The sequence below is a fragment of the Bifidobacterium sp. ESL0775 genome, from assembly GCF_029395475.1.
In the GTDB taxonomy this organism is placed as follows: Bacteria; Actinomycetota; Actinomycetes; order Actinomycetales; family Bifidobacteriaceae; genus Bifidobacterium.
Genome location: NZ_CP113917.1, coordinates 1210249 through 1267919 on the forward strand (window position 1 = coordinate 1210249; position 57671 = coordinate 1267919).

Sequence of the window (57671 nt, forward strand, 5' to 3'; positions counted from 1 at the left end):
CTCATCCTCGCCGTTTCCAAGAAACTGCTGGACACGGGCGTCAACCTGCAGAACGTCACCGCGGCCATCGCTTTCCTCTCGCGCCACAAGACTGCTGAACTCGAGCACATGACCATCATCTGCGACGGCCAGGATGTCAAGGAATGCGAGAGCGGCGACGAGGTGTTGAGATTGATCGACCAGGGCACGGCCGTGTTCGCGGTTTCGGTGGGGAAGTTGTGGCACCAGGTCGAACAGGACCTGGAGAACGAGAAATACGTCGACGTGACGCCTACGTCCGAGACGGCCTCCGCATTGCCCATCTCGCCCATCGACGATATCGCCGCCGCCAGAATGCGCGAGAAGCTCGAGGCCCAACGTCTCGAACGCCAGCTGCAGCATTGATTACTGTTTGTACGTTGATTATTATCTAGAACTGTCATTTTACAATATTTCGTGAGAGTATTTTGAAAGTTTCTTTTTCGATCGGAGAACAGATGGCCTTGATGCCCGGATTCCTTTGGATTTTCGCTCTGCTGTGGGCGGTGGCGATCTGTGCGATCTGCATCGTCAAAGGCGCGTTGCGCAAGAAAAGCGACCATAGGCCAGTCAAGACCGTGCCATGGTCCGTCATCCTTATGCATGTGTTCTCGTTGATCCTGTGCTGTGCGCCATACGCCGTCTACAAGCTCAACAGAGCCCAGATCCAAGTCTCGACGCGTCACTGGTACGCGTCGCTAGGCATTCCATCAGCCATCGTCCTAGGCGTTTTCTTCGTCGCCGAGCTGGTCCTGATGTTCCTGCAAGCCAGGCGTGCCCAACGTGACATCGTCGACGATGTTCTGTCCAACCATCATCACGTAACTAAACAGTAGAAGTGTTACGCGAGCGGTTATGTAAGCAAGTGAAGCTTGGTATATAACCGCGAGACGCTGGAAACGTACTGGTGGTGGGGTTGCGTCACGTTATGTAAGCCAGGCGCAGCTTGGGTATATAACGTGACGACGTTATGTCAGATTTCTTTGAAATCTGACATAACGTACATTATCGGATTTACCATTACCATTAACCAGTTACGTGCCAGCTGAGTTTCTGCTCTATTTGTATTCCATTGTTCTGAATGACTTCCAGCAACATCGCCCAACATTTTCACACGATATTTCGGTTCACGAATTTTCAAACTTTTCTCATCGCGATTCTAAGAGACACGCACACAAATCCAAATACAAAAAACGGTGACCACTTGATCATTCAAGCAGTCACCGTTCGAAAATTATTTGTTCAATCGAACCGAGCGCAAAATCAACTCACTCGTAATCCGGGAACCAGCCTTCGCGATGCATCTTCAAGCGTTTGTCAAGCAGTTCCTTGAGCTCGTCTTCAGTGCGGCGTTCCATAAGCATGTCCCAATGCGTACGTGTCGGCTTCTTGATCTCGTCGATCTCGTCCGGATCGGCATCGTCGCGCTTGGCGACCTCGCCGCAACGGCATTCCCATTCCGCAGGAACCTCGGCGCCTTCGGCGAACGGAAGAATCGTACGATGGCCTTTCGGGCATACGTACGTCACATCGGTCCTTGCCGCAAAATCAACATTTTCATCGGATTCGAGTGATTTGGCTCCGATACTCATACCGCGCAGGCTGCGTTCCGCCATACATTCTCCTTGTCAATTATCTATTTCTAAAGTACAGAACAGTTCGGACGATTGGATTATTCCCGGACTCGGGCCATGGCGAACGTCAGTCCACGCCGGAATACGCCACGATGCCACGGTTGATGAGCTGGTTCGCCTTCCTGGCAGCCTCGGCCAGATGAGGGTCATCGTTGTCGTAGTACGGCCCTGCCGAGGCGATCTGCTGGAGGATGTCGGAAAGGCGTTTGGCGTTGCGCACGAAATCGCCGCCAGTCAGCTCGGTGCCATGCAGGATTTGAGCGAGGTCCTCTCCCCTGGCCCAGTCATACATCACATCGACCAGACCGAAGTCAAGCGGCTCCAACTCGTCCAGATCGGCGTCCTCGCGCATCATCTCCACATCGGCGAAGACCTCTCTCAATCCGCTGCAAGCCTGCGCGATGGGGCCACCTGGACCACCGGGGTAGCGGCGTGGCTCGCTGTCCCCTCCCCTGCGTGCCTGGTACACCAACGATGACAACGCCGCGGCGAGTTCCTCTGGCTCCAGCCCGTCGAGGAATCCGTCGGTGATGGCCTCAGAGAGCACAAGATCGTACTCGCTGTAAAGATGCCTCAGCAATTGGCCACGCAACGTGAGTTGGTAGTCGCGGCCATGCTCTTGCGATTCGGTCTCTGGAGTGTCGGAAACAGTTGGATCCATGGCCTTATCGACGCTGTTGGCGTTTTGTTTGGTGTCGTTAGCGGCTTCAATCTGATGGCTATCATCGTTCGTTTCCTTGAGATAGCCCAGTGATGAAAGGACGTTGCAGATCTGGTCGAATTGCCGTGCTACGGAACCGGTACGGGATTCGTAACGGCCTTTGATGCGCCGCAGTTCCTTGGACTCACGCAACCAGCGGTGACCCCACTTGAGGTGGTTCTGAAAGTCCGGGCATGACTTGCAGGGGTGGTCGCTTTCCTGCGCCTTCAGTTGCTCAATCTGCCGGTCCAACGTGAGGAACGCCTTGGTGCGTTCTTGGTCACTGTTGAAGTTCCGGCGCTTCAAATGCCGCCGCTCATCCTTCTGCAGGTAGGAAAGACGCTGGCGCAGGGTCATGAATTCCTTGAAATCACCTTGCGAGCACTTGAACGCCTTTTCGTATCCCTCGACCGCATGCTCCAAGGTGTGAATGCGGGAAACCAGCTCCTCGGCCGACTCGTTGGCCTCCCATTGGGCGAACGAATGGTCGAGCGTGTCGCGGGCGGTGGTGTAGCTGCTGGAGTTGAGCAGGTTGACGGCCATGTTGAACGTCGGCTTGAAGCTCGAATGCAGCGGATAGACGCGTTTGCTGGAAAGCGAGGCGGCGGTGGCCGGAACGAAGTCGCGGTGATCGACGATGACGGCGTGTCCGATGGTATCGATGCCGCGCCTGCCGGCGCGTCCGGTGAGCTGGGTGTATTCGCCGGGAGTCAGGGTGACATGGTCGACGCCGTTGAATTTCTCGAGTTTCTCGATGACCACGCAACGGGCCGGCATGTTGATGCCCAAGGCCAGCGTCTCAGTGGCGAAGACCATCTTGACCAGGCCCTCTTCGAAAAGCCGTTCGACAATCTGCCGGAAAAGCGCCACCATGCCCGCGTGGTGAGGCGCGAAGCCTTCCTCGAGCGCATAACGGAAACGCGCAAAGCCCAACGCCTTGAGGTCGGCGTGGTCGAGCTCGCCTTCGACCATCTCATCGACGATGGCACGGATACGCTTCACCTCGTCCTTGGTGGTCAGTTCCAGGCCTGCCCGCAGGCACTGCTCGACCGCCTCGTCGCAGCCGTTCCGCGAGAAGATGAAGTAGATGCCCGGCAGAAGGCCCATGAAGTTCAGCTCATCGACCACGGCCCAGCGACGTGGTGTGTAACGGCGCACCTGGCCTGTCCTGTGTCGGTTCTCCGCTCCCCTGCGATGCCGGTTTCTGCCGCCACGGCGCTCTTCGTGTGCCTTTGAGGCGGCCTTTCGATCGAGCTGGTCGAGGCGGTCGACGAGTTTGGCGTTGAGCTTGTCGGTCTGCACGCCGTCCTTGCTGTGCCGGTACAGGTCGAACAGCTCTGGTTCGTGGTTCTCGTCGGACTGGACCATCACGTGCTGCTCGAGCGGCACCGGACGCTTCTCCGAGACGACCAGCTTGGTGGCGCCGCGCACGGATTCAATCCACGAGCAAAAATCCTCCACGTTCGAGACCGTCGCCGAAAGACCGACGATCTTCATCGTCTTCGGCAGATGGATGATGACCTCTTCCCACACCGGCCCGCGGAACTTGTCGGCCAGATAATGCACCTCATCGAGGATCACGTAGCGCAGGGCGCGCAGCGTTTCGGATCTCTCGTAAAGCATGTTGCGCAGCACTTCGGTGGTCATCACCACGAGATTCGCCTCCGAGTTGATGGAGGTGTCCCCGGTCAGCAAACCGACGTGATCGGCGCCATACAGGTTGACCAGGTCATGGTATTTCTGGTTGCTCAGCGCCTTGATCGGTGTGGTGTAGAACGCCTTGACGTTCTTCTCCTGCGCCAGGTGCATGGCGAAATCGGCGACGATGGTCTTTCCCGCACCCGTGGGCGCCGCGACCAGAACGTTCTTTCCCGCCTCAAGTGCCTCGTTGGCCTCTATTTGGAAGGGATCGAGCTCGAACGGCAATGTCCTCGCGAATCGCGCGGCCTCGGAACGCTCATAGGAGCTGTGTTTTTTGAACACCGCGTAGCGCTGCGACGGCGACAATGGCTGCTCGTCGGCCGGTTCTTCGTGGACTGAACGGTCGAGGTCCTCCGAATCGAGAGCTTGATGCTTTTTGTGGCGGTAATGATGTGAATGACTCATGAAAGTGAAACTGTCGATTTATAGAGGATGGATGGGTTCTGAAGCTTTGGCGCATTTGACGCAAACAGCTTCAAGCCGGCCATTTAGTTGGTCCTTGGATTGTTTTCATTGGTGTTTTCGCGGGGTCCTGCGTTTGCGGAAGGCACCGTCGTTTGAACGATTCCGTCAAACGCCTGGTTCAAGGCCTGGTTCGATGAGGCGGAGACCGCCTGATTGCTTCCAGCCGCCATATTCCCGGTGAACGGCACACGGTTGTGCCTCCACACGCTCCAGCGTTCGGCGTGCCGGTTGTGCTTCGCGATCCTTCTGCGCTCGACCGACGTTTGGGCGAGGCTGTAGCGATGGGCTGCCGTGGAAAGCGGTTGGGTGAACAGCGGTGGTTCGGCGGTTTCGCCTTGGTTGTTTGACGACTCCTGCATGACGGAAAGATAGCCTTGGATGTCACTGCCCGTATCGGCTATGCTGTGTGCCGCACGGACGGCGTGGATTCCGGCGTACACCAAGCCGATGATGAGCACGGCGAGCATAAGGACCGCCAGTATGATCCAACCCCACCAAGGCATGTGAACCCTCCTCACACTTTCGGATTCGTTCCGTCACTTTCGAATGATTTGTCAGCTGATTTCGTTAGCGTTCAATCCTGCTTTTCCGCGCTGTTCTCGAGGCTCAGCTCACGATGCGCACGGGCCAGGATCATCGTCAGCAACGGTTCCGGTGCGACGGCCGTGATATGGCGCGCATGGGCGATGGCGAAGGCCACGAACCAGGAATCCGACGAGACGGTCAGATGCACCTTCTCCCCCTCGCCACAAGGTTCGACCGTGGCTCCGGGCAACGTCTTGATGAACGGCAGATCAGGTTTGTCGGTGACGAACACCGTCGGTGTGCCGTTGTCGAAGCTCCATTTACGAAGCTCCGCGACCGGGACATCTGGGATATCGAGCTGGGCGATGGGCTTGACAAGCTCCGCTTTCTCGATGCGCGAGAGGCGCAGGACCTGCCAGATGCGGGGCAGGCCGTTGGCCTTGTTGATGGTCGTGTCCTTGGAGACGAATTTCTTCTCGTCCTTCGGCGCTGCCTTGGCCACGTCCGTCCAGACGGCCGCATAATAGACGCCCTCGTCCACGAAGATCTTGGAAGGCGCCACCAGCTTGCGGCGTGTGCGGCCCGTGCCGTCGGTGTATTCCATGTCCAAAAGCGAATCCGTGGAGATAGCGCGCTTGACCACGCTGAAGCTGCGGGGCTCGACCTCATAGCCGGTCAGGGAAAGCCACGGGGTCTCCCCCGGCTTGACGTGCTGGCGCAAGCGGACGTAGAGCGATTCGGCCTGCTCGCGCTGCTGTGTGGGCAGTAATGAGGAATGGGCCAAGTAGCTCACCGAGGCGGTCAGCATGCTCAGGTATTGCTGCGAGATGCCGGCCAGGCGCTCGAGGCCCAGCGAGTTGGTGGCCGAGACGATGCCGTCGGCGTCCAGGAGCGACCAATCGATGTCGAAGAACTGGCTGCCGGCCATTTCGCCATCGTCGGAGACCGTGGTCAATGTGTTGATGTCCTTGCGGATGACGGCGACGCCCTTCTTCTTCTCGTCTTCGGTCTTGGGCTCGCCGATGAAACGCTCCGCGAGCTCCTCCAGGGAATATTCCTCGCCGAGATGGGCGGAAAGGAAGAGCATGAGCCGCAGCCTGCGGTCCACCTCGCTGCCGGTCTGGAAGGAGGAATTGCGCTTCGAATGGGACTTGGCGTTCTCAGTATCCACATCGCCGTTCACCGTGGTCTTGCTGATGGAAGGCGTGACGATGCTTTCGCGGACATCGCCTTGGCTGGTGTCGGCGAGCTTGAAATTGGCCGCGGCGTTGAGCCTGCGGTTCCAAGCGTCCACCGCTTCCTGAGGGGAGACCACCGAGGAGCCGGGATGCTCGAGCATGAACATGGCCAGGTCGTCGGAATCCGTGTAGGCGACGTTCATGTGCCCGCCGTCCACGTCAATGGTGGCGGCGAAGCGTCGCTGGTCGACCACCTTCATCAGATTGTCGGGAATCGGCTGGGTGCCAAGGCCCGGCGCGATGGAATCAAGGCCGAGACCCGGTGTCGGGGTCTGGGGCACACGCGGCGCCGTGCGGGAGGTGTGCTGCTCCTCGTGCTTAGAGGAGGAAGAGGAGATGGACATCGAGCGCGCCAGATAATTGGCGGCGGCGAGCACCGGCAGGTCCTCCTGCTTGAAGCGGAGGCGCACCCTGGGCTCATCGCCCAATTGCAGACGGTATGAAGCGAAATCCTGCCCCTCGGACTTCGATGAATATTCAGGTTGGCGTGATTCGATGGCGATGCCCATGGCCGCCAGCTTCGCGCGGTCGCGCTGGAACTGCTTGGCGAACGCCGCCTTCGCAGCTTGGTCGGCGAGCTCGCCGTAGGAATCGGCGTACGCCTTGACCCGCTGCGCTATCTGACGAGAAGTCAACCATTGAGGGAACGCAGATGATAGGACGGCGAGCACATCCAGTTCGTGCTTGCCCCACTTGTCGGAAAAACGTCGCCTTCCGTTGCTTCCTTCTGCCATTAGTCCTCACGTATCATTATTGTTCAAGTAAAAGTGTGCGACTTGTGACGCACACCCCCTCTATCTTAGATGCTTTTTCCTGTGAATTGCGGATTTTCACAAATTTAATGGTAATTCTCACGTTTTTGCTCGTGTTCCGCGTTTGATGACGGGTTGATGCTATCGGGAGCGATGCATTTTAGTCGTATTGTTGAATCGTTTCGTCAAACCTCTTGCGCCGGCCCGTCGTTGGAAGTCAGGTTTGTCCTTCCCTACGAACCGATGTATAACCTACCATGTCCATTCATCAGGTTCGACGCCTTGCGGGCCGACGAATTCGCCGTTCGGCACATAGCTGGGCTTCCCTTGGTCCTCCAGAACCGCGTCGCCATAGAAGACGACGTTGTGTCCGAAGGTCCAGTCGCCGTTGATGGTCACCGAATTGGCTGCCGCCAGTGATGGTATCGCGTACGGGAACCGATTGTTGAAATCCTCGATGTTTCGGTAATATTCGGGGTCGAGGGTGACGTCCGGGAAGAGATAGTTGCCGTCTTCCATCTCGTAGCTGTCGGTGAGATGGAACCGGTCAGAACGCATGATGAAGAGGTCGTCGGTGGTCTTCACGGGAAGGAAGCGCATACGGTCGACCTGCACGCAGATCGCCCCGTCAAACAGCCCGATCGCCGCGCCCATGGCCGTTTCCAGCTGGATCACCTTGGTGGAATCAGGGTCGGTCGGGTCGACGGTCTTGTAGTTGCGGATGATGGGCAGGGGCAGGACGCCATTGTATTGCGTGAGCATTTCCTTCAAAGCGTCGATGCGCACCCAGATGCTGTTGGTGTTGAAATACGGATGCTTAGTGATGTCCTCGGCGGCGTCCTTGTCATCGGGATTGACCTGTGTCATCTCCCGCAGGATCAGGCGACCGGACTTCTTGTCACGCACGAAATGGCCGCCCTTGCGGTCCGCGTAGGTGCGGTTCGCCACCTCGACCATGAACGGCGCGCCCGTGTTCTCGAAATACTGGGCCAATGTGCGCGAGGGCCGGGCTCCGAGGTTGTCGGAATTCGAGATGAAGAGGTATTTGAAGCCCTTCTCTTCCAGGATGTCCAAGAGGCCGGACTCCCAGATGGTCGAGAACAGGTCGCCGTGGCCCGGAGGGCACCATTCGAAGGCTGGATCTTCGGGGAATTCCACCGGCTTGCCGGTCGCCAGGTCGATTTTCGGTTCCTGATGCTGCACGATCTCCATGGGGATGTCTTCCTGATGGAAATCCTTGCTGTGGTTGAGCACCTTCATCGTGTCCTTTGAGGTGCGGAACGAGTTCATCAGCGTCAGCGGCAGCGGGACGTCGAGTCGTTTGCGCGCGGTCGTCACCTGGCCGAGAATAATGTCGATGAAACGCATCTTCTTCGCCTTGTGGCGACGCACCGGCAGCAACGACTTCGCCTTGTCGAGGCCCATCGAGGTGCCCAGACCGCCATTCAACTTCAGGAACGCTGTCTTCGCGAACGCGTGCACGGCCTGGTCGTGGTCGATGGTCTTGTAGACGTCATGGAAACTCGGCACGTCCTGCAACGGCTCGACATCGTCCTCGCGAATCCAGCTGCTGGCGTCGTTATGCTGCCATTCCTTATAGAGTCTCTTGAATTGCGCGACGGCGACATCGCTCATGTTGTGCTCGCGCATCTTTTGCGCCGAGGCTTCGAAGGCGTCTTCCAAGCCGCACCTCTTTCGTAGTCGAGTTTCCTCACTTTTCATCGGCCATGCGTTATCAGCAATGACCAATAAACATAGTTTTCTACTCTACTAGCTTTTCTGAAAGCTTGCTGGAAACTTAAGAAGATGGGTATAAAACAAACGAACAAGACAGTCGTTGGTCGTTCCGATACCGATTCAGAAACATGTGCAGTGGGTCCGCTGAAGACGAATCCCAATCATGAGAAGGCATATCCCGTTGATCTCATCGCGGTGGCAATGAGATCAACCAGACATGCCCTCGAGTTGAATATACAGCTTATCTGGTTTTGACCCGAAGAGTCGCGGATTTACCGCTTGGGATCCGTTCCATGCAACGGACAGCGGCCGAATCGAAGACATGCACCACTTCAGCCTGATAACGTCGGGACTCCTGGTTCACCCAGATGTCCTCAAGCTGATCATTGGCTCCGAGCGCCAGCTGCAGTACCACATTCAGGTTTCTCGGACAACGGTTCGTCACGCACAGCTGGTTCTTCGAATACGAGATATCAATCTGTCCTCCCATAAACGACATATCCTTCAGCTCAAATGACGACCAAGGCACATATGGCGCGACAGTAAGTGTATCGGAAGACTCATCCCTGCCAATTCCGAGGATGTTGTTGAACAGATAGCTTACGAACTCGCCTGCGCACCAACCGCATTTTCCTAGGCTACGTTGCACCTTGGTGGCATTGGCCTCGTCATGGTTGTATGGCCACCACCAGAACGAACCATCCAGATCGGTGGTCTGGCGAATTTTTGCCAGAGCCGTGGCCAGTTCCTCTCGCGTTCCCGCGGAGGCGAGGGACAACAGGTAACTTGGATAGGTGATGCCGTTGCTGTCGTCAAGATCCCAGAAATCGATGTTCTGCATCTTGCGTGTGTAATACGGGTTCTTCGAACTCAACGACCAGCGGGCGTGTTCCCTGATCCTGGAATCGTCTCTTGAGGTGAAACCATAAATCGAGGAAAGCGTCAAATCGCTTTCCTCGCCGTCATGGATTCCGACAAAGTCGCCGTCGCGGTAGACGCCCTCAACGAACATGTTTTTATTGTCGATTTCGCGGGTACATAACGTCTGTATGGCAGTGAAAAGATTCTGGCGGATCTCGCGCAGCTCGGCCGTCTGCTTTTCGGTGAGCAGATCGTTGAAATCGTCAAGCAACGCCACAATTGCGCGCCATGCCAGGATATTGGAGCCGGTATGGAAATCGCCTCTGGAAGGGCCATCGGATATGTATAGGGTTCGGTAAAGACTTCCACCAGAAGGTTTGCAATCGATCAGATAACGCGCCAATGACTGCAGGTAATCGTCCAATTGGGCATTATCCGCCAAAATCCCCTTGCCGTATCGGCGTGCGAGCAATGAACTTAACACCGCCACGGCACAGGCGTTGCCCAGTGAATGCTCGAAGCCGATGGCGTCGGGTTTTATCGTTGCCTCGAATTGCCATGGACGGTCGGGAATGGCGTATTGCACCATCAGGTTCAACGATTTCACCGCAAGGTCCGGGCTGGATTCTATCAGCCCCAAGCAGGTATACATGTAATCCCTGTACCACACATCAGGCTGGGGATTGGCGTTAGATCCTGAAAACGTACCAGCCGCCGTCCCGTCCTCAAGCATCAGCAGGCTTTGCCTCGCCAATTCTTCGGCTCGGGTCAGTATCTCTCCATACCATGGATTCTCGGGCACATGTAGATAGCCGGTACGGGGAAAACGCTCGCGTTGGGTGTCCTTGAAGCTTCTTTGCAGGATTTCCATGGAGCAATCGTCTCTCGCCTCTTGCTCCTTCTTGGTTGAAAACGAGATGACGACTCCGACATACTGCTCCTCATGGGGTTGGATTGTCGACGACATGCTAGAGCTTTTCGCGCTCTGACCCGAGGCGAAGAGTGAACATGTACTATACAACGTGTCGCTTCCCTCGACGCCATGCAGGTCATTGACCACCTCGATTCCGTATCGCCGTTCCGATTCGGTTGGGTTGGCGATCCGCATCATCTCGACGATTTTCAGCGGACGCCTTCGACCTTTCTGCGGGGCGAAAATGGTCGTGGTGACGTGAAGATCGTTGGCGTTATAGCTGTATACCGGGAAGACTCCCCGATGAAACGACAGAGACGGATCGTCCATGGTGGCATGGTCCCCGGTTTTGACACATATACGACAACTCCCCTGCGCGAACGCCAGCCGCTTGTACATATAGATTCCCGCGCCTGATTGCCCACGCGCATCACTGACACTTTCCGCCGTCACGCAACGTCGCAAGGCCCCCTTGCCATCAAACGAGGCAAGAATGCGATTGTTTGAGACGTCAACGCTGAATGGGTAGTTCGTGTAGCGGGGAGGCTGAACCTCAAGCGTTGTCTGTTGAGGCCACTTCAATCCCGCAGCCGCGAAAAACGAATTCGGATTACGTGAGGCACCCCTCGAGTCATAGCCTATGGTTGAAAAATTCTCGTTTTCGAATGTATTTGTTTTCATTTTCACATTGCGTGTCGCACATCTCGATGATGGATATGCAACACGCACTAACCCTAACTGTCTAAATCAATACCGTGATTTTATTTCACCGATCCAGCGACGATCCCACTGGTGAGTTGATGCTGGAAGAACATGTAGAAGATGATCGTCGGGATGATGCTCAGGAGCGACGCGCCCGCAAGCTGGGTGGCGTTGACCACATACTGCCCTTGCAACGGGGCAAGTGCCAGCGGAACTGTTTGGGTGCTGTCCGAAATGAGCAACGACATCGGTATCATGTATTCGTTCCATGTCCAGACGAAGAAGAACACGAACAGCACGCTGATGGTCGGCCAGGATACTGGAAGGATGATCTTCCAGAGGATTTGCCATTTCGAAGCCCCATCCATCACTCCCGCTTCCAGGATCGCCTGCGGGAAGGTCCCGTAGACCGAGGAAAGCAGGTATGTCCCATAAGCGCTTTGGACTATCGAGAAAATGATGATGACCGTTAGCTGTGTGTCGTAGATGCCGATGGCTTTGAACATTACATAGAGCGGATAGAGCAAGGCTTCCTGAGGAGCCATGTTCGCCAGGAGGATGAGCACCAGAATGACGCGGTTGCCCTTCACCCGACCGATGCCCAACGCGAAGGAATTCAGAACCGAAAGGATCACACCGATGATGGCCACGCACACTGAAATGACAATGCTGTTGGTAAGCTTCACAGGGAAGTTTGACGACTTCCAGAAACTGGTGATATTGCTCATGGTCAACGCCTTCGGCAGGGTCAGTGGACCATGCTGGGTGTAATCGGCTTGTGTCTTGAACGCGTTGATGAACAGGATGATGAGCGGGAACAAGATGATGAGTGCCGCAAGAATCATGATGACCAAGGCAAGCCAGTCACCCGCGGTGCGTATATGACGTGATTTCATTTTAAGGTCTTTCAAGCTTTCTTCTTATTCAGTCCTGGTTTTTCTCGACGTGGTTCTGTATGAAGGAGAACACGATGGCAAACACCACGATGACGAGCGTCAAAGCCGTGGAAATCGTCGCGCCATAACCAACTTGCTGAACTTGGAAGAACTGCGTGTACGAATAGTATGAAGGAACGATCGTTTGTCTGCCTGGCCCACCCTTCGTCAGCAGGTACACTGGTCCGAACGTTTTCAGGGCGCCGATGGTTGAGGTGAGGAGAACGACCAGCAATTCCGGGATAATCTCAGGCAAGGTGATCGTGCAGAATTTCCGCCACCAGTTCGCCCCGTCCAATGAGGCGGCCTCGTAAAGCTCCGGATCGACACGTTCCAAGCCGGACATGAAGATCACGATGGGATAACCGAATTGAATCCAAATGAGGATGATCATCAGGACCGGCATCGCCCAAGTCGAGGAGCCAAGCCAGTTGCGTTGCATGCTTCCCAGGCCGATGGCCTTGAGCACCTCGTTGACGGCGCCTTTTTCAGGACGGAATATCCATCCCATGATGATGGTGGCTACGGCGATGGGCAGAATCTGCGGAATGTAGAAGATGCCTCTGAACAACGAGGCCATCCTTCCGCTGAATTTTTTCTGTATGACATCGGAAAGCAACGAAGAGGTCAGCAATCCAAGAATCGTGGGAATGATGGTGACCGCGAGGATCATGAGCAGCGAATGGCCAAACGAAGCCCAAAAATCCTGATCATGGAGTATGCGGGCCCAGTTGGTCAACCCGGTCCATCGTGGCATACCGACACCGCGCCAGCTGGTGAAGCTGATATATACGTTGGCCAGCAGAGGGATAATGATGATGATTAGCAATCCGATTAATCCAGGCAACAGATAGATATTGAAACTATTCGGATGAGCTCCTGGAAGTCTGGACATCCTTTTGTCTTTTTGTTTTTTCATTCCTTACGCCTTTGACATTGATTGGTGTTTAGCTGTCACGGCATAGGCAGGCGTGGCACGACAGCCATGCGAGGCTTGGTCCAAATTGATGGGCTTGCCGTCCACGCCTTGCCTATTGATTGGTAGCGTGACTAATCGAGGATCCCAAGGTCTTTGACACCTTGGTCGTAATAGCCTTTGTACGCGTCAAGCATTTGCTTGCCGGTTATCTCGCCGTTGACGAACTGCTGGAGGCTGGAAGACATGGAGTCATACATATTGGCTCCAGCCCAATCGGGGTAATAGCCTAATACGCCCTTGCTCGCGACCTTCTTGAAATCGTCGATCATCACCTTCAACGAGGGATCCTTGATCGCCGATGGATCATAGGTCAGCGGGATGCCGCCTGCGTTGCCGATGAAGTTCTGGATGTCAGGCTGCAGCGCGCAATTGATGAACTGGGCGGCCATGTCCTTGTGCTTCGCGTTGCGGGGAATGGTCAGGATGTTGCCGGTGCCGCCTTCATAGACATTGGCTCCCGGCCACTCCTTGGACTCCCACTTGAAGTTCTTGGCCTCATCCATGAAACGTCCATGGTTCCAAGTGCCGGTGACGAAAATCGGATGAGTGCCGTTGGTGAATCCCGTGAACGCATCCTCGGATTTCAGTCCAGATACATCCTTGGAGATGTAGCCGGCCTTGAGCCAGGCCTCGATGGTGTTGGTCGCGAAAGTGAAAGGCTCACTGTTCCAGTCGACTTTGCCTTTGTAGAGCTGATAGTCTTCGACGAACTTCTTGTCTGCCTTGCTCAGGACCAGCTGCCACCAAAGCTGCTGCAAGGGATATTCCATGGCCGCTTCGGAAAGCGGCGTGATGCCGTTCTCCTTGAATTTCGCCAGAGCCGAAACGAACTCGTCAAAAGTGTTGGGAATGGGGATGTTGTACTTCGCGAAGAGATCATCATTGTAATACACGCGCTGCATCTCCGCGTAGGTGGGGATGCCGTACCAAGTGTTTCCACCGATGACGCCCTTGCTGGTGTACTTGCCCAAGATTTGGTTCTGCCCCTTGACGATCTTGTCCCAGCCATATTTCTTGACATACGGACCCAGGTCGGAAAGCAGGTTCTGGGTCACCAGCAAGCCGGCGCTCGAATTGCCTCGGTTGGACTCCATCACATCGGGGGCCTTGTCCGAGTTCAGGAACTGGCTACCGTTTTTGGCGATCTGCTCGAACGATTTCCGCTCAAACTTGACCTTCTTGCCCGTCTTTTTCTCGAAAACCTTGATGGTCTGGTTCCATCCCTTGGACTCGGCGCTGCCTTCATCGGCATACCACCACACCGTAAGGGTGTTGCCGTCTTCCTGCGAGCTTGAATTCGACGAGCCGCAGGCGCCTACACCGGCCAACATGGCCAGACTCGTTGCCATTGCAATGATTTTTGTATATACTTTCATAAAGTTTCGCCTTCGAAATCTAAAGTATGGTGTGTTTGTTCTTGCACAACAAGCGCACCATGGTTTATTGGGTTATTGGTTGTGAAACCTCCTTTGTTTCATTGTGTGGAAATCTTTTGGATCCTTGCCGCCTGTCGGTGTTCACGACTTACGGGCGGCAATGGATTCCCTTTCTATCAAGGGACATTTCATATTGATGTGGCTGACCTGACCATCATCCCGTGACTCGAGCTTTTCAATCACCCTTCGTGTGGCCCATTCGCCCATTTTCTTCAATGGCAATTCGATCGTGGTGAGCCCTGGCGACAGCGCCTCCGCCACGAATCGTTGATTGTCGAAACCAACGATTGACAAGTCATCTGGAATCCTGAAGCCAAGGAAGCCGGCAGCCTCGTAGAAGGCCATGCCGATCTGATCGCAGAAGCAACACACGGCGCTCGGACGATTCGGTTGGGAAAGCAGACGGATAGCCACATCGATTGCGGTGGCCGTTTGAACCGACGGAGCCTTCACCACAAGATCGGGATTGAAGGTGATGCCGGATCGCTTGAGAGCGTTCAGATACCCTTTCATTCTCAGATTGGTGGCGACATAACCATCTACACTGCAATATGCGATGCGCTTGTGTCCCTTGGAAATCAAGAGGTTCGTCGCATTGAACGCTCCGCCTTCATCGTCGGGAACGATGGAGTCGATGTCCTTATTTTCATCGGAAGGCTCGCTGTTCAGCAATACCACTGGCAAATCGGCAGGAAGCTCAGGAATGGCGACGGTCCTACGGTCGGGGACGGCGACGATTAAGGCATCGACATTGCGTTGCAACAAAGCGTTGTATGCGCTTTTCTCTTTGCTTTTATCATTATTGGTATCGATGAAAAGCATCAGATAATTACTGTCGAATGCGGCTTTCTGTGCTCCTGCCAGCAACTCGCTCGGGAAAGGAAGAGTGACCACTTGGTTGGAAAGCAGGCCGATGGTGTGCGTCCTTTTTGTTCGCAGGGACTGGGCCAAAGGGTTGGGAGAATATCCATAGTCGTCGGCTATGGCGCGAATGCGTTCGGCGGTGGAGACGCTTACTCTGCCGTCGCTTCGACCACTGAGGACCAAGGAAACCGCTGAGGTGGACACTCCGGACTTGCGTGCGATGTCTTTCATGGTCACCGTCATTGTGTTCACCTCCAGGTTAAACGATTAACTTCGTTCTGAAAGAAAGTTTAAAATAGTCAAACGCGTTTACGGAAACACGACACGCCGTAAAAAGAATAAAATCAAACTAAACATTCTACTTAAATCTGTTTCATTACTTTCGCAATCTTATATCCGTTGACAGTGACTTGATGACTGCTGAAAGTATCGTCATCCGACTTTCTTAGCAATGGATGCGATTGACATCGCGTAAACGTTGTATATCGGATTTGGCCATGCCAAGTCACCGTCGCTTTTTCTCCACAGGCGATTTTGAAGTACCTGCATAAGCTAAGCGATGGCAGCCTGCAACGAGTCCTGTACAGATTGCAATGTTTCATGGTCATGCCTACACAGATACAGTTCCGCTCCTGATTCGAGCCGCCGCAACAGCTCATCGCCCAGCTTGAACAATGCCTCCTAGATATGCCGCTTTTCGCCATACCTTGACCAGATCACATCCAATCGTGTCAGGTTGCCGTCAATCTTCCAGCCTTGCAACTCATCACGGTAGAGAAAATCTTTGTCGGGAGAGCGGTCCCCCAAAGATCGGCCATGTCGGCTGTCCTTCGCCCCCATCAGTGCTTTTCTCGAAAAACGCCCTGAACGGGGCTATGGTGATGCCAAGCCTGTGATGAATAAAGTTGGCTGATTGCTTCCTGGATACATGGGGTTTGAAATGGCGCAAACTATCATGACGGTCCGTTTATTTGATCACATCCGCAAATTATCGTATGTGGAAAATACAATCGCCCGAATATTAATTCTCGTCGGTTTGCCAGGTCCATTCACCACAATCGACAGCTTTTTAACTTAGTTTGCCAGTGCGCTTGGCCACCTGTGACATGAGCGTGGCGGACAAACGGGTTGGGTCGACCGGAGGATCGGCGTCTAGGCTGTCGGTGAGCACGTTCCATAGACCACCGACGACGAACAGATCCGCCAAACGCTCCTCCCCTAATTCAGGCTCATGCCATGGCAAGTTCAACTGCGGGAAACGTCTGGTGAAGACTTCGTTTTGAATTGATATGGCCGAGTCCAACAACCCATTGCTTCTTAACAGTCGAAGACGAGGTGCCCGGTCCAAGAAATACACAAAATAGTGCTGGATCCCTTGGGCGAATGACATACCATCCATTCGTTCATCCTCATCGACTAACCCAACTATAAGTTTTTCAAGGTATCGACGCACCACATCTGTCTTGCCGTCAAAATGCCGATAAAACGTCTTACGTGAGATTTCCGCCTTCGCGGCGATTTCGGAAACAGTCAAGGGCACGAATGAATTCGTTTCCAACTTAGCGAACAGCGCGTCAATGACCCGATCCTCGACTCCGCACCATTACCAGTCATATAAACCTCAATAATTCTGTCTGCAAGGTGACAATTTGATGGATGTGTGTCACCAGGTGGACGTTCGTTCCGTGAGAACCCTACGTTCTTAGGGTAACAAATGTCACCTTTGACGGAAAGGCCGGTATCATGTCGATATTTCTGAGCTTTTGGATCCTGCCCATTGTCTTCATCCTTCACGACTTCGAGGAGATAATCATGGTACCTGCTTGGAAACAGCGGGAATCACCCAACACAAACATCGTCAAGCGGCGGGCCTTCGGTGCAACTACGGACGGGCCGGCGCTTTGCTCCGGTGTCGCCGAGGAAATGGTACTGCTGGTCATCGTCTCCGCCGTTTGCGAACTCACCGGCGACACCACGCTGTATTTGGCAAGTTGCGTGGCCTATACCTTCCATCTTGTTGTGCATATCTTCGCATGCCCATTGGCACATGGCTATATCCCCGGTGTCATCACCGCACTGATCGAGATGCCATTCATGGTCTGGTTCATCATCAGTTACTGGCGTATCGACCGTTCAGGACTGCCGGCTTACCTAATCTGGCAAGTCGCCGCACTCCTGGTGTTTGTCATAAATCTCAAGCTTATCCATACGCTCATGCCAAAGATCCAAGATTTCCTTCGCGACTATGCACAAAGTGAATGACTTCGAAATCACCTACACATCAAACGGAGCACCTTCCATCTGGAATCAAACCCCGCCTTCCCCTCTATATGGAACATCCTAGCTTCAGAAGCTATTGAACAACTAATGCTAAATTGCCTATTATCTTTAATGATGGCAGAAACCATCCCAGTCCAAAATCAAGAAGAGGAATTTTAGCGATGAATATTCTTTCGGCGATTGTAGCCGCGATACGCTTCCTTCTGGAGATAGCCACGGTCATCGGTCTGGTAGCGGGAGGTGGGTTCCTCTCCAAAAATGGTGGAGTCAAGTTCTTGTGGATCGTCATCGGGGTCATCGTAATCATCGTGTGGGCAAGATACGGCGCACCCAGCTCCGCACATGTACTGCCGAAATATGGAAAATTCTGCCTAGAACTTGTCGTTTACACCATCGGTTCAATCGGATTCCTCCGGATCTTCGGCATCTCCATCGGCCTCACCTACATCTTCATCGCAATCATCGACCTCATCCTCATGTACGCCCTTAGCCTCGAATAGCAAAACTTTTGCTGATACCGTTCCAAGACACTCTGGCGTCTGCTGCAGTCAGAGCTCACCGGTAGCCATATAAGATAAAATGCACCATGCTCTATCGAAACAAGAGCCGTCATAAGGCAATAGAACGAACAACAGAATCCCGGAGATGAGAAAACAAAGTCAAATCACTAATAATAAGTTGTTCCGGCGTCGGAAAGTAGGCCGCAAAGTAGACACAAAATGACGGATACCTGCGGTTATCGTGTCTAATCGTGTCTAAAATCGAAAAGCCTGAAATTCCGATGTCTTGAAAACGTTGGAATTTCAGGCTTTTCTCGTCGGGTCGGCGGGATTTGAACCCGCGACCCCTTGACCCCCAGTCAAGTGCGCTACCAAACTGCGCTACGACCCGAACAGTGCAAAGCACCAGTGAGATAGTTTAGCATAAAAACTAGTCGGTACCGCTCTCGGCGTGGCGCAAAGATGGATGGAGCTTGAATATGTCTTCTATCAAGTTAAGAAAAATAGCATTGGCTAGCATAGAGGCAGATTAGAAATACAGGTCGTGAAATTTGGTTGTGTTCACGACCCGTATTTTCACCGATGACATCTTGAATTGATAATTTCCGTTGTTACTTTTTCTTCGACTTGCGCTCGCGGATGTGGATCGAGATTTGGATCGGGGTGCCCTCGAAGCCGAATTCCTCGCGCAGCTGGCGTTCGATGTAGCGGCGGTAGCCGTGCTCGAGGAAGCCGGTGGAGAAGATGACAAAGCGAGGCGGACGCGTCGAGGCCTGCGTCGCAAACAATATACGGGGCTGCTTGCCACCGCGCAACGGGTGCGGGTGCGCGGACTGGATGCGGCCGAGGAACGAGTTCAGCTTGCCGGTCGGTATGCGCTTGTCCCAGGAGCCAAGCGCGGTGTTCATCGCCGCTAGCAGTCGGTTGGTGTGCCAGCCGGTCTTGGCGGAGAGGTTGACGCGCTGAGCCCAGGTGACCTGATCGAATTCGGTCTGCCACAGACGTTCGAGACGCTGACGATCGAAGTCGTCCATCAGATCCCACTTGTTGAACACCAGCACGATGGCGCGTCCGGCGTCCACGGCTTGGCTCATCACTTTGAGATCTTGGTCGGAAATCGGTTGCGAGGCATCGAACAGGACCAGCGCCAGCTCGGAGCGTTCGATGGCTGCCTGCGTACGCAGCGATGAATAGTATTCGGCGCCGGAAAGTTTGTGCAAGCGACGCTTGATGCCGGCGGTGTCAATGAAGAGCCAATCCTCGTCACCGATACGGATGATCTCATCGACCGGATCGCGTGTGGTTCCGGCCAGATCGTTGACGACACTGCGTTCCTCGTGTGCCAGCTCGTTGAGAAGCGAGGACTTGCCGACATTCGGCTTGCCGATCAAAGCGACACGACGCAAATTCGTCGGCGTCAGGAATCCGGAGGTTTTCTTGGCCTTTTTCAGCTTATCGACAGCCACATCGAGCAGGTCGCCCACTCCCCTGCCGTGCATCGCGGAAATCCCGTAAGGTTCGCCCAAGCCGAGCTTCCAGAAATCGGCGGTCAGGTATTCGTTGGAATTGTCGTCGATCTTGTTGACGGCCAGAATCACTGGTTTGCCGCTTTCGCGCAGCATCTTGACGATTCGCGAGTCAGTGGATGTAATACCAACTTGTCCATCAACCACCAGAATCACCGCATCGGAAAGCCCTACCGCCACTTGCGCCTGCGAGGCAATGGCCGATTCGATGCCTTCCACGTCGGTCTCCCAACCGCCGGTATCGACCAGTTTAAAGTCGGTTCCGGCCCATTCCGCGTCATAGCTGACACGGTCACGGGTGACACCTGGGGTATCCTCCACGACCGCCGCGCGGCGGCCCAGGATGCGGTTGACGAGCGTCGATTTGCCGACGTTCGGCCGCCCGACCACGGCGAGCACTCCCACAGCCTTCTGATTGGCCGCAGCTTCGCCGTCAACGGTTTCGCCGGCAAGCAGCGCCTCGTCTTCCTCATCGAGATCGTAGCCTTCGAGGTTCGCGGCATACTGCTTGTATGACTGTTCCTCCGCGGCCGCGTCGACCAGTCCAATGAGCTTATCCAGCGTCTCTTCAAACGTAAGATCGGAATTATCGACGGTTGTGACGCCATCGGCTGCCTCAAGGAAGCTGGTGGCCTTGGAATCGGCCTTGTCGCGGGCAATGACGTTATCGGCACCAACACCAGCGCTTGCAGCAGATTGCCCGGTACGCCGTGCTTGGCGCACTTCCGGGCGCGCGGTCAAGAGCACACGCACTTCCGCGTTCGGAGCAACGACAGTGGTGATATCGCGTCCTTCGGCGACGATTCCGGCACCCTTCGAGAACGAATCGACAGACGTTTCGCGGTTGATATACGCGCGTTGCGCGGCGATCAGTAGATGCCGAACCGGCACGATATTTGAGACCTTCGAGACATGCGAAGAGACGTTGGAATCACGAATCGCCTTGCTGATATCCTCGTCGTCCACCAAAACCTTGGGGTCATCAGGGTCGACACCGATATCGAAGTGATCACCGGTGAACAAGTCCCCCACCATTTCGGTGATGGCCTGTTCGTCGACAACGTCGGCATCCAAATCGGCACCTTGCTTGAGGCACCACCAAGCGGCGGCGCGATACATCGCGCCGGTGTCGAGGTAGGCATAGCTGAAATACTTGGCCAGTGCCTTGGAAGTCGAGGATTTGCCCACTCCCGCGGGCCCGTCAATGGCTACTCGTATCACAGACCCACCTCCTTGGCGAGCGAACGGACTTCCGTCTGCGAAAGCACGCGATACGAACCTGGTTTCAAATCGCCGAGCTTGATGGGTCCGATCTGCGTACGCACGAGCCTGCGCACCGGGAAGCCGACGGCTCCGAAGATGCGGCGGACGATGCGGTTCTTGCCCGAATGCAGCACCACCTTGACGATGGTCTGGTCGCGTGAGGAATCGATGATGGCGCAATGGTCGAGGCGGATGAGCCCGTCGTCCAGATTGACGCCCTGGGTCACCAACCGCCGGCAAATGTTGCCGCTGATGCGCCCGTCAAGTGTGGCCACATACGTCTTCTTGACCTCGTACCTAGGGTGCATGACGTGCTGGCTGAGCTCGCCGTCGTTCGTCATCAGAATGAGGCCTTCGGTCTCGTAATCCAGACGCCCCATGTGGAAAATGCGCTCGTACTTGTCCCCCACGATGTCCCGAAGCGTATAGCGTCCCTTCGGGTCGTCCATAGTCGAAAGCACCTTCTTGGGTTTGTTCAACGCCAAGGTGATGTGCTTGTTGTTGAGGCGGATCCTTGACCCGTCCACGCGGATCTGCTGGTTGGACGGATCGACTCGGGTGCCGAGCTCGGTCACCAATTCCCCGTCAACCTCCACCCGGCCTTCGGTGATGATCTCCTCGCATTTGCGCCGCGAGCCGAAACCGGCCTGCGCCAAAAGCTTTTGAAGGCGAATCCCTTCATCGTAATTTTCCTGATGCGCCTTTTCGGCGTGTGAATATGCGTGTGGCATCGTTCTCCCAACGTGGCCTTGCGAAACGTGCTATTCCGCCGTTCCGTCGCGTACTGTTTCTTTGCGTGCTTCCAAAGTCTCTTCAAATAGACGCAAATCAAGATAATTATACAGTACTTACCCGCCCTTTGCTATCATGTTGATTCGTATGGCGTCAATTCGCCAAATGTCGATAAAAGGAACCGTGATGACGCAACAACAAGCACAGCACACCAGCAAAAAACATGCACATGGCATATCATTCCCGGGCATCGGCGGTGAGCTCGTCGGGAGCTTCCTGATCTTCCTGGCTATCTACCTCGTATCGGCCCTGAGCCCGGCGTTGTACGGCCCAAGCGCGTTGCTGGTCGCGGCGGCCACCGGTCTGGCCTACGCCTCCATGACCTTCATCTTCGGCAAGTTCTCCGGCGGACAGTTCAACCCCGCAGTGAGCCTGGCCGCGATGCTCGTCGGCAAAACCGGCTTCCTGAACGGAATCTGCTATATCATCGCGCAGGTCCTTGGCGGCATCGCAGCGGGCGCCGTCGTCAAGCTCGTATTGCCGACTTCCAAGGCCGCACCGGCCAAGATGTGGTTCACCAACGCGGTCAACGGTTATGACCAGGGATCCATCTCCTCCACCCAGCTTCATCAGGCCGGCGTCAGCTTCGGCGTTCTTTTCGCGGTGATCGTCGAAGTCGCCGCGTCCATCGTGATTGTTGCCGCCGCGGTTCGTTCCATGGATGACAACGGCAAGGCCACCTCCCGTTCCGCGGCGATTATTGGCGCCGCCTACGCTCTTGGTGTCGCGTTCACCTATCCGATCACCGGCGCGGCGCTGAACCCGGCCCGTTCCACCGGCATCGCCATTTTCGCCAGCAAGGTCGGCTTGGCGGTCGATCCGCTGAAGCAACTGTGGATCTTCTGGATCTGCCCGATCTTGGCCGCGGCCATCGTTTCCATCGTCATCATCATCGCGCAGATGATCTCCACCAAACAGCCCGGGCCGGTGAAAACCGCTGATGTCGACACTGACGAAGAGGCCGCCAACAAGCACTCGAAGTTCCAAATGCCTTATCTCGAGGATTCAGCCGAAGCCACAACCGTGGAGAAATCGGATGATGCCGCCGATAGTGACGAAACCGTCGAAAGCTTCGACATCAAGAACGGCGAGACCGCCGATAGCGGGACTTCAGACGACGAGACCGTCGAGAGTTTCGATATCAAGCATGACGAAACCGGATCTGACGAGGATTCGGAAAACAAGTAAAAAGCGCAGACTCAGACGAGGAGTTGGATGCTGAAGTAGACAACCAGCAAACCGATTCCCAAGGCGATGCCGATAAAGGTGTCGAAGCCGACTGAGCGGATTTTCCAGGGGCTGCGGTCCTTGAGAATCAAACGGATCAGCGCTGTGATGATGGCCGTCGCGGAGAATATCGCCGTGGCGGCCATCGTGTGTCCAAGGCCTGCCAGCACCGCCGCGACCACCACGACGGCGAGCACGCCCCACTCGAAGGCGGGTTTGCCCTCGTGCGCTTCGGAGACATAGGGGTGCTTGTCGGACATCATCTTTCCTTTACAACAGAAAATAATTTACCGGTACGCCAGCCAGTCTAGCCGCGTACCGGTATTTTGCTTTGTTTGGGCAGTTCCTTCCGCTCAGTGGAAGAAGTGCCGGGTCCCGGTCAGATACATCGTGATGCCACGTTTCTGCGCCGCCTCGATCACTTCCTTGTCGCGGATCGAGCCTCCCGGCTGTACGATGGCCTTCACCCCCGCGTCGATCAACGTCTCCGCGCCATCGGCGAACGGGAAGAACGCGTCGGAGGCGGCGACGGAGCCCTTGGAACGATTGGCGCCGTCAGCGAGTGTGTTGGCGCGTTCAACGGCGAGATGGCAGGAATCCACACGATTGACTTGGCCCATGCCGATGCCCACGGTGGCCTCGTCGTGGGCCAGCAGCACGGCATTGGATTTCACACAGCGGATGGCCCGCCAGGCGAACTCCAGGTCCTTGAGGGTCTTGGCATCGGCCTGTTCCCCGGAGACGAGCTTCCAAGTCTCCGTATGGTCGCCAGGAGCGTCGATCCTGTCGATGGACTGCACGAGGATGCCGCCATCGATCTGTCGGAATTGGATATCGGTATGCGGGCGTTGCGCCACTTTGAGGATGCGCAAGTTCTTCTTGTGGGCCTTCAGCAACGCCAACGCATCAGGTTCGTAGTCGGGGGCGACGATGACCTCGGTGAAGATGGGACGGACGTTCTGGGCCATCTCCATGGTGACGGTCGTGTTGGCCGCGATGACGCCGCCGTATGCGCTCATTGGATCGCAGGCGTGCGCCTTCAAGTGGGCCTCGGCCACTGTCTTGCCGATGGCGAGACCGCATGGGTTGTTGTGCTTGCATACCGCCACGGCGATCTCGGGGGCAAAGTCCCAGACCGCACGCCAGGCGGCGTCGGCGTCGACGTAGTTGTTGTAGCTCATGGGCTTGCCGCCCAGCTGCTGCGCATGCGCGAACCCGGTCTGGTCAAGCGCATCGACGTAGAGGCTGGCCTGTTGGTGGGGGTTCTCGCCATAGCGGAGCCCATGGGCGTAATCCCAGGTGCGTGTCAGATGCGCCGGGAACATCGCCGTGTCTTTCGGTTTTGTGGCATCTTCCAGTTGCGCATTCTGTGTATTCTCGGCTTCGCCGGACACCGTGGACTCATTGACGTTGAGAGTCTGGGGCTTCTGCCAATGGTTACGCGTCCACTCGGCGATCGTCGCGTCGTACGCCGCCGTGGTCTCGAACGCCTTGGCTGCCAGCCAGCGACGTTCCTTCAGCGAGAATCCCTCACCGTTGGCCACACGTCGCGCCGCCAAGCCGTATTCGGCCGGATCGGTGATGACGGCCACGCTGGCGCTGTTCTTCGCGGCGCCACGGATCATTGACGGTCCGCCGATGTCGATTTTCTCGATGATGTCCGCGCTCGACGCCCCTGAACGCACGGTGTCGGCGAAGGGATACAGGTTCACCACCACAAGGTCGAATGGTTTGATGTCAAGGTTCTTCAGTTCCTCGGCCTGCGCTGGATTGGTCATATCCGCCAAAATGCCAGCATGGATATGAGGATCCAAGGTCTTGACCCGTCCGCCAAGACTCTCCGGAAAACCGGTCACCTGCTCGACCGCGGTCACCTTGACGCCCAGCTCGGCAAGCCGTTTCGCCGTGGACCCAGTGGAGACGACTTCCGTGCCCGCTTTGATGAAGGCGTTGGCCAATTCCTCGATGCCGGTTTTATCGTAAACCGACACCAATGCGCGCCGTATACAACGGTTTGTGTCTGTCATCTGCTGCTCCCTAGTGGTTGGTGAATGACAAAATCTATGGTTTTTCAGAGCCTGAATCCGTCTCAGACGATATGGCCCCGGCCATATCATCCATGGAATCAAGTGGGGATGGATCCTCGGCATTGGAAATATCTTCCGGCCGTTTTTCTTCCGAAACATCACGGGAATGCAGGTAGCCGAACAACAGGCGCAAAGCGAACACCATCGCGACCACCACGACGGCAACGAGCCAAGCCAGCGAGAAGCCGATGGTGCTGGGCAGGCAGACCACACGTGACGAGGCTATGGGATCGACACCCACGTGCGCCAAGCGGTGTTGGCCCAACGCGCCGGAGGAAAGGTTGAAGATGATGTTCATGACTATCGCCATCAACCCACTGGTCAGGCAGAAGGAGAGGATAGGATAGATGAACTGGCCGATGGTCTTGCCGGCTTTGAACGGTTCGTCGGGCTTGCCTGCACCGATTGCGAAGCAACGTGGCAGGAACAGCTCAAACAACGACAAAAGGAATCCGCAAGCCAAAGGAATCGATATCAGGCAAAGGCGAAGCAGATCGTTGCTGATGGCCTGTGGGAAGATGGCGAAAACCGGAACAGCCGGAAGGCCTGCGGCATGGTCGTTCCACAACGAGAAAGCCGCGAGGTCTCCGATGGAGAATCCGCCGCCGAAGAGCCACGAGAGCGCCCAGAGGCAAAGGTTCGGCAGCCACGCCAAGGTGCATATCGTGGTCATGATCCGCGAACCGGTTTGCATGCCAGCCAGATGGAAGACACGGACCATGGCGCTTTGGTTGGTAACGACCCAAACAATGACCGTAATCAAGCCCATGGCAAGATAACCGTGAACAAGGACCACCGCATTGAACAGGCCCAGCTTCAATGAACTCGACAACCGTTCGGAGACATTGTCCTTGATGAATGCACCAACGGTTTTGGTCGTCGCCGACTTGGGAACGGCGCCGATCAGGAACGCAATCGTGAAGAAGACCGCCGTCTTGGCCAGCACCACCCAAATCGGGTCTTCAAGGATTACCGCGACGTTCTGCGTGAACACCCACATGACGGCCACCCATACCAACAACCCGACGATATAGGCTTTCGGGCTACGCGAGAGTTTTTGCGTCAGCCATGCCACCAGCCAGATCAACAATCCGGTCAGGAGCAACGGGGTGATGGTCATGGTGATGGCGCCGGCGTGGAATCCCACGCCTTGGCTGAGCAGGACCACGGCCAAGGTCAGCGACACCGAGAAATTGGAGAGAGCGCCTCCGCCCTCTTCCATCGATATCACGAGCAACGTGAGCGCCATGAACAGACCCAGCGTGATCGTGAATATCATCGATCCGCCTAGGGCTATCGCCAGCCCTTTCATCCATGGTCGCTGGCTTTTGCTCATGCCTGGGTGGTACCGCCGTTCACGATCTCACGGAGCAATTGGGCCGCTTGGCCCGGTGTCTTGCCCACGGGAATGCCAGCGGCTTCAAGAGCCTCTTTCTTGTCTTGCGCCGTCCCCTTGCCTCCGGAAACGATGGCGCCGGCATGGCCCATCTGCTTGCCTTCAGGGGCGGTGAAGCCGGCGATGTAGGCGACCACGGGCTTGCTCATGTGGGCTTTGGCCCAGGCCGCGGCGTCCTGCTCGGCGTTGCCGCCGATCTCGCCGATCATCATGATGGCTTTGGTGTTGTCGTCGGCCTCGAACTGCTGCAACGCCTCGACCAGCGTCGTGCCGACGATGGGGTCGCCGCCGACGCCTAGGCACGCGGTGAAACCGATGTCCGAAAGCTCGCCCATCAGCTGGTAGGTCAGCGTCCCCGACTTGGAGACCAAGCCAAGCGGGCCAGAGGAGACGATGCCGTCGGGAATGATGCCGAGATTGATGCCCTTGTCCGAAGTGTCCTTCGATTCTGGGAGTTTCAACAGTCCTGGGCAATTGGGGCCGATGATCCTGATGCCCTTCTGCAATGCGAGTTCCACGCAATAGGCGGTGTCGGCCACAGGAATGCCCTCGGTGATGACCACGATGAGCTCGATGCCGGCCTCGATGGCCTCAAGCATGGCGCTTTTGGCGAAGCGGGGCGGCACGAAGATCACACTCGCCCTGGCTCCGGTCGCCTCTTTCGCCTCCATGCAGGTGGCGTAGACGGGGATATCAAGGTCCTTGCCGGTCTCATCAATGTGGAAAGCGACTTTCTGGCCCGCCTTGCGTGGGTTGACGCCGCCGACGATGTTGGTGTCTGCGTTCAGCATACGGCCGGTATGGGTCATTCCCTGATGACCGGTCATGCCTTGGACGATGACAGGGGCGTTGTCTTCGATGAACAGTGCCATATCAGTTGGCCTCCTTGCCGGATTTCGCGAGTCTCGCCGCCTGCTGGGCGGCCTCTTCCATGGTTGAGCTGACATGGATGTTCGGCTTGCTGGCGTCCTTGAGTATCCTCAACCCCTCTTGCGCCGCGTTGCCGTCGAAACGGACCACAATCGGCTTGGAGACGTTGAGCTCATCGAGGGCGCTGAGGATGCCGCGGGCCACCTCATCGCACGCGGTGATGCCGCCATAGACGTTGACGAACACGGATTGGACCTGCGGGTCCGAAAGGACGATGGAAAGGCTGGTGCTCATGACTTCGGCCGAGGCGCCTCCGCCGATATCGAGGAAATTGGCCGGTTTGACGCCGGTCCCCTGTTCCTCGCCGGCTCCGGAGACCGCGTCGAGCGAGCTCATCACCAGCCCTGCCCCGTTGCCGATGACTCCGACTTCGCCTTTCAGATGGACATAATGCAGGCCGTGCTGCTTGGCGCGCTCCTCGAACGGATCAGTGTGGGTGGTGTCGGCGAAGCGTTTCCATCCATCGTGGCGGAAGGCCGCGTTGTCGTCCAAAGAGATCTTCGCGTCCAACGCGCAGAGCTTCTTGGACGATTCGTCATCCGGGTCGCCGATCTTGGCAAGCGGGTTGATTTCCACCAATGTGGCGTCGTTGTCTTTGAAGCATTTCCACATCTTCAAGAGCACGTCGGCGGCCTGGTCGACATCGGCATGGTAGAAACCGATGGATTCGGCCATTTTGCGTGCGGCCTCGATATCAAAATCCTCGAGTGCGCTGATGTGCAGGCGCTTCACCGATTCCGGGTGCTCGCGTGCGATCTCCTCGACTTCGGTGCCGCCGTTGGCGGTGGCCAGCACATCGAAATCTCGCGATGTGCGATCGAGTGAGATGGAGACGTAATACTCATGGAGCACGTTTTTGGCTTCGGCCACCAACACGCCGCTGACCTTGTGGCCGCGGATGGTCATCGGCAGGATCTGCTCAGAGGAGAGGATGGCCTCGTCCTGGTCTTTGGCGAGCTTCACCCCGCCAGCCTGGCCGCGATGCCCTGTGCGGACCTGGGCCTTGACGACGCAAGGATAGCCGATCTTGTCCGCGGCCTCGGCGACCTCATGCGAATTCTGGGCGAAGATGCCCTGCGGCGTGTCGATGCCTTGCTCCTCGAGAAGCTGTCTTGCCTGATACTCATAGAGATCCATAGAACCCTCTTACTTGCTGTTATTCGTTCGACCCATGTTCCGCCCGATATTCCAAACGAAAGTCAGGCAGGCATCGTCACCAAGGAACTGATGGGCGAGTCGCCGAAATCATCACGGCCTGAAAGCCCGATGAGCTCCATCACGAAGCTGAAGCCCACGACCTCCCCGCCCGCCTTGGTGATCAGGTCGGCCGCGGCCTTGGCGGTGCCACCGGTGGCCATCAGGTCATCGACAATGAGGACCTTGTCACCCGGTTTGATGGCGTTCTTCTCAATCTGGACCGTCGCCTCGCCATATTCCAGAGAATAGCTCTGGCTCAACGTCTCCGGGGGTAGCTTGCCCGCCTTGCGCACGGCAAGGAAACCTTTGCCCAGCTGGGCCGCAAGCGGCGGACCGATGAGGAATCCGCGGGCCTCAAGGCCAGCGATGTAATCGAAGGAATCGACCGGAACGGGCAACGCCAGCTCCAGCGCCTTCATCATGATGGAGAAGCCACGAGAATCGGCCAAAACCGGAATGAAATCGCGGAACAGCACGCCTTCCTTGGGAAATCCGGGAATGGTGCGAATCAAGGAGACCATGTATTGGGCGTCCTCAGCCCCTACCTTGTCGAGTTCTGTGATGGTGATGTCCGAATCAGTCATGTGCCAAGCCTTTACTGCCGATGATGTTATTGGTTGGTGAGACAGATGGCGTGGCAACGCACATACGTCGCGGAACAGGCCATCTGCATTGGAATCCGTTACTGTTTGCTGTCTTCCCCGCCATCATGCTCATCGGCGCTTTGAGATGGGGATTCGGGCGTGGACTCTGGATCCTCTGCGTTTTCCACAGAATCCTCTTCGGATTCCGCGTTGTCGTCAAAAGGCTTCTGAGCCTCGTTGTCGTCACGCGCCGAAGACTCGCCGGCCGCGTCCTGCGGTGCCTCAGAGCTTGCGTTCTCTTCTTCCGGGTTGATGGGATTGCCGTCCTCGTCCACTTCGTCATCGTCGATGAAGGCGGGACGTTCGTATGTCTTGTTGATGGCACGGAAGGTGAAACGGAGCTTGGAGCCTTCGGAATCGATGACGATCTCCTCATACTTCTCATCGACAGAGACGACGCTGCCGATGATGCCGCCAATGGTCTGCACCAGTTGGCCGGGCTGCAACGACGAACGGAAATCCTTCACCTGGTTCTGCTGTTGCTTCTGCTTATGCGACGACCACCACATCATGGCGGCCATCAGGACGATAAGGACGATGATGAAAATTGAATTGCCACCGGGCACTTGGAACTCCTATCGAACGGATATTCTGGCGTGGACCACAGATATGTCCAGCTCTTTTAAATATGTCTAACATATCGGATTTTAGAATAACTTGCTGACATCATCCTTGGGAACAAGCCCCAGATGACGCCAGGCTTTTTCGGTCGCGACGCGGCCCTTGGGCGTGCGCATGAGGAAACCCTCACGCACCAGATAAGGCTCGCAGACCGTTTCCACCGTTTCTGATTCCTCGCCGACCATCGCCGCCAGGTTGTTGAGCCCGACGGGTCCGCCGTCGAAATTCTTGACGATGGCGTTCAACACCGCCAGGTCGAGTCTATCCAAGCCTTCGGAATCGATCTGGTAGAGCGCCAACGCCTCTTCGACGTCATCGGGGTTGACTTGATCGAGATCGTGGACGATCGCCCAGTCGCGTACACGGCGCAACAAGCGGTTGGCGATTCGCGGTGTGCCACGGCTGCGCAGGGAAAGCTGCTTGGCGCTCCCCTCGCCCAGGTTGATGCCAAGCACCGAGGCGCTGCGCTCAATCAACCGTTCCAGCTCCTCATGGGGATAGAAATCCAGATGAGCGGTGAACCCGAAGCGCGCGCGAAGCGGCGAAGGCAGCATGCCTTCACGTGTGGTGGCGCCGATGACGGTGAAACGCGGCAACGTCAATGGAATCGAGGAGGCGCCAGGTCCTTTGCCCACCATGACGTCGACGCGGAAATCCTCCATAGCGATATAGAGCAGTTCCTCGGCTGGGCGAGGCAGACGATGGATCTCATCGATGAACAGCACTTCGCCCTCATCGAGCGAACTCAGAATCGACGCCAAATCGCCGGCATGTTGGATGGCCGGGCCCGAGGTGACGCGGATGGGGACCTGCAGCTCGTTGGCTACGATCATCGCCAACGTGGTCTTGCCCAGTCCTGGAGGGCCTGCCAGCAAAATGTGGTCCGGCGGCACGTCGCGTTTTCTCGCGGCATCCAAAAACAACTGCAGCTGCGCCTTGAGCAAAGGTTGGCCGATGAAGCCCTCAAGCGCCCGTGGACGAAGCTCCTCGTCGCTGACCGGCTCGTTGCCGATGGGCTCGGAGGAGATCATGCGTAACGACTCCTCGTTGGCGCCGCTATTGGATTGTGGTGTTGAAGTTTCCGCCATGATCTTTAGCGCCCCCGATCCAAGGATGTCAACGCCAGTTTGAGGACTTTGGGAATATCGGATGCGGCGAGTGGCGTTTCGATGCCGTTGTCCTTGCAGACCATGGTGACGGCGTGCGCCGCATCGCTTTCTCGCCAGCCCAGAGAGACCAAGCCCTCGATGACCTGCGTTGTGCCGTTGTCGTAATCGGGTTCGGCCGACGCGTGCCCGCTTTCGATCTCATCAAGGTTGATGGAGCCGCGAAGCTCGAGGATGATCTTCTGCGCGCCTTTTTTGCCTAGACCAGGAGCCTTGGCCAGCGCTGCGGCGTCGCCGTCCATGACGGTTTTCGCCAGCTTCTCGGGAGGCAGGGTGGAAAGCAGCGACAACGCCACGCGCGGGCCGATGCCGCTGACCTTCTGCAACTGCAGGAACATGCGTTTCGAGGATTGGGAAAGGAACCCGTAAAGTGCGATGGCGTCCTGGGAGACGTTCAACGAGGTGAACACCTTGGTCTCCTGCCCGGAATGCAGGGCGGAAAGCTCGGCGGCCGGCATACGAACCTCGAAGCCAACGCCGTTCACGTCAATGAGTGCGGCATCGGATCCGACGGATTCGACCCTGCCGTTCAGCATTCCTATCATTGTCACTCCCGCACTGTTTCGCCACGGATTTCAGCAACCATAGCCTGTATGGTGAGATCTCGAACGTTTGCGTCACTTTCAGACGTGGATGAGACGACTCATCAAAGCATGACTCATAGCGACTGCATTCGAACATCTGTTCGATAGCTTACATGCCCCTATCGACGCTATGGCGTTTCTTGGCGTGCTGCTGGGCCTGCGTCCATTGCCGCTGGGCCAAGGTGAGATGCTGCTCGCGTTCCCCGCCTTGAAGGGCTCCGGAAGGTCGCAACGCATGGCAGATGGCCTGCGCCAGCGCGTCAGCGGCATCGGCGGGCTGAGGGATTTCGGTGAGGTTGAGGATACGGGCGACCATGCGTTCGACCTGGATCTTCTCGGCGCGGCCGTTGCCGGTCACCGCCATTTTCGCCTCCGTCGGCGTATGCAAGGCGACAGGGATGCCGCGTTGGGCCGCCGCCAGCATCGCCAGTCCCGCAGCCTGGGCGGTGCCAAGCACCGTATTACGGTTCTCCTGAGCGAAGACACGCTCGATGGAGACGGTGTCCGGCGAGAACCGGTCGATTTTGGCCGCGAGCCCGTTATAGATGGCCAGCAGACGCAGGTCCTGCGAGACATGCGGGTCGCTGCGCACGACGTCGACATGAACAAAAGAAAGCCGGCGCGATGCGTCGGCTTCGATCACACCGACCCCGCAGCGTGTGAGCCCGGGGTCGACGCCAAGAATGATCACAGCGGATTACTCCTCTGCATCCAGCTGTTCCATGACCTCGTCCGAGGCGGTCCAGTTGCTGTAGATGTTCTGCACATCGTCGAGGTCATCGAGGTTGTCGATGAGCTTGGAGACCTTCTGCGCGTCCTCAAGGCCCAGGTCGACCTCGGTCTTGGGAATCATCACCAAGTCGGCGGAATCATAGTCGATATCCGCCTTCTGCAACGCCTCGCGCACGGTGACCATGTCCTCAGGGGCGGTGATGACGGTGTAGACGTCACCCTCGTCCTTGACATCCTCGGCACCGGCTTCGGCGGCGATCTCGAAAAGCTTGTCGTAATCGAGTCCGTCGGAAGGCACCACGATCTGGCCCTTGCGCTCGAAGTTGAAGCTCACGGAACCGGAAGTGGCCAGCGAGCCGTTGCCCTTGGTCAGCGTGGAACGCACTTCGGCGGCCGCGCGGTTGCGGTTGTCGGTGAGGCACTCGATGATGAGGCCCACGCCGGCCGGCGCGTAGCCCTCGTAGTTGATGCTCTCGTAATTGGCGGCGCCGGCTTCGGCACCGGATCCGCGCTTGATGGCGCGCTTGATGTTGTCGGCGGGCATCGAGGACTTCTTGGCCTTGACGATGGCGTCGTACAGTGTCGGATTGCCGTCCGGGTCCCCGCCGCCCAGACGTGCTGCAATCTCGATGTTCTTGATGAGTTTGGCGAACAGCTTGCCGCGCTTCGAATCGATGGCGGCCTTCTTGTTTTTAGTGGTCGCCCACTTGGAATGCCCTGACATATTGCTCCTAGCAGGTATACGAATACGTTAAACGAGACAATTTTAAAGCGGTTTCACGACAATACGCGGGCGTAGACCTCAAGAACGCGGTCGGCGACCACGGGCCAATCATAATGCTTGGAACGCTCGAAACCGGATTCACGGATGCTTTTCCGGTGTTCCGTCGAATCAAGGAGCGAAAGGACCTGACGGGCGCAATCGTGTCCATCGCCGTTGGCGAACATCGCGGCGTCCTTCCCCGATTGCGCCACGGCCGAAAACGCCTTGAGGTCGCTGGAAACCACGGCGCACGAGGCGGCCATGGCCTCCACAAGGACGATGCCGAAGCTCTCGCCGCCGGTCTGCGGGGCGACGTAGACATCAAGCGATTTGTAGAAGCGCGCCTTGTCTTTGTCGCTGATGCGCCCGAGGAATTCGAAATGCTTGGCGAGGTCACCGCTGGGATCCACCTTGTCCAGGATTTTCATCGCGTCCTGTTCCCCTGTTCCCGCGCAAAGGAAACGCGCGGACGGGTAACGCCTGACGATATCGTTGGCGGCGCGGGCGAAAACTGAAAACCCCTTGCGGGCCTCCCCCATACGCCCGAGGAACCCGATTGTCGGTCGTTCCAGCGTGCCTTGCCAGGCCGCTTTCGGCTCGGCGTTCGAGAAGAACCTGCAATTGATGCCATTGGGAATGACGTCGTATTCGATGTTGCGTGGCCCATAATGGTTGACAACCTCTTTGGCCGCGTCGGAAACGCAGATGCCGGCGGAAAGCGGGGAAAGGTACCGCCGCAGATAGCCTTGGAAGAAGCGCAGGGCCAGAGGATACGGATCGAACGCCGCGTGGAACGTGCCGACGAACGGCGGATGATGGATCATCGTCAACGGCTTATGGCTCAGTGAGGGCGTCTCCGGCTCGTGCAGATGGACGATGTCGAAATGCCCTTGCTTGACCCAACGTCGTGTGCGCGGGCCGACGAAGCCGAAATAGCTCAGACGGGCGACCGAGCCGTTGTAGGGAATGGAGAACGACGAGTCGTTCGTGGTCACCCAAAGCGGCATGTCACGCGTCCTGCGGCCAGGGGCCAGCACCGCGACCCGGTGCCCGCGTTTGATCAGCTCCTCGGCGAAATCACGGATGTGGAACTGCACGCCGCCCGGTGTCTCAAAGGAATAGGGTGAGATGATCCCGACATTGAGTTTCCTGCCGTGAAGCGGATCGGGATGTTGGCTGGTTCCATCGGGTTCTTGATAAGACATGATTCTTTATTCTGCCATAGCTATCGTATGAACGTTCATTTATCAGCTCAATCATAGTTGAAGCGTCATGGACGTTATCATCTGGTTTGCTCCGCCTTGATTCGTCGCAATTCGGCCATCACGTCGTCAGGCACGTCTTTGAGGCGCGAGACGTCCAGATCCTCGATGAAGATCGGCTGGAGCATGTGCCAATCCTCAGGATGCGCCGAAATGTCACGGCTCCACACGTCCACCCAGGCCTGGCTGATGGCGTGGATGGCCTCCTCGCGCGGCAGGCTGCGGAACCGGTCGATATCCACTGGGGCGCTGATGTCGACGACATAACCGTAGCGGACGTCGGCCTTCTTCCGCGCGTCGCCGTGAAGTCGCTCACGGAACATGTTGACCACGAACAAGGGCTTGCCGGTGTCCAACGCCAGCGTGGCCGGTCCTCGCGCCACACGAATGGTGGAGCCGAAAGCGCGCACGAACTCGCCATGCCGGCTCAAGTCGCGGTCGGCGAGCAGGGGCACCAGAACGTGCGGTTGAGCCAGCGCTTCCTCGAGTTTCTCGATCAGGTGCGGCTGGCCGGTGAGGAGAACGGTGATGTCCATGCGCTTGCGGATCTCGATGAAGGTGTCAAGCAGCTTTTGGTTTTTGAGTCTTTCGGCAGTCACCGTCACCGGCGCGAGGACGTTGGCCGCCAAAAAACCTTCGTAATCCCAATTGCCTTGGTGGCTTATGGCCATTGGCGCGCTGCCCGGATTGTCGTGGACCAGTTCCCTACAGATGGGAAGCCCTGGTCCGATTGGTCTGGTGCGGGCAAGGAGCCGCTCATCCGGCTGTCCGCCAACCGTCATGGCCTCGGCGAAATAGGTGAAATACGAACGCATACCACGAAGACTGGCTTTGCGTAAGTCTTTTTCAGAGACCGAACCATCCCTGGATTCAAGCACATGACGCAGATTGCGTTCAAGTTGCTTGACTCCCCCGACTTGCAGCAGCCAGCAAACGTTCGCCGCGAACAGGAACAGGCCGCGCAACAACGGTTCGGGGATAATCCGAGGATGCTTGGCGAGGAATACGAGGAAACTATCGAACATGAATGTATTGGTCTTTCAAGCTTTTCATTACGTGGAATTTCCGCAAATCATTGCGCACAATGTGTTCATACCAGATAAGCAAAAGCCCATTCCACATCACAAAAAGATGTGAAACAGGCTTTTTCACGAATATCAGATCGCGCCGTCGGCCTTCATCTGCCGACGAACTTCGAAGATGCGCTGGAAGACGGTGATGGTTCCCAACACCGCCAAAATGACGATGAAGGCCATGAGCCAGCGCGGGTCGCCGAAGATGCCGCTCAGAAGCATGCCGACAAGGACGATGACCAAACGGTCGCTTCTCGTGGCGATGCCGTTCTTGGCCTCATAACCCACCGATTCCGCGCGTGCGCGGGCGTATGAGGTGACGAACGAGGTCATCATCGCGTACATCGACGAGCCGATGCCGATCCAACCGATCACATCGTCCATGTCGATGGAGCCTGAGGCGATCGACATGCCGCCGTGGAGCAGGAAATACAATACGACGGCGAAGAGCACGGCCCAATCGGCGATGCGGTCGAGCGTCGAGTCAAGGAAGGCGCCGAATTTGGTGCCGCCCGTGGTCATCGCGGCGACCGAGCCATCAAGTGAATCGAACGCCGCGAGGATGGCCATCAGTATGGAGCCGGGGATGAGCCAGCCGGTGATCCCCGTGGCGATGGCCACAAGAATCGTCCCGACGGCTCCGATGATGGTCACTGCGTTCGCCGTGAAGCCCATCGCCACCAACAGCTTGGCTATCGGGGCGATAAGGCGTTTGAACGGTGGTCGTAGTTTCTCAAGCATGCTCAGGCTGTCCTCGGCGTCTCTCTTTTATTCTTACTTGGTCGCGGCGGCGAAATCGTCGGCGTTGTTGACCTGGGCGCGGGACTTGATGACCTTGAGGATGTCGGCCTTGGCCGTGTCAACGGGCACGCCGTTCAGCTGGCTGCCGTCGCGGAAGCGGAAGCTCACTGCGTTCTTGTTGACGTCGTCCTCGCCGACGATCAACGTGAACGGCACCTTGGACTTCGAGGCGTTACGGATCTTCTTGCCGAAGCGGTCGTCAGAGGTGTCGATTTCGCAGCGCACGGTCTCCTGCGTCAGGGAGTCGATGAACTTCTGCAGATGAGGCGCGAACTCGTCGGCCACCGGGATGCCCGTGACCTGGACGGGAGCCAGCCAGACCGGGAAGGCGCCGGCATAGTGCTCGAGCAGGATGGCGAAGAAACGTTCGATGGAGCCGAACAGGGCGCGGTGGATCATCACCGGGCGCTGATGGGTCCCGTCCTTGGCGATGTACTCGAGCTTGAAGCGCTCGGGCAGGTTGAAGTCGAGCTGGATGGTCGAGACCTGCCAGGTGCGGCCGATGGCGTCGCGCGCCTGCACGGAGATCTTCGGACCATAGAACGCGGCCCCACCCGGATCGGCCACGAGTTCGAGGCCTGAATCCTCGGCGACCTCACGCAGCGTCTCGGTGGCTTCCGTCCAGATCTCGTCGGATCCGACGAATTTCTTCTCGTCCTTCGTGGAAAGCTCAAGGTAGAAGTCGTTCAGTCCGAAGTCCTTCAACACCTGCAACACGAAGTTCAGGATGGACTTGAGCTCGGGCTTCATCTGCTCGCGAGTACAGTAGATGTGCGAATCATCCTGTGTCAAACCGCGCACGCGGGTCAGGCCATGGACCTCGCCGCTCTTCTCATAGCGGTAGACGGTGCCGAACTCGAAGAGGCGCAGCGGCAGCTCCTTGTAGGAGCGCTGGCGGGACTTGAAGATGAGGTTGTGCATCGGGCAGTTCATCGGCTTCAGGTAGTAGTCGAAGCCCTTCTTGGTGACGTTGCCGTCCTCGTCCGTCTCTTCGTCCAGATGCATCGGGGGGAACATGCCGTCCTTGTACCACTGCAGGTGGCCGCTGGTCTCATAGAGGCCGCCCTTGGTGATGTGCGGGGTCTGCACGAAGCTGTAGCCGGCCTTGCGGTGCATTTCGCGGGAGTAGTCCTCCATGGCGTTGATGATCGCGCCACCCTTCGGGTGGAAGACGGGCAGGCCAGGTCCGATCTCCTCCGGGAAGGAGAAGAGGTCCATTTCTGCGCCGAGCTTGCGATGGTCGCGCTTGGCGGCCTCCTCCATGCGAGCCTGATACGCCTTCAGATCCTCCTTGGAGGCCCAAGCGGTGCCGTAGATGCGCTGCATCGACGGGTTGTGCTCGTCGCCGAGCCAGTAGGCGGCTGCGGTGCGTTCCAGCTTGAACGCCTTGATATAACGGGTGTTGGGCAGATGCGGCCCCTGGCAGAGGTCCTTCCAGACGATGTTGCCATCGCGGTCAAGGTTGTCATACATCGTGATCTCGCCCTGGTTCGGCACTTCGGTGCCGACGGTCTCGTCGATGTCTTCCTTCTTCTTGCCGATGAGCTCGAGCTTATACGGCTGGTCGGTCTCTTCCTTCTTGGCCTCGTCCTCGCTGACCACGCGGCGGCGGAACGCCTGCGACGACTTGATGATGCGCTTCATGCGCTTGTCAATTTCCTTCAGATCATCGGGGGTGAAAGGCTTGTCGACGTCGAAATCATAGTAGAAGCCGTTTTCGATGGCCGGGCCGATGCCGAGCTTGGCATCCGGACGAATCTCCTGGACGGCCTGCGCCATGACGTGGGTGGCGGAATGGCGCATGATGGCCAGCCCGTCGTCGCTGTCCAATGCGATGGGTTCGACGGTGTCGCCGTCGTGAAGCGGAGTGTAAAGGTCTCGTGGCTTGCCATTGAGGCGGACGGCGATGATGTTCTTGTCTTCGGCGAAAAGATCGGTACCGGTCTGCGTGGCTTCCACCTCCTTTGCCTTGCCGTTGAGTTTGATGGAGATGGTTTGTTCAGCCATAGCTATGGTGTCCTTTGCTTTCAGGGTCCGCGTTACTAGGGGCAGGCCTGGACGGTAATAACGTCTCTTAGGTTATGAGACGACACAGACATAGGAGCAATACCGATAAAACCGCTCGACGCAGCAATGAGGTGTGGAACATGCGATGTTCCCACGTTTCACACCGCATACCGCCAACGCGTCACCACTGTGCAAGACATATTTTTCGAAGGTACCTGTCCACAATTCCGGACCCCTCTTTCCAGCATGTGAAGCCTTGCTGACCTTCCGGGGATGTCTTGCCTACCATTCGGAATGAAATTCAGCATGGGAGCATATGAAAATGCAAAAGGGTTTGATCAGACAACACGGCCAAAGCGGATACTGCCTTCACACGTATGAAGCGGGTCCTCGATCAGCGTCCGGCCTGTGTATTTTGATAAGGAGGTGCGGACGATGAACGACAAGTCTTCCACAATTCCTTCCGATGAGTCGCTGCTGCACGATTTGAATCTGGCCAAACCTTCTCCGTTGTTCTATAAGATCGTGGTCCTGGTGGCGGCCGGTATGTTCATCGACAGCATCGACGTCTATATGGGCAGTTCCATCGCCACATGTCTGCTCTCGCAAGGCTTCACCAATTCCGGGACGAATGCCACGTTCCTCTCGGCCGGCTTTATGGGCCTGCTGATAGGTTCGCTGGTCTCCGGGGTCATCGGCGATGCGAAAGGGCGGAAGATCTCGTACAGCATCAATCTCCTGGTGTTCGGCTTGTTCACTTTCGCCTGCACGTTCGCCCCGAATATATCGGTGCTGATCATCTGCAGGTTCATCGCCAGCATGGGACTTGGCGCCGAACTCGTCACAGGCTTCACCTATATCAACGAGTTCGCTCCGGTACTCAAACGTGGTCACTGGTGCGCCATCGTTGATCTGATCGCCAATTTCGGCGTGCCGGTGGCGATGGCCCTGTCCGCAGTGGTGATCTCGCATTGGTCTTGGAGGCCCCTGTTCGCCTTCGACGGTGTTCTGGCGCTGTTGATTTGGTTCTTCAGGAGGGGTTTGCCGGAATCGCCGCGCTGGCTGCTGGTGAAGGGGCGCAGGACCGAAGCTGCGCACATCATCAGCCAACTCACGGTCAATGGTTTTTACGACGTCTCTCCTCAACAGGAAAAGGCGCCTCAGCCTTTCACCACACGAACACTGTGGAAGAATTTCTTCGTCGCCACGGTGGCGGTGACGGCGACCATGGTTTGCTCATACACCTTCACGACATGGATGCCCACCATTCTGTTCAAGCGTGGCTATGATTTGCACCACTCGTTATGGATCAGCGTGCTCATCATGCTCGGCGCCCCTTTGGGATGTTTCATTGGTTCGTCCCTCATCGACAGAATCGGTCGGAAACGCCTGATCGTCGTGGCCTTCGGCGTGGAAGCGGTGCTGGGCTGCCTGTATTCCGTGCAACGGAACATCGTCTTCGTGTCGATCGTCGGATTCGCCTTGGTCGTCGTCCTGTACGTGCTCATGGCTTCAGTGACCGCGGTCTATATTCCGGAACTGTTCCCGACACGCGTGCGTTTCCGTTTTGTGGGCGTCGCCAATGCCATAGCCAAATTGTGCAACGCGCTCATGCCTTACCTCATCACACTGCTGTTGACCATTGGCAACGAGAATTGGGTCTATTACCTCATCGCCCTCATCGCGGCGGTGACCATGGCCATCGTGGCGTTTATGGGACCGGAAACCGCCGAAAAGGAATTGCTGTGAGATGCGCACCTTACTTCGGCTCACTGCGAAATGGGCTGAATGAAAGAGAGCGGACAACGGGACTCGGACCCGCGCTCTCGACCTTGGCAAGGTCGCGCTTTACCAACTAAGCTATGTCCGCAAAGACAACAGTCGAAAATATACAGGTACATGGGTCATCTCGCAAGTCATGGCGTGTTTCTTGAAAGAGGCATCCATTTACTCGGAAGCCACAGACATGCCCATATAGTCGATTACACCAAAATTGCACCACATCATGCACGAAAAGTCGGTAGTAAAGACTTTGGCATAAGTGTTTCTATCGCGCTGTGATGACCGCGCAGGTTCATCACAATGAACGAAGGAAATACTTTCCGGTCGAACGCGAGGCCACCAACATGGTGTTGTTGCCCATCTCACGCCAGCCATCAGCCGCATCCTGGCGGAATCCGGAACTTGCGACCAACACTCCCAACCCATGGTTCCTGCCGTCTCTGATATCACGGAAGCGCATGGCCCGGTAGTCGTCACCTTGGCCGGTCCAACCGTAATCATTGTAGAATTCCGTGATCACCCGCGAAGTCTTTCCCCCACGACCGGCCTCAACAACGACCATTTCTTCGGCGTCACGCACAATGCAGTTGTAACTTGAGGCCGGATATGTCTCGCGCATCTTTGCGACGGCATGTGAGACAGCGTCGCTGAGGCCCATACCCTGACGGGCATACCCTACTATGACGGCGAAAAAGATCGCCGAATCGCTGTGGACGCTGATGGATCTGACAACGTCACGGTCAACTTCAAAACCAGGGTTATCAAGAATGCTGACATTGTCCGTGTCGACGATATGGCCATTGTGGATGAATTCAATGCCATCAAACGCAAACGGCTGCTGATTCTCCATGACCCCCGCAATACCCGGGCTTCCCCAACGGAAATGCCACAACGCCGACTGCGCAGGCATATCGGCCAAAGGGGAAAACATGGGATCGTCATAAGCGGCAACCGTGGTGTGGTAAGTGCGGTCGTCCGACAATTGGGATGCGCCGTCACCCGCTAAGCCTTTCAAAGACAAGCCCCAACCGTCCTTATGGATCTCACTGAGCCTGCGAAAATCCTCGGTATTGGCCTCCCCCAGAATGTCTTTCAAACTCAATTGAGCTGTGTTGACGCAGTATCCAAGCAATCTGCACATGGCTGCCAACTATAATTGCAGTGTTCGAGAATCAACCCGCTCAGGGCAGAATAACCTGTCAGGCTTTCCTGCAAAAGTTGTCGACAAGCACAAAACCCGGGATACGTACAATAACGGAATCTTCGTACTTATGTTTTATCAACGTTGTTTCATTTCCTCAGGTTTTCGGTATAAGTCAGGTTCCACGTAGATTTCAAAACGATAGAACGGCAAGGCCTTGCGCACGGCTGACTCGATCTTGTTAATCGTCTCGACGTCATAATCCCGGTCGAGCTTGGAGGTCTGCACTTTCAGGCACAGGAGGATGTCGTCTTCGGCCATATGCATGGCCTGCATGTTGATGAGTCGGTCAACGCCGGGGGTCTCCTCGACGGTGGTGCGTATGCGGGCCACCATCTCGGGCTCGATGGCTTCGCCTATCAGCAGCGAACCGGATTTGAATCCAAGCGCCACGGCACCCACAATCAAAATGACGCCGACACACAGACCGCCAACCGCATCCCAAATCTCGTCACCGGTCACCAAAGCCAGAGCGATGCCCAGACCGGCAAAAACCAGACCCACCAGTGCAAGCGTATCCTCCATCATCACCGAGGCGAGCTCCGCGCTTTTTGTCTTCCGCCAGAAAGCAAACAGATTGAGATGGCCTAATTTGAGCGTTTCCATGCGCTCGCGAGCCTCACGAATCGACGTGTGCAGCCCGAAGCCTTCCAGGCAAGCTGAGATGACGATAACCGCCAAGGAAGCCAACAATTCGATGGTTTCAACATTTCTCGGCATCGTCCCGTTGGTAAGTTTGACGAGCTTCTCGAAGCTTTGAGACGCCGAGAACCATCCGCCTACGAAGAAGAGAAGAGTCGCCACTAGGAATGATGCGAGATATTTGGCACGATAGAGGCCGAAAGGATGGTCCTTGTCCGACTTCTTTGCGGCTTTGCCGCCGACCATCAGCACCAGTTCGTTGGCACAGTCCGCCACGGAATGCACCGCCTCAGAGAGCATAGCCGAAGACCCGGTGAATACCGCCGCGAGCCCCTTGGCCACCGCCACGCCGACATTCGCCAACAGCGCCGTCTTCACCGAATCGCTTGCCATAATACCTTTTCCCACCAGTTGATTCCTGCGTTATGTTGCAACCCTAAAAATCCAATACTAGCAGCAAGCAATAAAGGCTATCTTAATGGAAGAAATCGCAATGAACCAAACCTTAGAAGCATCAGTTTCTATAGATTAGTAAGTTGAAAATAAATAAGCATGGGCTATCTGTCAAAGTTTTAAAGGCAAAATTTCCCAACACCCCATTCACACGCCCAGAGCATCGCACAAATCAACTGTACAGTTTTATCAGATTCTGGAGAAGCAAGAGTTGACACTGATAGCCGTGCTGTTTGTGTTGGCCTGCTTTTGCTGCACAGTGCCACGATCTCCATTGCCCAGCGGCACCCTCCGTGGCCGTTTTCGTCCACTAACGCCGTTGTCTGGACTACTCTACCCTAGGAGTATAAATTTAGACTGCTTGTTTGATGCGAAAAAGTTGTGCCGCGCCTCGGTACAGACTGGGACGATGCAACCTGCATTGTTTGCGTTCGACACTTGACTATGCTAGCCTGTGTGGTCTTCGATAGTATCATGGTTCAGGAAGGCAATTTCAACAAGAAGAAAATCGTCGGTCTGGTTCCGGTTTATGCGGTGACACCGGCGATATTCGTCTATTTGTCTTTTCAGTTCCGATGGCGGAAACGCCGCTGGAATCTCCGTCATTTCTTGCGATGCGTATAGACCAATTTGCCTTCTCTTATGCTCGAGTCGAGATTTATTTCACCATTGACAACGGCAAATGTAGCACCATTGAGCTTTTGTTCTGCTTTTTGCTGCTTCATCCAATGTTTCAACCGTGGCCAACTGGCGTAAAAGGCTATACACAGAACACATGAAACCGCGATAATGATTACAAGAGGAATCACGTACCAAGGTCTTTTGGGGTTGCTCTGCATCAGATTCAGTACAAGCTGTCCAACTGAAGTAGCAGAGAGTGCCATGACTAGAATGGCGACCAGTCCGCTAATTCTTTCCTGTGTCAATCTGTTCTCCGAATCGAGCCGTTCGACACGTCTTTGTAAAGCATCCAGAGATGCATCAAGCGCCTCCAAATCTGCGACCGAGTGGAACAGTGTTTGCTTTTTGGCTCCATTGATTACAAGCATACTTCTATCTCGTTCAGCATCGTCCAAGGTCTGGCGAAGCGAGTATGAATCATCTTCATCTACAATATCTGACAACCCATTCGTAAGTCTCGATACGAGGATGGCAGCAATTACCACCTTAAGTAGTGTCTTCTCGGCTACACCATCAGGCCGTTCTATTTCTATCGACACCGTCTGGCCGGTAGGATTCACATAAGCTTTAGCTTGAAAGACGATATTTTCAGTCGGGACATAAAAAGCGGCTTCTTGAGCTGGGGTGCGCTGTGCGGCATAAGGATCATCCGGCCAATTAAAAACGACCTTCCAATCGTGTCCAGTGTCGTTACCATTTGGCTTGTAAGCGACACCATAGCCATGTGATTTTAAGATAAGCAGGGTTTCTGGCACTTCGTCGAGGACCTCACCTGTTTTCATCAGGTCACAATGAATCGCATATTCCTTCTCATTCTCGCTCATAAGTACATTTTAAGGGATTATTTTGAAATAACATTTGTTTCGTCTCTGTGAGCGTAAGAGAGCATTGTCAGATCATAAAGCCTATCGTCTTTTTCCTCCTGAATTTCCTGTTAGAATGACGCGCCTTTTTTGAAAGGCGATGATGTTCCCCCATCCATCGCCACGTTTTGCTACTCAACACGACAATCCTATGAATAGACATGAGGGGTTTGTCCGAAGGCTCGCGTTCATCCCAAATTGTTTTCGCGTACTGGAATGTGACAACCGTCCCGAACGCAGTGAAAACGGAATAGGCAAGGGTCGCCAAACTGGTCGAACCTACAGAAGGCATTTGGATCTGTCTTTTTGAAAGGCCGGCAGACATTGTGGAGAAGGCTTTGTTCCAATGGTGGTTCCAGAGCAATTGCTCGATTGATTTCTTTGCCCCCATGTCAGCAGCGCTAATAGTTATATAGAGTATCGCCACGCAAAGCAAGATGCCAGCAATCTGATACGGTTCTGTTTTCTCGAACCATCTGATACGCTGAGCCTTGACTCGAGTGTCCAACCACCTAAGTTTCAATGAGTCCTTACAGGCAAATCCAGCGGAAAACAACTGAAGAAACAAGGCCACCATTACGACGATGATGAAAATTTGAGTATTTCCGGGCAATTTGATTTCGAGTACCAGCACAAGCACCAGAAGGATCATGTATATGATTCCAGTGTAAATCGTGATACCCTGCCGCAGCGTGATTCCGTTCGCAGCCATGATAATCAGATAGAAAAGCGAGAATACGACCACCAATCCCGTTATAAAGATCAACCTGAAATCTAGTTGCCCACCGAGTTCCAGAAGTATCAGAAAAACGTATAATCCTTCCAGCACAATGACCAAACCCTGAACCAGGACGGATGCCTTATGGTATAAATCCTTGTCAAGTTTCAGAACCTTAGAGACGGTCGAATAAAGGGTATAGATAAAACCCAACAAACAACAGAAGAAGGCAGCGATGAACGAAATGAGGGAAAGAACAGAGAACATAGAATGAACTGGCGAAAGCATCGGATTTTTGTCCGAGCTTAAGTCTAGTGAACCAGACATAAGTAACAGCAAGACTGACAGCATCACAGGGATGCCATTCAATTCCTTGAAACTATAAGACAGCCTATGGTATCCTTTTCCTTCGATTCTCATTTGGGAAGAGCGTACAAGTACTGAAAAGAGACCGATCATTGCCAGGCAGATGGCAATCATGCCAATATACAAATTGCAATACACCCATTTGCTTAAACCCGAAAAAATAAGGACGATCGTACTTATCATAAACAACCAAGGAACGGAAGAAAAGGCAAAAATCAGCCTGGAAAAAGGGTCATGAATCCATCGGTAAAAGCGCACTGCGAAAGGACAGGCCAAAAGAAACGTACTCCAAAACACCAATGAAAGCCCGCCAAACAATACAGCAAATGAAGTTTCTTTCAAAAAATAGCAGTCCATCCATTGTAGAGCATATAACAACGAGGAATAACAAGCTGCAAATAGAGATACTAAAACATTGCCTTTCCCCAAAAACCTTTCTGCGATGAGCCGCAACCAATCGGCAAGGATTTTTCTCACTGCGTCGAAACCATGACTCTGATCGGACATAATCGTCCCCTAATTCTCTCTTTGAGCTTCTCGAAACATTTCCAACCAGCATAAGGGAATGAAAGACAAAAAGAAAAAATAGGCATTCAAGATATGGATGACCAGCCAATAGTCCAAGTTACATACCAGAATGGCGAAGGTCTGACGTTATATTCCAGAAATCTGGTCAAACAACAAGGAATTCGTAACACTGACATTAATATGATTCATTTCGCATTCATGTGAGTACACATCCAGGATTTGTCATTCGCCGTCTGAGGCTATAAGACTCGTTTGTCCGAAGCTTCCTGACGTTCATCGAAGTAATGGGGTGATTAGCTGGTCAAGTGCAGAACTAGAACCTGGCGGAAGAACGTTGACTAGCACAAGCAGGAACATCCACAATATTTGGGGTTATAGGCCAGAAAACGTGTCTGTTTTGGGGTGTGAGGGGTTGTCCCGTCTGCTTTTGCGGGTGTTCGAGTTGGTCGGGTGGTGAACTCGGGGCCGGCCAGAAAGCGTGTCCGATACGGGGGCGGCGCCGTTGCGGCGCAAGGGCTTGGACGTGTTCGAGTTGGCCGTGTTCCATGGGGGTCATGATCAACCCTGTATGCGCCGCTTGTGGCAACGTGATGAAACGGAACGGTCGGAACAGCTCGGGCAGGGTCCGGTGGCGGTGCGGCCGCTGCGGTGCCTCGTCCACGCAGAAACGCGACGGCGGTGCCGCCGACCTCAAAAGGGGTCTGGACCGGCTGTTCTCCAAGGGCGGACAGTCCTCCGACGGCACGACGGGACGCACCCTGCGCCGCTCCAACCTGCTGATGTGGGGCCTGAACCCGCCCGTCCCGCTGATCGGGAGACGGTACGACGTGGTGCAGGTCGACGGGATCTGGCTGCACCGCCGAGCCGTGGCCCTGATCGCGGTGGCCGAGGGGCACGTCATCGGCTGGCGGGTCGCCAGAAGCGAGAACAGCGCCTCGTGGGCGGAGCTCATGCGCCGCATCGCCCCGCCCCGGGGTCCTGGTCTGCGACGGCGGCAACGGCATCGGCAGGGCCATGCGAACCGTCTGGCCCGGCACGCGCATGCAGCGCTGCCTGTTCCACATGTGCATGAACATCACCGCGCTCACCGGCAAGCGCCCCAGGCTGAAGGCCGGGCGGGAGCTGCTGAAGCTGGCGCAGCGGCTTAGCCGCGTCAAGGACGGGCCGATGATGGCGGACTGGCTCGTCGTCTACAACCAATGGGAGCAGGACTACAGGGACTTCCTCGACGAGAAGAGCGAATACGCCGACGGCAGCCTCAACGACGCCCACGCGCGGCTCGTTAGGGCCCGCAGGATGATCCGCAAAAGGATCTCCGAGCACGTCATGGACACGTTCGTCACCATGCAGAAGGAGTGCGCCGCGCCGATACCGCCGACCAACAACCTCGTCGAGTCGTGGAACCGGCTCTTGCACACGATGCTGCGCGACCACAACGGGCTCAGCCTGGCCCGCCAGATCAAGGCCATCTGCTGGTGGTGCTACATGCACACCGAACACCCTGAGACCTACGCATGGCTCGCCGCCCATTGCACCACCGACCGGCAGATCGAGGAACTCAACGACCGGGCATGGCGACGCTCGCCCGAGGCTCGGCGCGCACCTTCGGCGCACCCGAGGAATACGGCACCGGCATCGACTGGAACGAATTCCACACTGCCACCAGATACCCCAACGCCACCGACTAGAGACACGTTTTTTGGCCGATAATCCGAATACGGCCTACAATCCTTTTTGACCTATAACCCAGAAACTACTACATTGCAACAAAACCCTAAAATTTTTAAACTGTGGGTGATGCTGGAATCGAACCAGCGACCCCTTCCGTGTGAGGGAAGTGCGCTAACCGCTGCGCTAATCACCCGATTGATATTCGATTATGAAACAAAAACCGGAGTCTCCTCCGGTTCTCGTGGGCGATACAAGATTCGAACTTGTGACCCCTTCCGTGTCAGGGAAGTGCGCTAGCCTCTGCGCCAACCGCCCAGGTTGCTTGGAATCCGAACTTTCGCTCGTCTTCCGAGGTGGGTACGAGAGTCGAACTCGTCTATACGGCTTTGCAGGCCGCTGCCTAACCGATTGGCTAACCCACCGTAAGGTCGTGTACAACTCCTCGGACCTAGAGCGGACAACGGGACTCGGACCCGCGCTCTCGACCTTGGCAAGGTCGCGCTTTACCAACTAAGCTATGTCCGCAAAGCTACCGATGAATTCCTTCACCGAAGCACGAGAGATAACTATATCTGTTCTTCGCGTTTTTTACAACTCTTGCGTGTCGCCCGAAATACCAACGTTTCATTTTGTTATTGGTCATTAACACGGATTTTTTCATGATGCTTATTTCTACTCCCGTAGATGAAACTCATTCACCGATGGCATAAGCCTTCAAATTTCAAGGTTTTCACCGGCTAGATTAGAACACATGACAACGGATGCGAAAACCACTCAACCCATCATGGTCTGTGCCTTCGAAGGCTGGAACGATGCCAGCCAGGCGGCCACGAACGTGATCCGCCATCTGGTGGCCAGCTACGAATCCAGGGAGATCCGCCATATTCGCGCCGATAGTTATTACGATCTTCAGGCGGCGCGTCCCATGATATGCCATGTGAGCGGTCAGGCGCGCATCATCTGGCCACAAACGACTTTCTATGAGATCACCATCGGGCCGGACGTGCACCTCTACGCGCAAATAGCGCCGGAGCCCAACTACCGCTGGGTCGACTATTGCCGCAACAGCCTGCGCATCGCAGACGAGCTCGATATCGGCGAAATCGTCACGTTGGGATCGATGTTCGCCGATTGCCCGCATACCCGTCCGCTGCCCGTCGATGAATCGGCGCTGCGGCGCGGCGATTCAAGCATCCGTGGCGGTGCGGTGAAAGACACCGAAACGCGCGCCAAAAGCGGCAATCCGTACGACGGGCCGGTGGGTATCCCCACCGTCCTGGACATGGTCGCGGAGCAGGAAGGCTTCGACACCAACTCCATGTGGGTCTCGGTGCCGCAATACCTTGCCGGGGACGAATGCCCGCAAGGAACGCTGGAGATCCTGCGCCGGCTTTCGCAGATCCTTGGAGTCGAGCTTGGCACGGGGACGCTGCCGCAGCAGTCCGCCACATGGAAGGCCCAGGCTGATGTGCTCGCCAACTGCAACGATGACTTGAAGCATTACATCCGGCATCTTGAGGCCAAATACGATTTGGACGAGCAACTCGACAACTTGGGCGGTACGGCGGTGCCGCAAGGCGATCAGATCGCGCAGGAGGCCGAAGAATTCCTCTCCCACATCGAAGATTAGTCAAGATTTTGCTGATTGATTATCTTTGAGTCTTACCGAATCAATCAGATAAAGGTGCCCACGAACATATGCATTCGGCTGCACCTTTTTATTTGATGAGATTAATGAATCCTTGACTGATCATTGAATGGTTTGAACGGAACAACCAGCAGCATGTTCCACAAGCGTTTCGTTATTTTAATCGGTCAAAACGAAGCAACGACAGGTTGTATTACGTTAGACAACGCTTGGGAAGCCGCGGGCGAAGCCTGAAGGACACCGGCGATCAGAAGGATCGCCACGACCACGGCGATGATGATGCGGTAGATCGCAAAAGCCTTGTAGGAGAACGTCGAGACGAATTTCAGGAACGCGATGATGACGATATAGCCCAAAAGGAAGCTGACGACCATCGCGGCCAACGTGGCGCCCCAGCCTGGAAAATTCGGCTCGCTTTTGTAGTCCCCGACCGCTTTGACGGCTTCGAGGATACCTGAGCCGAAGACGGCGGGAATGGCCATGATGAAGCTCACCCGCACGGCGTCCTCACGCGTATAGCCCATCGCGCGCCCGAAGGTGATGGTGCCGCCGGAACGGGAGACACCGGGAATCAGCGCCAGCATCTGACCGACGCCGAACAGGAGGGCGTCTTTCCAATTCATTTCCTTGACGGTCTTGCGTTCGGGCGCCTTCGCGTCGACCACCCATAGGATGATGCCGAACAGCAGAAGGACGGTGACGGTGATCCACAGGTTGCGCAGCGTCGTCTCGATGGTTTTCTGGAAAAGGACACCGGCGATGAGGATCGGGATGGTGCCGATGATGATGTACCAGCCGAAAGTGGCGTCACGGTCGCCTTTGCCGAGCCTTGACTTCCAATCCTTGCCGTGATGGCCGAAGAGACAGCCGAACCAGTGCGAAAGGATGTTGACGATGTCGCGGCGGAAGTAGAGGATGACCGCCAGTTCGGTGCCAAGCTGGATGATGGCCGTGAATGCCGCCCCAGGGTCGGAATGCAGCATCAGCTCGCCGACGATGCGGATATGGGCGCTCGAAGACACCGGCAGGTACTCGGTGAGCGCCTGGACCAGCCCCAGAACGATGGCTTGGAAGAAATTCATGATCCCTCTTTGTGCGTGTCCCCGCCGAAAAAATCGTTACTTGGTTCATCAATAGTCGCAAAAGACCGGCAGGGGTTCGTGTGTACCAAATCAGATTACCCAACAAGTCAGAACTACGTGTGTTGAAGCCGCCGATTGTCGCACATCGCTCACACAATTGAGACGCAGGCATTGCCCGCAAGCGGCCGGACAATACGGAAATCCATATCGCTAAGGTTTGGGAGTTCCCTGAGGCCGTTGGAAGCAAACGAAGGGTACATCATGGCAAAATATCGTAAAAGCAGGGCGTTCGCGCCAAAGGGATTCTTCGAATGCGAGGGCAAAGGGCTCAAATGGCTCGGAGAAGCCCAACCGCAGGGTGGCCCGCGGGTCGTCGACGTCTATGGTTGGGGCGACAGCTGGCTCGACATCGAACGCGTCGACTCCTGCTCCCCCACCCCCAAGGCGGCGCATGATTTTGGCGCCGCGTTGGCTCACATGCATGACGCGGGCGCGGATTATTTCGGCTCTGCTCCGTCTGGCTATGACGGAACCTGCTATTTCGGGCCGTTGCAGGACCCCGTGCCGATGGATACCGGGGAATGGAGCAATCCCGTTGACTATCTGGGTGAGGGTCGCCTGCTCCCCATGGTTCACCTTGGCATCAAACGCGGCGAATTGAACGACAACGACTTGGAAATGACGCAAGAGGTCATCGATGCGTTGCCGGATTTGCTTGGCTCGGCGGCCGAAGACAAGCCGGCCCGGGTGCACGGCGATTTGTGGAGCGGCAACGTGATGTGGACCAAGGATTCCGGGCAGACCGAGGCCGTGTTGATCGATCCGGCCGCGCATGGCGGGCATCGCGAGGAGGACCTCGCCATGCTCAACCTCTTCGGCATGCCTTATCTCGACGAGATCCTGGATGGCTACGAATCCGCGCACCCGCTGAAGAAGGGATTCGCCGACAGGACGACTATCTGGCAGCTCTACCCGATTGCCGGCCATTGCGTCTTCTTCGGAGGCGGCTACGTCAGCGAATACCGCGCGATGTGCCGCTCACTGTTGGCCTAAGCTCCTAAACCATCCCCGCATTTTTCTCAAAGCTTTAAACAAAAGTTCCGTTGTCCAGTTTCTGAGCAACGGAACTTTTTGATATCTTGGGCGTCGCGTTTTTAGTGCAGGGCGTCCTTGATCTTGTCGAAGAAGCCCTTGCGCACCGTCGTCGGACGGGAGCTTTGCTTGACCTGCGCGGCGTCCGCGTCGTGGCTTTGGGCGAATTGCGCGATCAGGTCACGTTCCCCATCATTGAGTTTGGTGGGGATGTGGATGCTCACGTGGGCGATCAGATCGCCGCGTTCCTCAGGACGCTTGATTTTCGCGACTCCGAGGCCTTTCAAAGGCACGGTCTCCTCGGGCTGGCAACCTTGCGGGATGCTGATGGTCTGTTTGCCGTCGAAGGTGTCGATGTCCAGATCGTGGCCGAGCACGGCCCAGCTCATGGGTATCTGAATCCAGCAATGCAAGTCGTCGCCTTCGCGGGTGAACTGCTTGTCCGGCTTGATGCGGATGTCGATGTAAAGGTCGCCTGCGGCTCCCCCGCCTTCGCCGACCTCGCCTTGGTTAGCCAAACGCAGCCGGGTGTTGTCGGAGATGCCTGCGGGAATCGTCACCCCGACATCACGGGAGGTGCGGATGCGCCCATGGCCTTGGCAGGTCGGGCAGGGATGCTCGATGATGGTGCCGTGGCCCTCGCAGCGCTCGCATGGCGCCGTGGTCATCATCTGACCCAGCATGGTGCGCCTGACCTGCTGGCGCATGCCCTGGCCGTGGCACTCCGGGCAGGTGACCGGCTTCTCTCCATTGGCCGTGCCGGTTCCGCTGCATTTGGGGCATAGGCCGAACGTGTTGATCTTGACATGGGCCGTACCGCCGAAAACCGCGGTTTTAAGAGCTATGGAGGCGCTGGAAAGTGCGTCGCGCCCTGGTTGGGTGCGCGGTGTCGGTCCTTGGGCGCCGCCACCGAACGCGTTGCCGAAGAACTGGCCGAAGATGTCGCCCATGTCGCCGAAACCGGCGGATGAGAAGCCGGCTGACGCGTTTGGATCGTTGGGATCGACTCCGGAATCGTACATACGCCGCTTGTCCGGGTCGGAAAGCACCTCGTAGGCGTTGTTGACTTCCTTGAATTTGTCCTCGAACTGAGGCCCGGCGATATCGGGATGATATTTGCGGCTCATCTTGCGATAGGCCTTTTTAATCTCCTCGTCGCTGGCCGTGCGCTCGATACCGAGCACCTCATAATAATCTGTATCTGCCACTGAAATCCCTTGAATATGTAAATTCTTGATACACGTTTACGCTACGTTCTGCCAGTTATTGTGCCATAAGCCTTGGAATACCTTACGCCGCCTCGTCCTGAGCGATCAGGTCCGTCAGGTACCTCGCCACTGCACGTACGGCGGTGATGGTGGTCGCGTAATCCATGTGGGTCGGGCCGATGGAGCCGACGAAGGCGACAGGATGCGGCGCTCCGGAATCATCAGCCTCATCATCATTGCCCTCATCGTTGTCGTCCGCGGTCTCGCTGCGTCCGTAGCCGGATGAGACGACCGAGGCGTGGATGAGACCCGGCGTCCGGGTTTCCGATCCGATGGCGACCCCTACACCTTGGCCCTCCTCACTCAGGTCACTCATCAGGCGCATGATGACCACCTGCTCCTCAAGCGCGTCGAAAAGCGGGCCGAGGTCCGTGCGGGGCTGCCGGTGCGCGAGTTGGGAGGTGCCGGCCATGTACATCTGCCCGGTTCCCTCGTCCTGCGCCATCGATTCCACGGTCTTGGCGAGCCGTTCTCCCAGAACGCGAACAGAACGGTATTCCGGGGCGGTGATGATGGTACGGATGCGTTGCGCGGCCTGCACCAACGGCATGTCCATGCATTGCGCGTTGACCAGTTCGGAGAACCGAGTCAACGCCACGGCGCTTGGCATCTCGTTCAGCGTGAACGTGTGCTGTGCCACCGAACCCGAATCGGTGATGATGACGGCCAACATGGTGACCGCGTTCAGGGGCACAATCTCGATGCGCCGCAGCTTCGACTTGGAAAGCGCCGGTGAGGAGACCACGGCGACCTGGCCGGTGATGTTGGCCAGCAGGCGGGCCGCACGCTGCAAGGTGTCCTGCAAGCTGGCGGAACCGGAGAGGAACGTGGTGATGCCACGCCGCTGCGCTTCGCTGAGAGGCACGACGGTGGCCAAGCGGTCCACGAAATACCGGTAGCCGCGCTCCGTGGGGATGCGCCCCGCCGAGGTGTGCGGCTGGATGAGATAGCCCTCATCCTCCAACGCGGACATGTCGTTGCGGATCGTCGCCGAACTGACCCCCAGATCGTGTGCTTTCGCCAACGCCGTCGATCCGACGGGCTCTTGGGAACGGATGTAGTCCTCGACCACGGCCCTGAGCACCAGCATGCGTCTTGACTGTGTCATTTGGCCTCCTTCCATGGTCATGGCGATACATATATATGAATCAGTATACCAAAGTATTAGCACTCTTGGCGTGAGAGTGCTAATCGTTCCACTCTCAGAAGATTCAGCCAGAAACGAACCAAGTGTCTGTGTGAACGCTAACAGCACAAAACTAATCAAACACGTTCAAAACATAACTTTTCGTCGGCTCTTAAAGTTAGCATGAAAGGGCAATGTGAGGGTGCCATGCGTCGCGGAATAAGCCGCGTTGGCAGCATCCGGAATATTGGAAGGAAAGTAAAACCTATGACCGATTTCACTTGGTCGGATTTGGACGAGCGCGCCGTCAAGATGGCGAAGGTGCTCTCCGCAGACGCGGTTGAGCGTGCTGGCAGTGGCCACCCGGGCTCCCCTATCTCACTGGCGCCCATCGCGTACACGCTTTATCAGCATTACATCAAGCATGATCCCAACGATCCCCACTGGGACGGCCGTGATCGTTTCATCCTCTCCGGCGGACACGCGTCGCTGACGCAGTACGTCCAGCTCTACTTCTCGGGCTACGGCCTGACGATTGATGACCTCAAATACTTCCGCGGCGGCGCCGACACGCGCACGCCCGGCCATCCCGAGGTCAACCTAACCCCAGGCATCGAAATGACCACCGGCCCGCTCGGCCAAGGCCTTGCCTCGGCTGTCGGCTTCGCTTATGGCCAGCGCTTCGAGCGTGGCCTGCTCGATCCGAACGCCCCCGCCGGCACCTCGCCGTTCGACCATAAGGTCTGGGTCATCTGCGGTGAAGGCGACGTCGAGGAAGGCGTCTCTTCGGAGGCCTCCTCGCTCGCCGGCAACGAACGTCTCGGCAATTTGACCGTGATCTTCGACGCCAACCACATCCAAATCGAAGGTGACACCAAGCTCACCTTCTCCGAGGACATCCTCAAGCGCTATGAGGCCTACGGCTGGTACACCGACGAAGTCAGCTTCGTCCAGCCCGACGGCTCCTACAAGGAAGACACCGCAGCTCTCGCCGCGGCGCTTGACAAGGCCGAGCAGGTCACCGACCGCCCGAAGTTCATCAAGGTCGACACCCTGATGGCCTGGCCGACCCCCGGCAAGACCAACAACGAATCCGCCCACGGCTCCAAGCTGGGTCCGGAAGCCGTTGCAGGACTCAAGAAGGTCCTCGGCTTCGATCCATCCGTCGACTTCCCTGTTGATGAAGAAGCCCTCGCCCACGCCCGCAAGGTCGCCGACCGCGGCCTCGAGGCACACAAGGAATGGGACGAGAAGCTCGCCGCCTGGCGCAAGGCCAACCCCGAGCAGTCCAAGCTCTATGACCGCCTCAAGGCCCATGAGCTTCCTGAAGGCTTCGACGAGGCCATCGACGAGCTCGAGAAGAGCTTCGCCGCCGGCGACCAGGCCGCGACCCGCAAGTCCTCCGGTCAGGTCCTGAACGCCATCGCCAAGGTCATGCCGGAACTGTGGGGCGGCTCAGCCGACCTCGCCGGCTCCAACAAGACCGACATAGACGGCGCCGAGACCTTCGGTCCCAAGTCCGACGAGACCCGCACCTGGCCCAAGGCCAGCGAGTACGGCCGCCAGCTGCACTTCGGCGTTCGCGAGTTCGCCATGGGCGCCATCACCAATGGCATCCTGCTGGGCAGCGACACCCGTCCTTACGGCGGCACGTTCTTCCAGTTCTCCGATTATGAGCGTCCCGCGGTCCGTCTCGCGGCCCTCATGAAGATTCCGAACCTCTACGTCTGGAGCCACGATTCCGTGGCGCTCGGCGAAGACGGCCCGACCCACCAGCCCATCGAGCATCTCGCGGCCTTCCGCGCCATCTCCGATATGGAAGTCGTACGTCCCGCCGATGAGTTCGAGACCGCCGAGGCCTATCGTTACTTCTTCGAGAAGAAGAACACCCTGCCGACCGCGATCATCCTCACCCGTCAGGGTGTGCCGACGCTCGCCGAAACCGCCGAGAAGGCACGTGACGGCGTCCGTAAGGGTGCTTACATCCTTGTCGACACCGATGGCGAGCCTGATGTCATCATCATGGCCACCGGTTCCGAGGTCCAGTGGGCCGTCGAGGGCGCCAAGACCCTCAAGGCCAAGGGCATCAAGGCCCGCGTGGTCTCCATGCCGTCCATGGAATGGTTCGAGGAGCAGGACGACGATTACAAGGAAGCCGTGCTTCCGAAGTCCGTTAAGGCCCGCGTCTCCATCGAAGCCGGCATCGCCCAGCCTTGGTACAAGTACCTCGGCAGCTACGGCAAGCCGATCTCCATCGAGCGTTTCGGCCTGCAGGGCGACGGCGCTCAGAACATGATCGACCTTGGCATCACCGCCGAACACGTCGTCGAAGCCGCCGAGGCCTCGATCGAAGAGGCGCGTGCCTGAGGTCTGACCCCACTCTTCAACAATCAATGAGCGATGCGGCCATTCGCGAGATTTCGCAAGAACCGCGGGTGGCCGCATCGTCGTATAAAAAGACTTCCAACACCAACGTTGGAATAAGGAGATAAAGATATGACAGAAGCAACGCAGCGTACCAGCGATTCCGGTGTTTCGATCTGGCTTGACGACCTTGATCGCAACCGCATCACCTCCGGCAATCTGCAGGAACTCATCAAGGACAAGAACGTCGTCGGTGTGACCACCAACCCCTCCATCTTCCAGAAGGCCCTGGCACAGGTCGGACCTTATGACGAACAGCTCAAGCAGCTCGGCAAGATCAACGTCGAAGACGCCGTCCGCGAACTGACCACCACCGATGTGCGCAACGCCACCGACATCTTCCGCGAAGTCGCCGAGAAGACCGATTACGTCGACGGCCGCGTGTCCATCGAAGTCGATCCCCGTCTGGCACACGACACCGAGAACACCGAGAAGCAGGCCGAACTGCTGTGGAAGATGGTCGATCGCCCGAATGCTTTGATCAAGATCCCGGCAACACTGGAAGGCCTGCCCGCCATCACTGCCACGCTCGCCAAGGGCATCTCCGTCAACGTGACGCTGATCTTCTCGCTCGAGCGCTACAACCAGGTCATGGACGCCTTCATCGAAGGCATGGAACAGGCCGCCAAGAACGGTCACGATCTGAGCAAGATGGCTTCCGTGGGCTCGTTCTTCGTTTCCCGCGTTGACACCGCCGTGGACAAGCTGCTCGAAGCCAACGGCTCGCCTGAGGCCAAGGCTCTGGAAGGCAAGGCCGCTGTGGCCAACGCCCGCCTCGCCTACAAGATGTGGCAGGAGAAGTTCGCCAACGATCCTCGCTGGCCAGCGCTTGAGGCCAAGGGCGCCAAGAAGCAGCGTCCGCTGTGGGCTTCCACCGGCACCAAGAACCCGGCTTACTCCGACTGCAAGTATGTTGACGAGCTCGTCGCTCCCGACATCGTCAACACCATGCCGGCCAAGACGCTTGACGCCCTCGCCGATCACGGTGACGGCCGTCCGAGCATCGAAGGCACATACGAGGAGAGCCAGGCCATCATGGACAAGCTCGCCGCGCTCGGCATCAACATCAAGGATGTCACCGACCAGCTCGAAGCCGAAGGCGTCGCTAAGTTCATCGCCTCCTGGGATTCGGTCCTCTCCGACACCCAGGCCGGCATCGACCGCGTCAACGGCTGATTTCCTTTAAAGGGTAGTCGTAGAACCCGGAGATATACGTTATTGTGGACGCTCCTTGGCCGCTCGGCCGTGTCTTACGCCACAACAACGCATATCTCCGGGTTCTACTTATGCCAAAGGAGCTTTTACTGCCAGCGAATATAAAAAACGATACTAACTCAATAGCTTGGAGGACCACTCAGCGAGGAGGGGTTTTATGGCTTCGGGCTGGTCGATGTGGATGTTGTGACCGGCCGGGTCGATGACCTTGTAGACGGCGTTGGGATAGTGCGGAAGCAGGGCCTTTTGATCTTCGTAACCTACGACCTGATCCTCTTTACCGGCGACAATCAATGTGGGGCCTGTGTAGGTTCCCAAGCGCTGTTCTGGGTCGCCGTCGAGCCAGTAGCGCTGGCCTAGTTTGGCGTTGGCATCGCGGTCGCATAGTTTGGTTCCGGGGAGGATGTAACGCTGGTAACGGCGCCAAGCGTCGAAGGACTGGTTGACGCCCATGGTGACGAAATCAATGACTTTGTCTTGTGGAAGATTATGGGTCAAGTCGGGATTGGCATTGCTGATGACATGCTCAGCCAGATGACGATGCGAAATCACCGGGTCGACTACGCTGGCAATCAAGGCCACACCTGCCACCCGTTTTGG

Annotated in this window: 46 protein-coding genes, 6 tRNA genes and 2 pseudogenes (2 of these 54 only partly in view); 11 read left to right on the plus strand and 43 right to left on the minus strand. The window is 56.5% G+C overall.

All coding sequences use genetic code 11. From position 1 onward, the window contains the following. A protein-coding gene (locus OZX73_RS04365) for a MerR family transcriptional regulator (protein WP_277147897.1) crosses the window boundary here: on the plus strand, positions 1–384 show its 3' portion. The gene continues 300 nt to the left of window position 1, outside the view; the window shows 384 of its 684 coding nt (coding positions 301–684); its start codon lies off the left edge, out of view; its stop codon occupies positions 382–384. 92 nt (positions 385–476) lie between these two features. Further along, positions 477–854, plus strand: coding sequence for a hypothetical protein (locus tag OZX73_RS04370; RefSeq protein ID WP_277147899.1), 378 nt, complete (start codon positions 477–479; stop codon positions 852–854). 432 nt (positions 855–1286) lie between these two features. On the opposite strand, the gene OZX73_RS04375 is transcribed toward OZX73_RS04370, so the two are convergent. From OZX73_RS04375 to OZX73_RS04430, 12 genes are all read right to left on the minus strand, one after another. Then, positions 1287–1634 (minus strand): RNA polymerase-binding protein RbpA, encoded by a 348-nt coding sequence (locus OZX73_RS04375; RefSeq protein ID WP_277147901.1) that lies wholly within the window; start codon positions 1632–1634, stop codon positions 1287–1289. 85 nt (positions 1635–1719) lie between these two features. After that, positions 1720–4458, minus strand: a complete 2739-nt coding sequence (locus OZX73_RS04380; RefSeq protein WP_277147903.1) for a DEAD/DEAH box helicase — start codon at positions 4456–4458, stop codon at positions 1720–1722. 83 nt (positions 4459–4541) lie between these two features. Then, positions 4542–5021 carry a hypothetical protein gene (locus tag OZX73_RS04385; RefSeq protein ID WP_277147905.1) on the minus strand — a complete coding sequence of 160 codons (480 nt, stop codon included), beginning with the start codon at positions 5019–5021 and terminating at the stop codon, positions 4542–4544. Between the two features lie 71 nt (positions 5022–5092). Further along, positions 5093–7015, minus strand: coding sequence for a WYL domain-containing protein (locus OZX73_RS04390; protein WP_277147907.1), 1923 nt, complete (start codon positions 7013–7015; stop codon positions 5093–5095). 270 nt (positions 7016–7285) lie between these two features. Continuing rightward, entirely contained in the window at positions 7286–8755 is a 1470-nt protein-coding gene (locus OZX73_RS04395; RefSeq protein WP_277147909.1) for a UTP--glucose-1-phosphate uridylyltransferase, read from the minus strand. Positions 8756–9011: 256 nt separating this feature from the next. Then, positions 9012–10874: a hypothetical protein gene (locus OZX73_RS04400; protein WP_277147911.1), complete on the minus strand. Its 1863-nt coding sequence runs from the start codon at positions 10872–10874 to the stop codon at positions 9012–9014. Between the two features lie 431 nt (positions 10875–11305). Beyond that, positions 11306–12142: a carbohydrate ABC transporter permease gene (locus OZX73_RS04405; protein WP_277147914.1), complete on the minus strand. Its 837-nt coding sequence runs from the start codon at positions 12140–12142 to the stop codon at positions 11306–11308. A 28-nt stretch (positions 12143–12170) separates the two neighbouring features. Next, a complete protein-coding gene (locus OZX73_RS04410) occupies positions 12171–13076 on the minus strand; it encodes a sugar ABC transporter permease (protein WP_277147916.1) in 906 nt (301 codons plus the stop codon). 155 nt (positions 13077–13231) lie between these two features. Next, positions 13232–14509, minus strand: a complete 1278-nt coding sequence (locus tag OZX73_RS04415) for an ABC transporter substrate-binding protein (protein WP_277147919.1) — start codon at positions 14507–14509, stop codon at positions 13232–13234. 168 nt (positions 14510–14677) lie between these two features. Then, positions 14678–15703 (minus strand): LacI family DNA-binding transcriptional regulator, encoded by a 1026-nt coding sequence (locus OZX73_RS04420; protein WP_277147921.1) that lies wholly within the window; start codon positions 15701–15703, stop codon positions 14678–14680. A gap of 438 nt (positions 15704–16141) precedes the next feature. Further along, positions 16142–16300, minus strand: a complete 159-nt coding sequence (locus OZX73_RS04425; protein WP_277147923.1) for a hypothetical protein — start codon at positions 16298–16300, stop codon at positions 16142–16144. A gap of 229 nt (positions 16301–16529) precedes the next feature. Further along, a complete protein-coding gene (locus tag OZX73_RS04430; protein ID WP_277147925.1) occupies positions 16530–16994 on the minus strand; it encodes a TetR/AcrR family transcriptional regulator in 465 nt (154 codons plus the stop codon). 209 nt (positions 16995–17203) lie between these two features. Between OZX73_RS04430 and OZX73_RS04435 the strand changes: the two genes are divergently transcribed. After that, positions 17204–17722: an HXXEE domain-containing protein gene (locus tag OZX73_RS04435; protein WP_277147927.1), complete on the plus strand. Its 519-nt coding sequence runs from the start codon at positions 17204–17206 to the stop codon at positions 17720–17722. Between the two features lie 179 nt (positions 17723–17901). Beyond that, the gene (locus OZX73_RS04440; protein ID WP_277147929.1) at positions 17902–18240 is read left to right on the plus strand and encodes a DUF2568 domain-containing protein; all 339 of its coding nucleotides are present in this window, start codon (positions 17902–17904) and stop codon (positions 18238–18240) included. A gap of 317 nt (positions 18241–18557) precedes the next feature. Here the strand turns inward: OZX73_RS04440 and OZX73_RS04445 are convergent. From OZX73_RS04445 to OZX73_RS04455, 3 genes are all read right to left on the minus strand, one after another. After that, positions 18558–18631, minus strand: a tRNA-Pro gene (locus tag OZX73_RS04445). 220 nt (positions 18632–18851) lie between these two features. Next, a complete protein-coding gene (der, locus tag OZX73_RS04450; protein WP_277147932.1) occupies positions 18852–20987 on the minus strand; it encodes a bifunctional cytidylate kinase/GTPase Der in 2136 nt (711 codons plus the stop codon). Continuing rightward, a complete protein-coding gene (locus tag OZX73_RS04455; protein ID WP_277147934.1) occupies positions 20984–21760 on the minus strand; it encodes a pseudouridine synthase in 777 nt (258 codons plus the stop codon). The genes der and OZX73_RS04455 overlap by 4 nt, the downstream gene beginning before the upstream one ends. Before the next feature lie 187 nt (positions 21761–21947). Between OZX73_RS04455 and OZX73_RS04460 the strand changes: the two genes are divergently transcribed. Next, positions 21948–23009: an aquaporin gene (locus OZX73_RS04460; protein ID WP_277147936.1), complete on the plus strand. Its 1062-nt coding sequence runs from the start codon at positions 21948–21950 to the stop codon at positions 23007–23009. 11 nt (positions 23010–23020) lie between these two features. On the opposite strand, the gene OZX73_RS04465 is transcribed toward OZX73_RS04460, so the two are convergent. The 15 genes from OZX73_RS04465 to thrS form a co-directional block, all read right to left on the minus strand. Further along, the gene (locus OZX73_RS04465; RefSeq protein WP_277150927.1) at positions 23021–23308 is read right to left on the minus strand and encodes a DUF3017 domain-containing protein; all 288 of its coding nucleotides are present in this window, start codon (positions 23306–23308) and stop codon (positions 23021–23023) included. A gap of 93 nt (positions 23309–23401) precedes the next feature. After that, positions 23402–25075, minus strand: coding sequence for a bifunctional phosphoribosylaminoimidazolecarboxamide formyltransferase/IMP cyclohydrolase (gene purH, locus OZX73_RS04470; RefSeq protein WP_277147938.1), 1674 nt, complete (start codon positions 25073–25075; stop codon positions 23402–23404). A 34-nt stretch (positions 25076–25109) separates the two neighbouring features. Then, the gene (locus OZX73_RS04475) at positions 25110–26414 is read right to left on the minus strand and encodes a DUF6350 family protein (RefSeq protein WP_277147940.1); all 1305 of its coding nucleotides are present in this window, start codon (positions 26412–26414) and stop codon (positions 25110–25112) included. A gap of 53 nt (positions 26415–26467) precedes the next feature. Next, positions 26468–27403 (minus strand): succinate--CoA ligase subunit alpha, encoded by a 936-nt coding sequence (sucD, locus tag OZX73_RS04480; RefSeq protein WP_277147942.1) that lies wholly within the window; start codon positions 27401–27403, stop codon positions 26468–26470. Position 27404: 1 nt separating this feature from the next. Next, complete coding sequence (gene sucC, locus OZX73_RS04485) at positions 27405–28598, minus strand: ADP-forming succinate--CoA ligase subunit beta (protein WP_277147944.1); 1194 nt, start codon at positions 28596–28598, stop codon at positions 27405–27407. A 62-nt stretch (positions 28599–28660) separates the two neighbouring features. After that, positions 28661–29242 carry an adenine phosphoribosyltransferase gene (locus OZX73_RS04490; protein ID WP_277147946.1) on the minus strand — a complete coding sequence of 194 codons (582 nt, stop codon included), beginning with the start codon at positions 29240–29242 and terminating at the stop codon, positions 28661–28663. Between the two features lie 98 nt (positions 29243–29340). After that, positions 29341–29868 (minus strand): preprotein translocase subunit YajC, encoded by a 528-nt coding sequence (gene yajC, locus OZX73_RS04495; protein WP_277147948.1) that lies wholly within the window; start codon positions 29866–29868, stop codon positions 29341–29343. Between the two features lie 81 nt (positions 29869–29949). After that, entirely contained in the window at positions 29950–31011 is a 1062-nt protein-coding gene (gene ruvB, locus OZX73_RS04500; RefSeq protein ID WP_277147950.1) for a Holliday junction branch migration DNA helicase RuvB, read from the minus strand. Between the two features lie 5 nt (positions 31012–31016). Further along, positions 31017–31634 (minus strand): Holliday junction branch migration protein RuvA, encoded by a 618-nt coding sequence (gene ruvA, locus OZX73_RS04505; protein WP_277147952.1) that lies wholly within the window; start codon positions 31632–31634, stop codon positions 31017–31019. Between the two features lie 148 nt (positions 31635–31782). Continuing rightward, a complete protein-coding gene (gene ruvC / locus OZX73_RS04510; protein WP_277147954.1) occupies positions 31783–32364 on the minus strand; it encodes a crossover junction endodeoxyribonuclease RuvC in 582 nt (193 codons plus the stop codon). A 6-nt stretch (positions 32365–32370) separates the two neighbouring features. Beyond that, positions 32371–33129, minus strand: a complete 759-nt coding sequence (locus OZX73_RS04515) for a YebC/PmpR family DNA-binding transcriptional regulator (protein ID WP_277147957.1) — start codon at positions 33127–33129, stop codon at positions 32371–32373. Between the two features lie 53 nt (positions 33130–33182). Next, positions 33183–34373: a glycosyltransferase family 4 protein gene (locus OZX73_RS04520; RefSeq protein WP_277147959.1), complete on the minus strand. Its 1191-nt coding sequence runs from the start codon at positions 34371–34373 to the stop codon at positions 33183–33185. A gap of 77 nt (positions 34374–34450) precedes the next feature. Continuing rightward, the gene (locus OZX73_RS04525) at positions 34451–35455 is read right to left on the minus strand and encodes a phosphatidylinositol mannoside acyltransferase (RefSeq protein WP_277147962.1); all 1005 of its coding nucleotides are present in this window, start codon (positions 35453–35455) and stop codon (positions 34451–34453) included. A 132-nt stretch (positions 35456–35587) separates the two neighbouring features. Next, positions 35588–36244, minus strand: a complete 657-nt coding sequence (locus OZX73_RS04530; protein WP_277147964.1) for a CDP-alcohol phosphatidyltransferase family protein — start codon at positions 36242–36244, stop codon at positions 35588–35590. Positions 36245–36277: 33 nt separating this feature from the next. Further along, complete coding sequence (thrS, locus tag OZX73_RS04535) at positions 36278–38311, minus strand: threonine--tRNA ligase (RefSeq protein ID WP_277147966.1); 2034 nt, start codon at positions 38309–38311, stop codon at positions 36278–36280. A 435-nt stretch (positions 38312–38746) separates the two neighbouring features. Between thrS and OZX73_RS04540 the strand changes: the two genes are divergently transcribed. Continuing rightward, positions 38747–40060, plus strand: a complete 1314-nt coding sequence (locus OZX73_RS04540; RefSeq protein ID WP_277147968.1) for an MFS transporter — start codon at positions 38747–38749, stop codon at positions 40058–40060. A 48-nt stretch (positions 40061–40108) separates the two neighbouring features. Here the strand turns inward: OZX73_RS04540 and OZX73_RS04545 are convergent. The 5 genes and pseudogenes from OZX73_RS04545 to OZX73_RS04565 form a co-directional block, all read right to left on the minus strand. Beyond that, positions 40109–40181 (minus strand) — tRNA-Gly (locus OZX73_RS04545). 207 nt (positions 40182–40388) lie between these two features. After that, on the minus strand, positions 40389–41195 hold the full coding sequence (locus OZX73_RS04550) for a class II glutamine amidotransferase (protein ID WP_277147970.1): 807 nt from the start codon (positions 41193–41195) through the stop codon (positions 40389–40391). A 177-nt stretch (positions 41196–41372) separates the two neighbouring features. Further along, positions 41373–42317: pseudogene (locus tag OZX73_RS04555) on the minus strand (cation diffusion facilitator family transporter); the annotation flags it as partial. 674 nt (positions 42318–42991) lie between these two features. Beyond that, positions 42992–43894, minus strand: a complete 903-nt coding sequence (locus OZX73_RS04560) for a hypothetical protein (protein ID WP_277147974.1) — start codon at positions 43892–43894, stop codon at positions 42992–42994. A 67-nt stretch (positions 43895–43961) separates the two neighbouring features. Then, positions 43962–45524: a hypothetical protein gene (locus tag OZX73_RS04565; protein ID WP_277147976.1), complete on the minus strand. Its 1563-nt coding sequence runs from the start codon at positions 45522–45524 to the stop codon at positions 43962–43964. A gap of 575 nt (positions 45525–46099) precedes the next feature. On the opposite strand from OZX73_RS04565, the pseudogene OZX73_RS04570 reads away from it, so the two are divergent. After that, positions 46100–47233, plus strand: a pseudogene (locus OZX73_RS04570) (IS1249 family transposase). Positions 47234–47336: 103 nt separating this feature from the next. On the opposite strand, the gene OZX73_RS04575 reads toward OZX73_RS04570, so the two are convergent. The 4 genes from OZX73_RS04575 to OZX73_RS04590 all read right to left on the minus strand — a co-directional run bounded on the left by OZX73_RS04575 (position 47337) and on the right by OZX73_RS04590 (position 47741). Next, positions 47337–47409: transfer RNA gene (locus OZX73_RS04575), tRNA-Val, on the minus strand. Between the two features lie 49 nt (positions 47410–47458). Then, positions 47459–47531 (minus strand) — tRNA-Val (locus tag OZX73_RS04580). 36 nt (positions 47532–47567) lie between these two features. Next, positions 47568–47638: transfer RNA gene (locus OZX73_RS04585), tRNA-Cys, on the minus strand. Between the two features lie 30 nt (positions 47639–47668). Continuing rightward, positions 47669–47741 (minus strand) — tRNA-Gly (locus OZX73_RS04590). Between the two features lie 226 nt (positions 47742–47967). Here OZX73_RS04590 and OZX73_RS04595 point away from each other — a divergent pair. After that, positions 47968–48846: a PAC2 family protein gene (locus OZX73_RS04595; RefSeq protein ID WP_277147979.1), complete on the plus strand. Its 879-nt coding sequence runs from the start codon at positions 47968–47970 to the stop codon at positions 48844–48846. Positions 48847–49031: 185 nt separating this feature from the next. On the opposite strand, the gene uppP is transcribed toward OZX73_RS04595, so the two are convergent. Continuing rightward, the gene (uppP, locus tag OZX73_RS04600) at positions 49032–49946 is read right to left on the minus strand and encodes an undecaprenyl-diphosphatase UppP (RefSeq protein WP_277147981.1); all 915 of its coding nucleotides are present in this window, start codon (positions 49944–49946) and stop codon (positions 49032–49034) included. A 261-nt stretch (positions 49947–50207) separates the two neighbouring features. On the opposite strand from uppP, the gene OZX73_RS04605 reads away from it, so the two are divergent. Next, positions 50208–50999 carry a fructosamine kinase family protein gene (locus tag OZX73_RS04605; protein WP_277147983.1) on the plus strand — a complete coding sequence of 264 codons (792 nt, stop codon included), beginning with the start codon at positions 50208–50210 and terminating at the stop codon, positions 50997–50999. A 101-nt stretch (positions 51000–51100) separates the two neighbouring features. Here the strand turns inward: OZX73_RS04605 and dnaJ are convergent, their stop codons facing one another. Beyond that, entirely contained in the window at positions 51101–52246 is a 1146-nt protein-coding gene (gene dnaJ, locus OZX73_RS04610) for a molecular chaperone DnaJ (RefSeq protein ID WP_277147985.1), read from the minus strand. A gap of 82 nt (positions 52247–52328) precedes the next feature. Then, positions 52329–53414, minus strand: a complete 1086-nt coding sequence (gene hrcA / locus OZX73_RS04615) for a heat-inducible transcriptional repressor HrcA (protein WP_277147987.1) — start codon at positions 53412–53414, stop codon at positions 52329–52331. A gap of 285 nt (positions 53415–53699) precedes the next feature. Between hrcA and tkt the strand changes: the two genes are divergently transcribed. Both tkt and tal read left to right on the plus strand, forming a co-directional pair. After that, positions 53700–55799, plus strand: coding sequence for a transketolase (tkt, locus tag OZX73_RS04620; RefSeq protein ID WP_277147989.1), 2100 nt, complete (start codon positions 53700–53702; stop codon positions 55797–55799). A gap of 129 nt (positions 55800–55928) precedes the next feature. Next, positions 55929–57032 carry a transaldolase gene (gene tal / locus OZX73_RS04625; RefSeq protein ID WP_277147991.1) on the plus strand — a complete coding sequence of 368 codons (1104 nt, stop codon included), beginning with the start codon at positions 55929–55931 and terminating at the stop codon, positions 57030–57032. Between the two features lie 153 nt (positions 57033–57185). Here the strand turns inward: tal and OZX73_RS04630 are convergent, their stop codons facing one another. Then, positions 57186–57671: the 3' portion of an alpha/beta hydrolase gene (locus OZX73_RS04630; RefSeq protein ID WP_277147993.1), read on the minus strand. The gene runs 312 nt beyond the window's last position; the window shows 486 of its 798 coding nt (coding positions 313–798); the start codon falls outside the window, past its right edge; the stop codon is at positions 57186–57188.

What these genes read in the sequence shown, in the direction of transcription:
- OZX73_RS04370 (WP_277147899.1), top strand. Translation starts at nt 477, where the DNA reads ATGGCCTTGATGCCCGGATTCCTTTGGATTTTCGCTCTGCTGTGGGCG.
- OZX73_RS04375 (WP_277147901.1), bottom strand. Translation starts at nt 1,634, where the DNA reads ATGGCGGAACGCAGCCTGCGCGGTATGAGTATCGGAGCCAAATCACTC.
- OZX73_RS04380 (WP_277147903.1), bottom strand. Translation starts at nt 4,458, where the DNA reads ATGAGTCATTCACATCATTACCGCCACAAAAAGCATCAAGCTCTCGAT.
- OZX73_RS04385 (WP_277147905.1), bottom strand. Translation starts at nt 5,021, where the DNA reads ATGCCTTGGTGGGGTTGGATCATACTGGCGGTCCTTATGCTCGCCGTG.
- OZX73_RS04390 (WP_277147907.1), bottom strand. Translation starts at nt 7,015, where the DNA reads ATGGCAGAAGGAAGCAACGGAAGGCGACGTTTTTCCGACAAGTGGGGC.
- OZX73_RS04395 (WP_277147909.1), bottom strand. Translation starts at nt 8,755, where the DNA reads ATGAAAAGTGAGGAAACTCGACTACGAAAGAGGTGCGGCTTGGAAGAC.
- OZX73_RS04400 (WP_277147911.1), bottom strand. Translation starts at nt 10,874, where the DNA reads ATGGACGATCCGTCTCTGTCGTTTCATCGGGGAGTCTTCCCGGTATAC.
- OZX73_RS04405 (WP_277147914.1), bottom strand. Translation starts at nt 12,142, where the DNA reads ATGAAATCACGTCATATACGCACCGCGGGTGACTGGCTTGCCTTGGTC.
- OZX73_RS04410 (WP_277147916.1), bottom strand. Translation starts at nt 13,076, where the DNA reads ATGTCCAGACTTCCAGGAGCTCATCCGAATAGTTTCAATATCTATCTG.
- OZX73_RS04415 (WP_277147919.1), bottom strand. Translation starts at nt 14,509, where the DNA reads ATGGCAACGAGTCTGGCCATGTTGGCCGGTGTAGGCGCCTGCGGCTCG.
- OZX73_RS04420 (WP_277147921.1), bottom strand. Translation starts at nt 15,703, where the DNA reads ATGACGGTGACCATGAAAGACATCGCACGCAAGTCCGGAGTGTCCACC.
- OZX73_RS04425 (WP_277147923.1), bottom strand. Translation starts at nt 16,300, where the DNA reads ATGGGGGCGAAGGACAGCCGACATGGCCGATCTTTGGGGGACCGCTCT.
- OZX73_RS04435 (WP_277147927.1), top strand. Translation starts at nt 17,204, where the DNA reads ATGTCGATATTTCTGAGCTTTTGGATCCTGCCCATTGTCTTCATCCTT.
- OZX73_RS04440 (WP_277147929.1), top strand. Translation starts at nt 17,902, where the DNA reads ATGAATATTCTTTCGGCGATTGTAGCCGCGATACGCTTCCTTCTGGAG.
- OZX73_RS04455 (WP_277147934.1), bottom strand. Translation starts at nt 21,760, where the DNA reads ATGCCACACGCATATTCACACGCCGAAAAGGCGCATCAGGAAAATTAC.
- OZX73_RS04460 (WP_277147936.1), top strand. Translation starts at nt 21,948, where the DNA reads ATGACGCAACAACAAGCACAGCACACCAGCAAAAAACATGCACATGGC.
- OZX73_RS04465 (WP_277150927.1), bottom strand. Translation starts at nt 23,308, where the DNA reads ATGTCCGACAAGCACCCCTATGTCTCCGAAGCGCACGAGGGCAAACCC.
- purH (WP_277147938.1), bottom strand. Translation starts at nt 25,075, where the DNA reads ATGACAGACACAAACCGTTGTATACGGCGCGCATTGGTGTCGGTTTAC.
- OZX73_RS04475 (WP_277147940.1), bottom strand. Translation starts at nt 26,414, where the DNA reads ATGATATTCACGATCACGCTGGGTCTGTTCATGGCGCTCACGTTGCTC.
- sucD (WP_277147942.1), bottom strand. Translation starts at nt 27,403, where the DNA reads ATGGCACTGTTCATCGAAGACAACGCCCCTGTCATCGTCCAAGGCATG.
- sucC (WP_277147944.1), bottom strand. Translation starts at nt 28,598, where the DNA reads ATGGATCTCTATGAGTATCAGGCAAGACAGCTTCTCGAGGAGCAAGGC.
- OZX73_RS04490 (WP_277147946.1), bottom strand. Translation starts at nt 29,242, where the DNA reads ATGACTGATTCGGACATCACCATCACAGAACTCGACAAGGTAGGGGCT.
- ruvB (WP_277147950.1), bottom strand. Translation starts at nt 31,011, where the DNA reads ATGGCGGAAACTTCAACACCACAATCCAATAGCGGCGCCAACGAGGAG.
- ruvA (WP_277147952.1), bottom strand. Translation starts at nt 31,634, where the DNA reads ATGATAGGAATGCTGAACGGCAGGGTCGAATCCGTCGGATCCGATGCC.
- OZX73_RS04515 (WP_277147957.1), bottom strand. Translation starts at nt 33,129, where the DNA reads ATGTCAGGGCATTCCAAGTGGGCGACCACTAAAAACAAGAAGGCCGCC.
- OZX73_RS04520 (WP_277147959.1), bottom strand. Translation starts at nt 34,373, where the DNA reads ATGTCTTATCAAGAACCCGATGGAACCAGCCAACATCCCGATCCGCTT.
- OZX73_RS04525 (WP_277147962.1), bottom strand. Translation starts at nt 35,455, where the DNA reads ATGTTCGATAGTTTCCTCGTATTCCTCGCCAAGCATCCTCGGATTATC.
- OZX73_RS04530 (WP_277147964.1), bottom strand. Translation starts at nt 36,244, where the DNA reads ATGCTTGAGAAACTACGACCACCGTTCAAACGCCTTATCGCCCCGATA.
- thrS (WP_277147966.1), bottom strand. Translation starts at nt 38,311, where the DNA reads ATGGCTGAACAAACCATCTCCATCAAACTCAACGGCAAGGCAAAGGAG.
- OZX73_RS04540 (WP_277147968.1), top strand. Translation starts at nt 38,747, where the DNA reads ATGAACGACAAGTCTTCCACAATTCCTTCCGATGAGTCGCTGCTGCAC.
- OZX73_RS04560 (WP_277147974.1), bottom strand. Translation starts at nt 43,894, where the DNA reads ATGAGCGAGAATGAGAAGGAATATGCGATTCATTGTGACCTGATGAAA.
- OZX73_RS04565 (WP_277147976.1), bottom strand. Translation starts at nt 45,524, where the DNA reads ATGTCCGATCAGAGTCATGGTTTCGACGCAGTGAGAAAAATCCTTGCC.
- OZX73_RS04595 (WP_277147979.1), top strand. Translation starts at nt 47,968, where the DNA reads ATGACAACGGATGCGAAAACCACTCAACCCATCATGGTCTGTGCCTTC.
- uppP (WP_277147981.1), bottom strand. Translation starts at nt 49,946, where the DNA reads ATGAATTTCTTCCAAGCCATCGTTCTGGGGCTGGTCCAGGCGCTCACC.
- OZX73_RS04605 (WP_277147983.1), top strand. Translation starts at nt 50,208, where the DNA reads ATGGCAAAATATCGTAAAAGCAGGGCGTTCGCGCCAAAGGGATTCTTC.
- hrcA (WP_277147987.1), bottom strand. Translation starts at nt 53,414, where the DNA reads ATGACACAGTCAAGACGCATGCTGGTGCTCAGGGCCGTGGTCGAGGAC.
- tkt (WP_277147989.1), top strand. Translation starts at nt 53,700, where the DNA reads ATGACCGATTTCACTTGGTCGGATTTGGACGAGCGCGCCGTCAAGATG.
- tal (WP_277147991.1), top strand. Translation starts at nt 55,929, where the DNA reads ATGACAGAAGCAACGCAGCGTACCAGCGATTCCGGTGTTTCGATCTGG.